The 57671-nt window shown below is 32.8% G+C and carries 55 protein-coding genes (2 of these 55 cut by a window edge); 41 read left to right on the top strand and 14 right to left on the bottom strand.

All coding sequences use genetic code 11. From position 1 onward, the window contains the following. Positions 1–985, bottom strand: the start of a protein-coding gene (locus ACM55M_RS15630; RefSeq protein ID WP_416858601.1) for an endonuclease MutS2. Its footprint begins 1181 nt before the window's first position; the window shows 985 of its 2166 coding nt (coding positions 1–985); it begins with the start codon at positions 983–985; the stop codon falls past the left edge of the window. 112 nt (positions 986–1097) lie between these two features. On the opposite strand from ACM55M_RS15630, the gene ung reads away from it, so the two are divergent. Then, positions 1098–1778, top strand: a complete 681-nt coding sequence (gene ung / locus ACM55M_RS15625; RefSeq protein WP_416858600.1) for a uracil-DNA glycosylase — start codon at positions 1098–1100, stop codon at positions 1776–1778. A 225-nt stretch (positions 1779–2003) separates the two neighbouring features. On the opposite strand, the gene ACM55M_RS15620 is transcribed toward ung, so the two are convergent. The 5 genes from ACM55M_RS15620 to porX all read right to left on the bottom strand — a co-directional run bounded on the left by ACM55M_RS15620 (position 2004) and on the right by porX (position 6227). Then, positions 2004–2378, bottom strand: coding sequence for a DUF4258 domain-containing protein (locus ACM55M_RS15620; protein WP_416858599.1), 375 nt, complete (start codon positions 2376–2378; stop codon positions 2004–2006). A gap of 36 nt (positions 2379–2414) precedes the next feature. Then, on the bottom strand, positions 2415–3614 hold the full coding sequence (locus ACM55M_RS15615) for an alanine dehydrogenase (RefSeq protein WP_416858598.1): 1200 nt from the start codon (positions 3612–3614) through the stop codon (positions 2415–2417). A 94-nt stretch (positions 3615–3708) separates the two neighbouring features. Next, positions 3709–4182, bottom strand: a complete 474-nt coding sequence (locus ACM55M_RS15610) for a GNAT family N-acetyltransferase (protein WP_416858597.1) — start codon at positions 4180–4182, stop codon at positions 3709–3711. Positions 4183–4194: 12 nt separating this feature from the next. Next, positions 4195–4602 (bottom strand): tRNA (adenosine(37)-N6)-threonylcarbamoyltransferase complex ATPase subunit type 1 TsaE, encoded by a 408-nt coding sequence (gene tsaE / locus ACM55M_RS15605; RefSeq protein ID WP_416858596.1) that lies wholly within the window; start codon positions 4600–4602, stop codon positions 4195–4197. Positions 4603–4673: 71 nt separating this feature from the next. Beyond that, entirely contained in the window at positions 4674–6227 is a 1554-nt protein-coding gene (gene porX, locus ACM55M_RS15600; RefSeq protein WP_416858594.1) for a T9SS response regulator signal transducer PorX, read from the bottom strand. Positions 6228–6958: 731 nt separating this feature from the next. Between porX and ACM55M_RS15595 the strand changes: the two genes are divergently transcribed. The 13 genes from ACM55M_RS15595 (at position 6959) to ACM55M_RS15535 (ending at position 17561) form a co-directional block, all read left to right on the top strand. Then, the gene (locus tag ACM55M_RS15595) at positions 6959–7450 is read left to right on the top strand and encodes a DinB family protein (RefSeq protein ID WP_416858593.1); all 492 of its coding nucleotides are present in this window, start codon (positions 6959–6961) and stop codon (positions 7448–7450) included. Between the two features lie 123 nt (positions 7451–7573). After that, positions 7574–7741: a hypothetical protein gene (locus ACM55M_RS15590; RefSeq protein WP_416858591.1), complete on the top strand. Its 168-nt coding sequence runs from the start codon at positions 7574–7576 to the stop codon at positions 7739–7741. A gap of 33 nt (positions 7742–7774) precedes the next feature. Continuing rightward, the gene (locus ACM55M_RS15585) at positions 7775–8314 is read left to right on the top strand and encodes a GNAT family N-acetyltransferase (protein WP_416858590.1); all 540 of its coding nucleotides are present in this window, start codon (positions 7775–7777) and stop codon (positions 8312–8314) included. A gap of 140 nt (positions 8315–8454) precedes the next feature. Further along, complete coding sequence (locus ACM55M_RS15580) at positions 8455–9249, top strand: 3-keto-disaccharide hydrolase (protein ID WP_416858589.1); 795 nt, start codon at positions 8455–8457, stop codon at positions 9247–9249. Between the two features lie 147 nt (positions 9250–9396). Next, complete coding sequence (locus tag ACM55M_RS15575; RefSeq protein ID WP_416858588.1) at positions 9397–10626, top strand: HD domain-containing protein; 1230 nt, start codon at positions 9397–9399, stop codon at positions 10624–10626. A 40-nt stretch (positions 10627–10666) separates the two neighbouring features. Next, the gene (gene lpxD / locus ACM55M_RS15570; protein WP_416858587.1) at positions 10667–11710 is read left to right on the top strand and encodes a UDP-3-O-(3-hydroxymyristoyl)glucosamine N-acyltransferase; all 1044 of its coding nucleotides are present in this window, start codon (positions 10667–10669) and stop codon (positions 11708–11710) included. Further along, positions 11703–13091 (top strand): bifunctional UDP-3-O-[3-hydroxymyristoyl] N-acetylglucosamine deacetylase/3-hydroxyacyl-ACP dehydratase, encoded by a 1389-nt coding sequence (locus tag ACM55M_RS15565; RefSeq protein ID WP_416858621.1) that lies wholly within the window; start codon positions 11703–11705, stop codon positions 13089–13091. Before lpxD ends, ACM55M_RS15565 begins: the two co-directional genes overlap by 8 nt. An 87-nt stretch (positions 13092–13178) precedes the next feature. After that, the gene (gene lpxA / locus ACM55M_RS15560) at positions 13179–13964 is read left to right on the top strand and encodes an acyl-ACP--UDP-N-acetylglucosamine O-acyltransferase (RefSeq protein ID WP_416858586.1); all 786 of its coding nucleotides are present in this window, start codon (positions 13179–13181) and stop codon (positions 13962–13964) included. A gap of 72 nt (positions 13965–14036) precedes the next feature. After that, complete coding sequence (gene efp, locus ACM55M_RS15555; RefSeq protein ID WP_416858584.1) at positions 14037–14603, top strand: elongation factor P; 567 nt, start codon at positions 14037–14039, stop codon at positions 14601–14603. Between the two features lie 67 nt (positions 14604–14670). After that, positions 14671–15600 carry a UDP-3-O-(3-hydroxymyristoyl)glucosamine N-acyltransferase gene (locus ACM55M_RS15550; protein WP_416858583.1) on the top strand — a complete coding sequence of 310 codons (930 nt, stop codon included), beginning with the start codon at positions 14671–14673 and terminating at the stop codon, positions 15598–15600. A gap of 1 nt (position 15601) precedes the next feature. After that, positions 15602–15964, top strand: coding sequence for a nuclear transport factor 2 family protein (locus ACM55M_RS15545; RefSeq protein ID WP_416858582.1), 363 nt, complete (start codon positions 15602–15604; stop codon positions 15962–15964). Positions 15965–16049: 85 nt separating this feature from the next. Continuing rightward, positions 16050–16922, top strand: a complete 873-nt coding sequence (gene sucD / locus ACM55M_RS15540; RefSeq protein WP_091207776.1) for a succinate--CoA ligase subunit alpha — start codon at positions 16050–16052, stop codon at positions 16920–16922. Between the two features lie 216 nt (positions 16923–17138). Then, complete coding sequence (locus ACM55M_RS15535; RefSeq protein WP_416858581.1) at positions 17139–17561, top strand: ADP-ribosylation factor GTPase-activating family protein; 423 nt, start codon at positions 17139–17141, stop codon at positions 17559–17561. Positions 17562–17609: 48 nt separating this feature from the next. On the opposite strand, the gene ACM55M_RS15530 is transcribed toward ACM55M_RS15535, so the two are convergent. Both ACM55M_RS15530 and ACM55M_RS15525 read right to left on the bottom strand, forming a co-directional pair. Beyond that, positions 17610–18050 (bottom strand): hypothetical protein, encoded by a 441-nt coding sequence (locus ACM55M_RS15530; RefSeq protein ID WP_416858580.1) that lies wholly within the window; start codon positions 18048–18050, stop codon positions 17610–17612. A gap of 192 nt (positions 18051–18242) precedes the next feature. Further along, positions 18243–18803 carry a cytochrome-c peroxidase gene (locus ACM55M_RS15525; protein WP_416858578.1) on the bottom strand — a complete coding sequence of 187 codons (561 nt, stop codon included), beginning with the start codon at positions 18801–18803 and terminating at the stop codon, positions 18243–18245. 311 nt (positions 18804–19114) lie between these two features. Between ACM55M_RS15525 and fabG the strand changes: the two genes are divergently transcribed. The 4 genes from fabG to ACM55M_RS15505 all read left to right on the top strand — a co-directional run bounded on the left by fabG (position 19115) and on the right by ACM55M_RS15505 (position 23932). After that, positions 19115–19861: a 3-oxoacyl-[acyl-carrier-protein] reductase gene (gene fabG, locus ACM55M_RS15520; RefSeq protein WP_416858577.1), complete on the top strand. Its 747-nt coding sequence runs from the start codon at positions 19115–19117 to the stop codon at positions 19859–19861. Positions 19862–19924: 63 nt separating this feature from the next. Then, entirely contained in the window at positions 19925–21952 is a 2028-nt protein-coding gene (locus ACM55M_RS15515; protein WP_416858576.1) for a hypothetical protein, read from the top strand. Positions 21953–21982: 30 nt separating this feature from the next. Continuing rightward, positions 21983–22879, top strand: a complete 897-nt coding sequence (locus ACM55M_RS15510) for a LysR family transcriptional regulator (protein WP_416858575.1) — start codon at positions 21983–21985, stop codon at positions 22877–22879. 75 nt (positions 22880–22954) lie between these two features. After that, positions 22955–23932 (top strand): YeiH family protein, encoded by a 978-nt coding sequence (locus ACM55M_RS15505; RefSeq protein ID WP_416858573.1) that lies wholly within the window; start codon positions 22955–22957, stop codon positions 23930–23932. Positions 23933–23952: 20 nt separating this feature from the next. Here ACM55M_RS15505 and ACM55M_RS15500 read toward each other — a convergent pair whose 3' ends face one another. After that, positions 23953–24684, bottom strand: coding sequence for a YoaK family protein (locus ACM55M_RS15500; protein ID WP_416858572.1), 732 nt, complete (start codon positions 24682–24684; stop codon positions 23953–23955). Positions 24685–24780: 96 nt separating this feature from the next. Here ACM55M_RS15500 and ACM55M_RS15495 point away from each other — a divergent pair, with 96 nt between their 5' ends. Beyond that, entirely contained in the window at positions 24781–25779 is a 999-nt protein-coding gene (locus tag ACM55M_RS15495) for a zinc dependent phospholipase C family protein (protein ID WP_416858571.1), read from the top strand. A gap of 57 nt (positions 25780–25836) precedes the next feature. On the opposite strand, the gene ACM55M_RS15490 is transcribed toward ACM55M_RS15495, so the two are convergent. Continuing rightward, positions 25837–27936 carry an LTA synthase family protein gene (locus ACM55M_RS15490; RefSeq protein WP_416858570.1) on the bottom strand — a complete coding sequence of 700 codons (2100 nt, stop codon included), beginning with the start codon at positions 27934–27936 and terminating at the stop codon, positions 25837–25839. Between the two features lie 246 nt (positions 27937–28182). On the opposite strand from ACM55M_RS15490, the gene ACM55M_RS15485 reads away from it, so the two are divergent. The 22 genes from ACM55M_RS15485 (at position 28183) to ACM55M_RS15380 (ending at position 54194) form a co-directional block, all read left to right on the top strand. Further along, positions 28183–28626, top strand: a complete 444-nt coding sequence (locus tag ACM55M_RS15485; protein WP_416858569.1) for a QcrA and Rieske domain-containing protein — start codon at positions 28183–28185, stop codon at positions 28624–28626. 128 nt (positions 28627–28754) lie between these two features. After that, the gene (locus tag ACM55M_RS15480; protein WP_416858568.1) at positions 28755–29189 is read left to right on the top strand and encodes a thioredoxin family protein; all 435 of its coding nucleotides are present in this window, start codon (positions 28755–28757) and stop codon (positions 29187–29189) included. Continuing rightward, a complete protein-coding gene (locus ACM55M_RS15475; protein WP_416858619.1) occupies positions 29189–30172 on the top strand; it encodes an FAD:protein FMN transferase in 984 nt (327 codons plus the stop codon). The genes ACM55M_RS15480 and ACM55M_RS15475 overlap by 1 nt, the downstream gene beginning before the upstream one ends. Positions 30173–30187: 15 nt before the next feature. Beyond that, positions 30188–30400 carry a DUF4266 domain-containing protein gene (locus ACM55M_RS15470; RefSeq protein ID WP_099715498.1) on the top strand — a complete coding sequence of 71 codons (213 nt, stop codon included), beginning with the start codon at positions 30188–30190 and terminating at the stop codon, positions 30398–30400. A gap of 44 nt (positions 30401–30444) precedes the next feature. Further along, entirely contained in the window at positions 30445–31860 is a 1416-nt protein-coding gene (locus ACM55M_RS15465) for a DUF3570 domain-containing protein (RefSeq protein ID WP_416858566.1), read from the top strand. Between the two features lie 20 nt (positions 31861–31880). Next, positions 31881–32543 carry a response regulator transcription factor gene (locus ACM55M_RS15460; protein ID WP_416858565.1) on the top strand — a complete coding sequence of 221 codons (663 nt, stop codon included), beginning with the start codon at positions 31881–31883 and terminating at the stop codon, positions 32541–32543. Positions 32544–32549: 6 nt separating this feature from the next. After that, on the top strand, positions 32550–33944 hold the full coding sequence (locus ACM55M_RS15455) for a sensor histidine kinase (RefSeq protein WP_416858563.1): 1395 nt from the start codon (positions 32550–32552) through the stop codon (positions 33942–33944). 681 nt (positions 33945–34625) lie between these two features. Further along, a complete protein-coding gene (locus ACM55M_RS15450) occupies positions 34626–38969 on the top strand; it encodes a CusA/CzcA family heavy metal efflux RND transporter (RefSeq protein WP_416858562.1) in 4344 nt (1447 codons plus the stop codon). Continuing rightward, positions 38970–40097 (top strand): efflux RND transporter periplasmic adaptor subunit, encoded by a 1128-nt coding sequence (locus ACM55M_RS15445; RefSeq protein WP_416858561.1) that lies wholly within the window; start codon positions 38970–38972, stop codon positions 40095–40097. It begins immediately after the preceding gene. Positions 40098–40329: 232 nt separating this feature from the next. Then, positions 40330–40860, top strand: a complete 531-nt coding sequence (locus ACM55M_RS15440; RefSeq protein WP_416858560.1) for a DUF2231 domain-containing protein — start codon at positions 40330–40332, stop codon at positions 40858–40860. A gap of 289 nt (positions 40861–41149) precedes the next feature. Further along, entirely contained in the window at positions 41150–42007 is an 858-nt protein-coding gene (gene hisG, locus ACM55M_RS15435) for an ATP phosphoribosyltransferase (RefSeq protein WP_416858559.1), read from the top strand. An 86-nt stretch (positions 42008–42093) separates the two neighbouring features. Beyond that, positions 42094–43386 carry a histidinol dehydrogenase gene (gene hisD / locus ACM55M_RS15430; protein WP_416858558.1) on the top strand — a complete coding sequence of 431 codons (1293 nt, stop codon included), beginning with the start codon at positions 42094–42096 and terminating at the stop codon, positions 43384–43386. After that, entirely contained in the window at positions 43376–44431 is a 1056-nt protein-coding gene (gene hisC / locus ACM55M_RS15425) for a histidinol-phosphate transaminase (RefSeq protein WP_416858557.1), read from the top strand. Before hisD ends, hisC begins: the two co-directional genes overlap by 11 nt. A 16-nt stretch (positions 44432–44447) precedes the next feature. Then, on the top strand, positions 44448–45584 hold the full coding sequence (hisB, locus tag ACM55M_RS15420) for a bifunctional histidinol-phosphatase/imidazoleglycerol-phosphate dehydratase HisB (protein WP_416858556.1): 1137 nt from the start codon (positions 44448–44450) through the stop codon (positions 45582–45584). A gap of 77 nt (positions 45585–45661) precedes the next feature. Continuing rightward, on the top strand, positions 45662–46243 hold the full coding sequence (gene hisH, locus ACM55M_RS15415) for an imidazole glycerol phosphate synthase subunit HisH (protein WP_416858555.1): 582 nt from the start codon (positions 45662–45664) through the stop codon (positions 46241–46243). A gap of 134 nt (positions 46244–46377) precedes the next feature. Next, positions 46378–47106, top strand: a complete 729-nt coding sequence (gene hisA / locus ACM55M_RS15410) for a 1-(5-phosphoribosyl)-5-[(5-phosphoribosylamino)methylideneamino]imidazole-4-carboxamide isomerase (RefSeq protein WP_416858553.1) — start codon at positions 46378–46380, stop codon at positions 47104–47106. Then, complete coding sequence (gene hisF / locus ACM55M_RS15405; protein ID WP_416858551.1) at positions 47100–47855, top strand: imidazole glycerol phosphate synthase subunit HisF; 756 nt, start codon at positions 47100–47102, stop codon at positions 47853–47855. The genes hisA and hisF overlap by 7 nt, the downstream gene beginning before the upstream one ends. A 30-nt stretch (positions 47856–47885) precedes the next feature. Continuing rightward, the gene (gene hisIE, locus ACM55M_RS15400) at positions 47886–48485 is read left to right on the top strand and encodes a bifunctional phosphoribosyl-AMP cyclohydrolase/phosphoribosyl-ATP diphosphatase HisIE (protein WP_416858550.1); all 600 of its coding nucleotides are present in this window, start codon (positions 47886–47888) and stop codon (positions 48483–48485) included. Positions 48486–48623: 138 nt separating this feature from the next. Further along, the gene (locus ACM55M_RS15395) at positions 48624–49754 is read left to right on the top strand and encodes an alpha/beta hydrolase (protein ID WP_416858549.1); all 1131 of its coding nucleotides are present in this window, start codon (positions 48624–48626) and stop codon (positions 49752–49754) included. Between the two features lie 91 nt (positions 49755–49845). Next, on the top strand, positions 49846–51279 hold the full coding sequence (locus tag ACM55M_RS15390; protein ID WP_416858548.1) for a leucyl aminopeptidase family protein: 1434 nt from the start codon (positions 49846–49848) through the stop codon (positions 51277–51279). Between the two features lie 3 nt (positions 51280–51282). Next, the gene (locus tag ACM55M_RS15385; RefSeq protein WP_416858547.1) at positions 51283–52497 is read left to right on the top strand and encodes an ATP-grasp domain-containing protein; all 1215 of its coding nucleotides are present in this window, start codon (positions 51283–51285) and stop codon (positions 52495–52497) included. A gap of 41 nt (positions 52498–52538) precedes the next feature. Continuing rightward, positions 52539–54194 (top strand): M1 family metallopeptidase, encoded by a 1656-nt coding sequence (locus ACM55M_RS15380; RefSeq protein ID WP_416858545.1) that lies wholly within the window; start codon positions 52539–52541, stop codon positions 54192–54194. Positions 54195–54402: 208 nt separating this feature from the next. Here the strand turns inward: ACM55M_RS15380 and ACM55M_RS15375 are convergent, their stop codons facing one another. The 4 genes from ACM55M_RS15375 to ACM55M_RS15360 form a co-directional block, all read right to left on the bottom strand. After that, entirely contained in the window at positions 54403–55278 is an 876-nt protein-coding gene (locus ACM55M_RS15375; protein ID WP_416858543.1) for a sugar phosphate isomerase/epimerase family protein, read from the bottom strand. 19 nt (positions 55279–55297) lie between these two features. Next, positions 55298–56191 carry a hydroxypyruvate isomerase family protein gene (locus ACM55M_RS15370; RefSeq protein WP_416858542.1) on the bottom strand — a complete coding sequence of 298 codons (894 nt, stop codon included), beginning with the start codon at positions 56189–56191 and terminating at the stop codon, positions 55298–55300. Positions 56192–56202: 11 nt separating this feature from the next. Then, positions 56203–57444 (bottom strand): nucleoside permease, encoded by a 1242-nt coding sequence (locus tag ACM55M_RS15365; RefSeq protein ID WP_416858541.1) that lies wholly within the window; start codon positions 57442–57444, stop codon positions 56203–56205. A gap of 62 nt (positions 57445–57506) precedes the next feature. Then, positions 57507–57671: the final stretch of a 3-keto-disaccharide hydrolase gene (locus ACM55M_RS15360; protein WP_416858540.1), read on the bottom strand. The gene runs 480 nt beyond the window's last position; the window shows 165 of its 645 coding nt (coding positions 481–645); its start codon lies off the right edge, out of view; the stop codon is at positions 57507–57509.

Here is a 57671-nt window from a genome sequence, read left to right as displayed (position 1 = left end):
TGGTCTGCGGATGTGTAATTTCATTTTTCTGTTTGTTATTCAAATATAAAATAGGATGGAAGGCATCTCTAAAATAGAGTCGGCGATCGTCTGTAATTGTTGGTAAAATTCCATTGATTTTATTGGCATATTTTGCTTTGGCGGCAATCACATCAACATCACTCAAGAAATCCTGATATTGTATTAACAACGGTAAAAAAGGACGAATTTTATTCGATAATTGCTTTAAAATTCGGGTGATTTCTTCTTTTTCCTCATATTCTAAATTGCTTAGTTCACGAGAATATCGGAGTGTCGCTTCTGGTTCGATATATGCAATGCTTCCAGTTTTGGAACTGCCCAGAATTGAGCCTTTTACTTTACGACGATACATGGCAAGAACGGCTAATACACGTCTGTTTTGGACGAAACTTTCTTTAATGTCATCTAAATAACCTAAAGCATTGTATTGCGTTAATGCGGTTCCAAAACTTTGATTGACTTTGCCACGGACTACATTCATATTCCGACGAATATCCAATAAATCAGGTGAGGCATTGTCTTTTATTTCGCCATATTTGTCAACTACTTCGTCGACCATCGTGATGATATCTTTGGTAAATTCAACCTGTGAAGCCCTAGCATATAAGTTGGGGTAATAATCTTCGAATTTTTTCAGGAAATTCAATAAGAAATTCGCAGTTGATGAAATGGTGGCAATTTTTCTAAAACTGCCCACTTCAAGAAAACTGTCTTCAATAGCCAAGAATTTAATTTCGTGTGTTATGGCATCAAAACCATGATTGGGAATGGCATTGTTATTCTGGAAAGAGGAAACATATTCCGATGTTTGCATTAATGCTTGCATCAAGGTTTCCTTATCCCTGAAAGGAGTGATTTCTAATGCTTTTTGTTTTCCAATATCAGTATTACAAATCGTCGCAATAGTATCGAGAACGGTTGGGAATTGTAAATCTTGTAATGTTTTTTCGGTGATGGATATCATTATATAAGCTAAGTTGTAAAGTTTCAAAGTTACAAAGATTCAAAGTGAAATGCATTAATTTTTTAGCAGACTTTGCGAAAAACTTTGCGAACTTTACAGCAAAATAATTCACATGCAAATCAATCTCAATCCGGAATGGCAATCCATTTTATCAGACGAAATCCAAAAACCTTATTTTCAGGATTTAATGGAAGCCGTTGCCGAAGAATGTAAAAATCATACTTGTTATCCCCCAAATGAATTGATATTTGCTGCTTTCAACTATTGCAGTTTCAAAGAAGTAAAGGTGGTTATTATTGGTCAGGATCCGTATCATGGAAAGGGGGAAGCTAATGGGTTGTGTTTCTCCGTAAATGACGGGGTTAGAATTCCGCCTTCTTTGCGCAATATTTTCCGCGAAATGAGTGATGATTTGGGAACTATTTTTATGCCCACTTCCGGGAATCTGGAATCTTGGGCAAAACAGGGAGTTTTACTCTTGAATGCTTCGCTGACTGTGAGAGAAGACATTGCAAACAGCCATAAACATTTGAAATGGAACGTTTTTACTGATGCTATAATCCAAAAAATTTCGAAAGAAAAAGAGCATGTAGTGTTTTTGCTTTGGGGAAATTTTGCCCATAAAAAAGGACTCAAAATTGACCGGAACAAACATTTGGTTTTAGAATCCGGACATCCATCGCCTATGAGTGCCAATCAGGGAAAGTGGTTTGGAAACAAACATTTCAGTAAAACAAATGAATACTTAAAACGTAATGGAATAGAAATAATTAACTGGATTTCAGTAGATTAATTGTACTTTTTTAAAATATAAATACTCGATTTCCGTTGCTCCGCGTGAGTGATGGTAGTGGAGCTCTTTTATTGAGAGGTTTTTTAGACTCTCAATAAAAAGCGGGAACGTACAGCACGACCCGAAGTTGCGAGGAGGAACGACGAAGCAATCTGTAGGGTCACGCCCAAATTGAAATACTGTTATTTGTATAATTAAGTCCTAAAAAACAAATAATTAATGGGTCTATTTCTTAATTATTTCTTCCAAAGTAGCTTTACCTTCTTCGTTTTTTATTTTTAGGATAATTTCTTGGCCTTTCAGGGTTTTGCCTTCAATCACATATACTTTTTCTTTACGAAATTCGGTATTGCTTTTATCAAAATCAACATCGCCGTATTGCAATGTGTTTTTGATGTCAATAGTATCAATCCATTTTTCGGCTAATATTTGGGACGCTTTTTCAGAATAATCAAAAGGTTTATTTCTTAAATCATTTAATACTCTTGCATTTGGAAAATAATTGCAACGGGTATCTTTTCCACTAAAAATTGCGGCTACAAAAAACAAACCTAATATTAAACCAATAAGATAATAAGCAAACCGATGTACGAATTTCATGTTTTAAATTTTTGGCAAAGGTAAAAGAAAGTTTGCTTAAAAAACAATTAAATTGATGTCGTTAATAGGTAAATCAAACCAATCGCCAATAGCTTTATTGGTAAGGATTCCATGATAGAGATAAACTCCATTTTTCAATCCTTTATTGCATCGTAAAGCGCTTTCAATTCCGCCATCTTCAGCAATATGCAACAAATAAGGCGTGATGATATTACTAATGGATAAGGAAGCTGTTTTTGAATAACGGGAAGGGATATTGGGTACACAATAGTGTAAAACATTATTCTTGATAAATGTTGGCTTTTCATGTGAAGTGACTTCCGAAGTCTCAAAACAGCCTCCGGTATCAATGCTAACATCGACGATAACGGCTCCCTTTTTCATATATTCGACCATCGTTTCCGTAACTACAACCGGGCAACGTTCCATGCCTCTCATGGCGCCAATAGCTACATCACAGCGTCTTAGTGCTTTCAGTAAAGATTTAGGCTGAATGGTAGAAGTAAAAATACGTTGATTCAGATTATTTTGCAGTCGGCGTAATTTTGTAATGGAATTATCAAATACTTTTACATTAGCCCCCAAACCAATAGCGGTTTTAGCTGCAAATTCAGCAACTGTTCCTGCACCTAAAATTACAACTTCAGTAGGAGGAACGCCAGTAATATTTCCGAATAATAATCCTTTTCCAAATTCATTGGTAATCATTAATTCGGCTGCAATTAAAATCGAGGCAGTTCCTGCAATTTCACTCAATGATTTAACTGCCGGATATGTGCCGTCCTCATCTTTTATGTATTCAAAAGCAAGTGCTGTGATTTTCTTTTTGGTCAAAGCTTCAAAATAGGCCTTTTTTCTGGTTTTTAATTGAATTGCTGATATCAGAATTGTTTCCCGATTCATCATTTCAATTTCGGCTAGGGTAGCGGGCTCGACTTTCAGTATCATGGGACAACTAAATACCTTTTTGGTGTCATTAGTAATTTCGGCTCCCGCTTCAAAATATTCTTTGTCTGCATAACTGGAACTTTCACCTGCACCAGCTTCAATCATTACCCTATGGCCATGATAGGTCAATGTATTTACAGCATCAGGAGTCAGACAAATACGGCGTTCTTGATAACTGGTTTCTTTTGGAATTCCAATAAAAAGTTCGCATTTCCGTCTTCGTATCTCAAGTTTTTCTTCTTGAGGTAATAACTGCTGTTTAGTAAATGGTGTTATCGTTATTGGCATTAGTGCTGTAAAATTTAGGGTACAATTTACGGAAAAAGTTTTAGAAAAAGGCAATTAGTTAAGGGAAAGCAAAATAAGAAGAGTGAATTTAAAATTAGGGGATGATTCTTTCCATTTTTATATCGGCTCTTTCGTAAACGCCGTCTTCTAAAGATATTTCAGCAAAACCAAATTTTTCATACAAATGTATTGCTGGCAGTAATTTTCTGTTCGAATATAAAATAAGTTTTTTAATGCCTTCCTTTTCAGCGATATCCATACAATGAACCATTAGTTTTTTTCCTATTCCCAATCCTTGAACCCCATCTGTAACGGCCATTTTACTCAATTCAAATGTGGTTTCATCGATTTTTATTAAGGAAACCGTGCCAATGATTTTGCCTTTGTATTTTGCATAAAAAATCATTCCGCCTTTGTCGATGATTTCGCCTTGGGGATTCGATAATACGATCTCATCTTTGGGTTCCACCTTGAAATATTTCTTTAGCCATTCTATATTCAAGGTTTTTATCGGCTCCGTTAAAGCTGTGGTAAAAGGAATAATTTCAACTGTATTTTCTAAACTCATACGTAATTGTTTTTATTTTAATTCTAGGGAACGTTTTCCATCCGGAAGTAGTTCAATCGTAATGACAGAATGGACTTCAGGAATTAAATTCGGAATCTTTTCCGCCCATTCTATAAAACACCAATTACTGGAATACAAGTAATCATCAACGCCCATGTCCAACGCTTCAACTTCATGATTCAATCTATAAAAATCAAAATGATAAACGATTTGATTGTTAGTAGTTTGGTATTCATTAACTAAAGAAAAAGTTGGACTGCTTGTAGCGCCTACAACTCCAAGAGTTTTACACAATTTTTTTATTAATGTGGTTTTGCCAACGCCCATTTCTCCATGAAAAAGAATCACTTTTTTTGGGTTTTCGGCTATGATTTTTTGTGCAACTTCCTCGAGTTGGTCTAAAGAAAAAATAACATTCATTCTAAATAAATTTGTTTAATGCTTAAAGTTTAAGGTTGTGCCAAAAACTGAAAACTGTGACTGAAAAATTCTTATTTCGGATTAAAAACTAAAAACGGAATAATCATTTCTTCCAATGAAATTCCACCGTGTTGGTATGTGTTTTTATAATAACTTACATAATGATTGTAATTATTGACATAGGCCAAAAACAAATCATTTTTTGCAAAAATATAAGAACTACTCATATTTATCGTTGGTAAACCAATATTTTTTGGTTCCTTCACTGCATAAACATCTTTGTGTTCGTAGGTCAAACTGCGTCCTGTTTTGTAACGCAAATTCAAACTGGTATTTTTATCACCCACCACTTTCGATGGATTTTTCACGTTTATAGTTCCGTGATCCGTAGTCAAAATCAACTTGAAACCCATTTTCTGTGCCTGTTGAATAATTTCCAATAATGGAGAATTTTTAAACCAACTCAACGTCAGAGAGCGATATGCTTTATCGTCGGAAGCAAGTTCTTTTACCACGTCCATTTCGGTTTTAGCGTGCGAAAGCATGTCTACAAAATTGTAAACCACGGTAACCAAATCGTTATTTTTCAACGATTTAAATCCTTCAACGAGTTTTTTACCTCCGGCAAGATTCGTGATTTTAAAATAATCCTCCTTAATATGCAATCCCAAACGTTTCAACTGTGCCGACAAAAATTCCGCTTCGTACAAGTTTTTCCCGCCTTCTTCCGGATCATTTTTCCAATATTGCGGAAACTGTTTTTCCATTTCAAGCGGCGTCAAACCTGAGAAAATAGCATTTCTCGCATATTGTGTGGCCGTTGGCAAAATGGCGTAATACGGAACTTCTTTTTCCAGTTTATAATAATTGCTTACCACACTCTCAAAGACTTTCCATTGATCGTAACGTAAGTTATCAATCACCACAAACAAAATAGGTTTGTCTTTTTTTACAATTTCAGGAACCACTAATTCTTTAAATAAAGTGTGGGATTGCACTGGCTTATCCGCTTTTGGTGCAAACCAATCTTCATAATTACGTTCAATAAATTTTCCAAATTGCGAATTGGCTTCTGCTTTTTGTGATTCAAGAATTTCAACCATACCTTGATCGTTGATATTCTCCAATTCCAGTTCCCAAAAAATCAATTTTTTGTACAATTCAATCCAGTCTTCATAAGAATTCACCATTGCCATTTCCATCGAAATTTTTCGGAATTCTTTCTGATAATCCAACGTAGTTTTTTGCGATATCAATCGGGAATGATCCAGATTTTTCTTCAAACTCAACAAAATCTGGTTTGGATTTACGGGTTTGATTAAATAATCAGCAATTTTAGAGCCAATCGCTTCCTCCATGATGTATTCTTCCTCACTTTTGGTAATCATAATCATGGGAACCGAAGATTTTTTCTCTTTCATCTCCGACAGCGTTTCCAAGCCGCTCATTCCGGGCATATTTTCATCCAGAAAAACAATATCAAAATTGTTTTCCTCAAAAATATCAACCGCATCACGACCGTTATTACAAGTAGTAACTTCGTAATTTTTCTTTTCCAGAAATAATATGTGGGGCTTTAAAAGGTCGATTTCATCATCTACCCAAAGTATTTTTATTTTATCCATAAGTCGTATTAACAAGTGTTCAATAGTAGTAATTGAAAGTGCCAATTTACTGTTTTTTGCAACGGTTAGTTGCTAATATTATGATAATTTTTCGGGCAATTGCTCTTTCTATTCCTATATAAAGATAAGAATTTTTCGCATTGAAATTGTTTGCAGGCGTGACCCATCCTCCGTAAACTCCGTCCGGGTTGGACTTTGCGTTATATCTTTCCTTTTTAAAGAAAAAAGGAAACGATGTCACTTCCATCCCTCACGCAGTTGCTAGAACGATTGGATTTACAATTACAATTGAGATAATAAAAATTTTCAGAAAATAAAAAAGTATTGGAGTATTATGATTGCTTTTTTATAAATTCGTTAAAATATAAATGCTATAGTTTATCGAATCAAGTTGCCTGAAAAACGGTGAAAAGAGCAGTACTTTTAAAAAAAAAAGGTATCATAATCAGCTAAATAAAATTATGACTTATAAAGATAAAATATTGAAAGTGATTATATCAAATTTGAGAATAAGAAGATAATTCTGTATTTGATAATTTTTATCTACATAATACTATTTTCGACACCAAAAGTTAGTTTTTTTATGCTGGAAAGAGAAAAAATTGGCAATTGGTTTTGTTTGCAATAATTGTGCTGAGACAATTTTCAGCTTTCCAAGGAAACGGAATTTGAGTTTATTGGAAATAACGGACTAAAACGTTAGAATTGTTAAACGTATAATGATATTACAAATGGATAAAAAAATAAACCAAAATGCCGTTCATACTTTACTTGCCGAATACAAAAAAGCAATTAATGAATTACAGGATATAATTCTAAATATCTCAGAAAAGAACTTAGTATTTGTAATAGATAAAGAAACTCCGAATTGGGACTGCAAATCAATTCAAACCATACTTACACATGTTATAAGTTCCGGTTACTCGTATTGCATTTATATTCAAAATTCAAGAGACATATGTAGTGAACGACCTGAAAAAATTATACGTACATCAATAATTCAATATATAAAAGATCTTGATAAGCTACTTGAATTTACGTTTAACACATTCATCAATATAAGCGATAATGATTTGGAAGAATCCGATAATACTAAAAAAATAATTACATCTTGGGAACAACTTTATGACATTGAACAATTAATGGAACATGCAATCGTACATGTTTTACGCCATAGAAGACAAATTGAAAAGTTTAAAATCATATTAAATAATGAAGCATAGCTATTGCTAATAACAATTCCTTGGTTATTTCGAAGGAACGATAAGTAGGACTGTTTCTTCTTTAATTTTTTACAATATTCCAAAATTTAATTATATTCTGTAATTTTACTAAAAACAAAAACAATGGAAATAAATTGGGTTATTATAGCTGTAATTTTGGTTGGCGCCATTGCTTTAATTCTATACTTGATTAAAAAGAATCAAAAGGATAAAAAAGAAGTGACTAAATTTTTTAATACGGATACTACAATTAGAAAGGAATCAGAACTAGATGAAGAGGAGGAGTACTGATTGCATTCTTTCGTAATTATTAAAATATAAAAAATGAATACTATAATTCTGAAAACAGAACGATTAAATTTAAGACCAATTACAGTATCAGATTTAGATTATATTCATGAATTGCATTGTATGGAAGAAATAGATGAATTCAATACGTTAGGAATTCCACAACATATTGATGAAACTAAAGTGCTTTTAGAAAAATGGATTTTTGAAAACAATAGAGCGCTTATTACCCATTTTACTTTTGCGGTGGAATTAAACACTGGAAACCAAATTATAGGATTAATTGGAATCAATTTGGGAAAGTTAAAATATAAAAATGCCGAAGTTTGGTTTAAATTTCATAAAAATTATTGGAATAAAGGCTACGCAACGGAATCCTTGAAACAGCTACTGCATTTTGGATTTGATGCACTTAACCTTCATCGAATCGAAGCAGGTTGTGCTGTTGGGAATATAGGTTCCATAAACGTTTTGGAAAAAACAGGAATGATACGAGAAGCCCATACCCGAAAATTATTACCATTAAAATCAGGCTGGTCAGATAATTATGGATACGCAATTTTATCGACTGACTGAATAACTTCAATTTGGCGGAAATGGAATGATTTACGTACAGAATAATAAACTATAGCTAAAAACATTTTTTTGTTCCTAAATGTAAAACAAAACGATTTTATTCTAAATTTATACTTTTATCAAATCAAACCAAATTATTTATGAAATCGAAAAAAATTAGAAACTATTTTTTGAGTATTACCTTGTTTTCAGTGACTCTTGCTATGGCTCAACATGATTATGTGAACACGCCACCAGCTGTATCACCAATGGCGATGAAACCCGAAATGACTGAAATATGGGAACCGCAAGTAAAAGTAATTACTCCTGCTAAAAAGCTAGGAGATGCACCTTCGGATGCGATTGTTTTATTTGACGGTAAAAACTTAGATCAATGGGTTAGTCAAAAAGATGTTACAAAGCCAGCTCCATGGAAAATAGTGGATAAGGAATATATGGAAGTGGTAGATGGTTCTGGAGCGATTCAAACAAAAATGCAATTTGGAGATTGTCAATTGCATGTCGAATGGAGCGCACCCGATGCAGTGGTTGATGGAGGACAATGGAGAGGAAACAGTGGTATATTTTTACAAAACAGATACGAACTTCAAGTATTGGATTCCTATAATAATAGGACTTATAGTAACGGTCAAGCCGGAAGTATTTATAAAGATGTACCGCCTTTAGTCAATGCCATGAAGGCACCTTTAGAGTGGAATACGTATGATATTGTTTATACTGCTCCGCGTTTCAAAGCTGATGGAAGGATAGATGCTCAGGCAAGAATCACGGTATTACACAATGGAGTTTTGGTTCAAAATAATGCTATTATTAGTGGGTTGACACTTTATATTGGATTACATAATTATCCTTCGCCACATGGTGATGATGTGATTGCATTGCAAGAACATGGCTGCAAAACTCAATTCAGAAATATCTGGATTAGAAAACTATAAAAAATTAAAAGGAGAGCTAAAACTCTCCTTTTTTAGTGTTTGTACGAATCGAATCCTCTATTTTATTGAATTCAAAATCACGATAAGAGACGTTTCCCATTTTAAAGTCTAATTTCCTTATATTTGTTGACCAAAAATAAAGTTATAGTGATTCAAATCAATAAGCTAAAAATATTTAATGATCCCATTTATGGGTTTATTACCATCCCCAACGCCTTAATTTACGATTTAGTTCAGCATCCCTATTTTCAACGCTTGCGCCGTATTTCCCAAATGGGTTTGTCGTATCTGGTTTATCCGGGAGCAAATCACACTCGTTTTCACCATGCTTTAGGTTGCATGCATCTGATGCAAAAAGCGGTTGACGTATTGCGTTTCAAAGGAGTTTCGATATCTCCTGAAGAAGAAAATGCGCTATACATTGCTATTTTATTACATGATATTGGACACGGACCGTTTTCGCACGCGATGGAAAAAAGCATTGTTGAAGATGTACACCATGAAGAAATTTCCTTGTTGTTTATGAACCAATTGAATGTGGAATTCGACGGTCAGTTGAGTTTAGCAATTCAAATTTTTAAAGGTGATTATGATCGAAAGTTCATGTTGCAATTGATTTCGAGTCAATTGGATATGGATCGAATGGATTATTTGAAACGAGACAGTTTTTACTCGGGTGTGGCAGAAGGAAATGTAAATTCAGAACGCCTGATTCAAATGATGAATGTGGTGGACGACTTCTTAGTTATTGAAGAAAAAGGAATTTATTCTGTAGAAAAGTTTCTGATGTCAAGACGCTTAATGTATTGGCAGGCTTATTTACACAAAACGAGTTTAGTAGCCGAGTTGATTTTGACGAAAGTCTTAAAACGCGCTAAAGAATTAACATTAAAAGGAATTCAATTGCCTTGTAGCGAGCCGTTGCTGTTTTTTATGCAAAATAGAGTTACCTTGGACACTTTTGATACTGAAAATTTAGATTTATTTTCTCAATTGGATGATTTTGATATCATCAGTGCTTTAAAATCTTGGCAAAAACAGGACGATTTCATCTTATCTTCATTGAGCAAAATGATTGTTAACCGAGACTTATTAAAAATAAAACTAACCAGTGAAAAAGCGGGTATTGAAGAATTGCAACCGTTGAAAGAGCGCTTTGCTGAGGAGAATAATATTTCATTATTGGATACCAATTATTTTATTTTTAAAGGTAAAATAAAAAACCAAGCATATAGCAAAGAAGCCGAACCAATACGGATTTTGAAAAAAGACAGAACAATTGAGGACGTTATTGAATCTTCGGATCAGCTGAATTTAAAATCGTTATCTAAACTGGTTACCAAGTATTATATATGTTTCCCAAAACAACTTGCATAAAATGAACATTTAAAATCTATTTTTTTATATTTTTGTCGCAATGAAATTTACAGCAGAACAAATAGCAGGGATTTTAGAAGGAGAAGTTGTGGGAAATCCTATGGCAGAAGTTTCTAGATTATCAAAAATAGAAGAGGGAGCTGAAGGATCACTTACTTTTTTATCAAATCCTAAATATCTTAATTACATTTATTCCACAAAGGCCTCGGTAACAATTGTTAATGATACTTTTGTTCCGGAATCACCACTAGCCACAACACTGATAAAGGTGCAAGATGCCTATGCCGCATTTTCTAAATTACTAGAATATTACAATCAGGTAAAGTTAAATAAAAGTGGGATTGAGCAACCTTCTTTCCTTTCGCAAAGCGTAAAATACGGAGATGATTTATATCTTGGAAGTTTTAGTTACGTGGGACAGCATGTAGTTTTGGGTGAAAATGTAAAAATATATCCTAATTGTTTCATTGGAGATAATGTAGTAATGGGTGACAATGTGATATTATTTGCTGGTGCAAAAATTTATTCGGAGACTATTATCGGGAATAATTGCACGATACATTCCGGAGCAATAATAGGTGCTGATGGTTTTGGTTTTGCTCCAAATCCTGACGGAACGTATACTAAAATTCCACAAATAGGGAATGTAATTATTGAAGATAATGTTGATATAGGGTCCTGCACTACAATTGACAGGGCTACAATGGGTTCTACAATTATAAGAAAGGGAGTGAAGCTTGACAATCAAATTCAGATTGCCCACAATGTCGAAATTGGTGAGAATACTGTAATTGCTGCTCAAACGGGTGTTGCAGGTTCTACAAAAATTGGCAAGAATGGCATGATTGGTGGGCAGGTAGGAATCTCGGGACATTTGACCATTGGTAATAATGTCCGGATTCAGGCTCAATCTGGTGTAGGAAGAAATATAAAAGATAATGAGATTCTACAAGGAAGCCCCGCATTTGGATACAATGATTTTAGTAAATCGTACGTTCATTTCAGGAATCTACCTAAAATTGTTGCAGAAATAGAGGAATTAAAAAAACAAATATTAAACCAAAAAAATGGAAAAAATGGTTAAACAGCAGACCATCAAAACAGAAATCTCATTAACTGGAGTTGGATTACATACAGGAAAAGAAGTTAAAATGACTTTTAAACCTGCTCCAGTAAATAATGGTTTTACTTTTGTTAGAGTAGATCTGGAAGGACAACCTGTCATTGAAGCTGATGCAAATTATGTTGTAAACACACAAAGAGGAACCAATTTAGAAAAACTAGGTGTGAAAATTCAAACACCAGAACATGTTTTAGCAGCATTAATTGGTTGTGATTTAGATAATGTCATCATTGAACTAAATGCTTCAGAGCTTCCTATAATGGATGGTTCGTCAAAATATTTTGTTGAAGCCCTTGAAAAAGCGGGAATCGAAGAGCAAAATGCTAAAAGAAATGTTTATGTGGTAAAAGAAGTTATTTCTTTTACTGATGAAGCAACAGGTAGTGAAATTTTAGTGATGCCAAGTGATCATTATTCAGTTACTGCAATGGTTGATTTTGGAACTAAAATTTTAGGAACCCAAAATGCTAACATGAAAAATATTTCAGAATTTAAAACTGAAATATCTGAATCCAGAACATTCAGCTTTTTACATGAATTAGAATCTCTCTTAGAAAACGGCTTAATAAAAGGAGGCGATTTGAATAATGCCATTGTATATGTTGATAAAGAAATATCGGCAGCTACCATGGAGAATTTAAAAGTTGCTTTTGGAAAAGAGGAGTTAACAGTTAAACCAAACGGTATTTTAGATAACCTTACTTTGCATTATCCAAATGAAGCGGCAAGACATAAACTACTGGATGTAGTGGGTGATTTAGCTTTGATTGGAACAAGAATACAAGGTAAAGTAATTGCCAATAAGCCAGGACATTTTGTAAATACCCAATTTGCAAAAAAAATGGCGAAAATTATAAAAATAGAACAAAGAAATTATGTTCCAGTTTATGATTTAAATCAAGAGCCTTTAATGGACATTCATAAAATTATGGCTGTTCTTCCTCATAGACCTCCATTTTTATTGATTGACAGAATTATCGAAATGTCTGAAAGTCATGTTGTGGGTATGAAAAATATTACAATGAATGAAAATTTCTTTGTTGGGCATTTCCCGGAAGCTCCAGTTATGCCAGGGGTTTTAATTGTAGAGGCAATGGCACAAACAGGAGGGATTTTAGTATTAAGTACGGTTCCTGATCCTGAAAATTATTTGACTTTCTTTATGAAAATTGATAAGGTTAAATTCAAACATAAAGTACTGCCAGGTGATACTTTGATTTTCAAATGTGATTTAATAACGCCTATCAGAAGAGGAATTTGTCATATGCAAGCGAATGCTTATGCAAATGGGAAACTGGTTGCAGAAGCGGAGTTAATGGCTCAAATTGCGAAAAAACAATAAATTTAGATTTAAAACTGTATCATTAATTTGAAAAATAATGAGTTTACAGTTTTTTGTTCTAATTAATATAAAAAATAAAAAAAGTAGATGAATCAACCACTAGCCTATGTTCATCCGGGCGCTAAAATAGCCAAAAATGTTGTTATAGAGCCTTTCACCACCATTCACAATAATGTTATTATTGGAGATGGAACTTGGATAGGTTCAAATGTTACCATTATGGAAGGCGCAAGAATTGGAAAAAATTGTAATATATTTCCTGGTGCTGTAATCTCAGCGGTTCCACAAGATTTGAAATTTGGCGGAGAAGATTCTTTGGCGATAATTGGCGATAATTGTACAATTAGAGAATGTGTAACCATTAATAGAGGCACAATCGCATCTGGACAAACTACTTTAGGTAATAATTGTCTAGTTATGGCAACCGCACATATTGCCCATGATTGTCACATCGGGGATAATGCCATTATAGTAAACGGGGTCGCTTTGGCCGGTCATGTTACTGTAGGTAACTATGCAGTTATAGGCGGTTTGGCAGCAATCCATCAATTTATTAGCATAGGAGATCATGCAATGATATCTGGTGGTTCTTTGGTAAGAAAAGATGTTCCTCCGTATACAAAAGCGGCTAAAGAACCTTTATCTTATGTTGGAATTAATTCTGTTGGGTTGAGAAGACGTGGTTTTACAACTGAAAAGATCAGAGAAATCCAAGATATCTATAGAATTCTGTATCAGAAAAATTATAATACCTCTCAGGCATTAGATATTATCGAAGCGGAGATGGAAGCAACAACGGAAAGAGATGAAATTATTGATTTTATCAGAAATTCGTCAAGAGGAATAATGAAAGGATATTCAGGAAACTATTAAGAATAAGTCGCTTAATCGTTTATTTGCTCAAACGATTAAACAAATAAACAAATCAACAAAATAAACATAAAAATGGCATCTACATCAGACATTAAAAACGGATTGTGTATTAAATACAATAATGATATTTACAAAATCATAGAATTTCTTCACGTAAAACCAGGAAAAGGGCCTGCTTTTGTTCGAACAAAACTAAGAAGTTTAACGAATGGAAAAGTATTGGATAATACTTTTTCTGCAGGACACAAAATTGAAGAAGTTAGAGTAGAAAACCATAAATTTCAATATTTATATCCAGAAGGTGATGATTTTCATTTTATGAATACAGAAACCTTCGAACAAATTACTTTAAATAAAAACATTTTAGATTCACCGGATTTATTGAAAGAAGGAGAAAATGTAATGGTAAGTATTAATACAGAGACTGATTTACCTCTTTCAGTTGATATGCCAGCTTCAGTAGTGCTTGAAGTAACTTATGCTGAACCGGGAATTAAAGGAAATACTGCTACAAATGCTACAAAATCAGCAACTGTTGAAACAGGTGCAACTGTAAATGTTCCTTTGTTTATCAATGAAGGAGACAAAATTAAAATTGACACTACATCCGGTTCTTACATGGAACGCGTAAAAGAGTAAATTACAGTTCAGTATTCAGTTTGCAATCAAGCTGAATACCGAATATTGATTACCGAACACAAAATTTATGAAATTCCAAAAAGTTTACTCTTTAGAAGAAATTGCAAATATCATCAACTGTGAATATGTTGGTGATAAAAATTTTCCAGTAACTGGAATGAATGAAATTCATGTTGTTGAATCCGGAGATATTGTTTTTGTGGATCATCCAAAGTATTATGACAAAGCGCTAAACTCAGCGGCAACTATAGTTTTAATAAATAAAAGTGTAGCATGTCCTGATGGAAAAGCATTGTTGATTTCTGATGATCCCTTTAGAGATTTTAACAAATTGACGAATTATTTCAAGCCTTTTCAATTTTCTAACGTTTCAATAGCTACTTCAGCTTCGATAGGAGAAAATACTGTAATACAGCCGAATACTTTTATTGGAAATCATGTTGTTATTGGGAAAAATTGTTTAATCCATTCTAATGTATCGATTTATGATTATACCGTAATTGGTGATAACGTAATCATCCACGCTGGAACTATTCTTGGTGCTGATGCTTTTTATTATAAAAAGCGCCCTGAAGGCTATGACCAATTACTTTCTGGAGGGAGAGTAGTAATTCACGACAATGTTGGGATAGGGGCACTTTGTACTATTGACAAAGGAGTTACAGGCGATACTACTATTGGCGAAGGCACAAAAATTGACAATCAGGTACATGTTGGTCATGACACTGTGATTGGAAAAAAATGTTTGATTGCTTCACAAACCGGAATAGCAGGTTGCGTAATAATTGAAGATGAAGTTACTATTTGGGGACAAGTAGGAACCACTAGCGGAATTACGATAGGAGCGAAGGCAGTTATTCTTGGTCAAACAGGAGTTACAAAATCAGTAGAAGGTGGTAAATCTTACTTTGGTACGCCAATTGAAGAATCAAGAGAAAAATTGAAACAACTGGCTAATATCAAAAAAATACCAGAAATTTTAAATAAACTAAAATAATATGTCTGCTAAAGAAATCGTTCAGAAATTTTATAAATCTGATGCTCTAATTGATAGCGAAGTCATGAAAGATTTTTTGCATCCAGACGTAATTGTTGAATGGAATAGCAGCAAAGGATTTATTCAATTGAATTATGAATCTTTACTCCATTTAGCAAATGATTTAAGTAAAGCGTATGTTCGCTCTAAAGTTAGAATAAGCCATATTATTGCAGAAAAAGATTTAATTTCGGTTCGTTATTCTCATTTTGTAAAAACAATTGAAAACCCAAGAGAAGAAATGTTATTAGCCCATTTTATAACAATTTGGCAAATAAAAGACAATAAATTGTTCAGAGGATACCAAATGAGTCAATTATCATAATACATTTTGACAAAAAAAGCTTCAAAATAATTTACAAAACCTTACTTTTGCATCACAATTTTAAAAACTACATAAAATATATATCATGAGTGTTTTAGTTAATAAAGATTCCAAAATAATTGTTCAAGGATTTACAGGAAGCGAAGGAACTTTCCATGCTTCTCAAATGATTGAGTACGGTACTAACGTTGTTGGTGGTGTAACTCCAGGAAAAGGTGGGACAACTCACTTAGACAGACCTGTTTTTAATACTGTAAAAGATGCTGTAGAACAAGCGGGAGCTGATACTACTATCATTTTTGTTCCACCGGCTTTTGCTGCAGATGCAATTATGGAAGCTGCAGATGCAGGAATAAAAGTAATTATTGCAATTACTGAAGGAATTCCTGTTGCTGATATGATTAAAGCAAATAGTTATGTTAAAGAAAGAAATGCAAGATTAATAGGCCCTAACTGCCCAGGAATAATTACTCCAGGCGAAGCAAAAGTTGGAATTATGCCAGGTTTTGTATTTAAAAAAGGTACTGTTGGAATTGTTTCTAAATCAGGAACTTTAACTTACGAAGCTGCTGACCAAGTGGTGAAACAAGGATTAGGAATCACTACTGCAATTGGTATTGGTGGAGATCCAATCATTGGAACTACTACAAAAGAAGCAGTAGAATTATTAATGAACGACCCAGAAACAGAATGTATCGTAATGATAGGTGAAATTGGTGGGCAATTAGAAGCTGACGCTGCGCATTGGATTAAAGCCGATGGTAACCGTAAGCCGGTTGTAGGATTCATTGCAGGAGTTACCGCTCCGGCTGGACGTACAATGGGACATGCAGGTGCTATTGTTGGTGGATCTGATGATACTGCTGAAGCTAAAAAACAAATTATGAGAGAATGTGGCATACATGTTGTGGATTCTCCAGCTGAAATTGGTAAAAAAGTAAAAGAAGTTTTAGGTTAATTTAACCCAGAATTAAATATTTTAAAAGCCTCACAATTTGTGGGGCTTTTTTATTATAAATTGAATTAAAGAAATACCTTTGCACTTTATTAAATTAATCTGTTTTTTCAGATTTAATCCTAATAAGAACAATCATAAACGAATGGTTTCTAATGGACCTCACGATTTTGTGGGGTATTTTTTTGCAAAAGCCAATTCAAATAAAAATAAAATAATATGTACAAAGAGTTAAAAAAATTCAAAGTTAGCAATCAATTTTCATTCACTACAGACGATAGTTTAGAAGAAGTATGTAATGCTTCAGAAGGATCTGGAGTATTTTTAGTGTATTCAGTAGGGGATGAGAAAGAGTTAATTATGGTGGGTTCTACTGGAACTGTTCAGAATAATGGAACTTTGAAAATTAAAAATGGTGGCTTAAAGGATAAAATTGTAGAAGGACACCAATTTGCAAAAACAGGAAGAAAATATTCTTGGCCAGCACAAATGAAAATCGAAGAGATCAGTACGCTAGAAGTGGTATGGTATGAAACATTCAACGATAAGTCTAAAGCAATACCAACATTCGTAGAAGGACAAGTTTTACAAAATTTCCTTGACGAAAATGGAAGATTGCCAAAATGGAATGTTGCTTTTTAGTGTATTTTATTTAAATATATAAAAGCTCCGCAATTTGTGGAGCTTTTTTTATTTAAAAGGACTAGACCATTTTGAATCAATATAAATATTTGTTCCTGATAAGGTTTTTAAGAAAGCTATCAAAGCATTTACTTCAGCTGCACTAAGGTTTAATTGTTGTCCAAAACCATTAGGTCTTAATCTTGGATCCAGATTGGTATTTCCAAGTGCAAGATTGATATTGCCGTAATGACCAATTACGTTTTGTAATGTAATAAGATTTCCATTATGCATCATAGGTCCATTCGGCTCTCCATTAAGTTTTACTAAATCTCTAAGCGATGGAGCCCTCGTATTTGTAATATCTATTCCAGTTCCGTTTAAAACTTTTATTATCCCGTTGTTTCCTGTGAGCGGGTCAATGTCAAATTCAGGTGCCGCATGACAAGCTGCACATCCAACGCCTCCAGCATTTCTGTTGCCTGTAGCGTCAAAAATGGGAGGCGTCAAGAATAAATTTTTACCTTGATTTTCTTGTGCAGTAAAATTGGAGAAATTTTGGTTTTCATTTACCGCTAAAACTCTTCCAGCATCATATTTAGAATCAAATGATTGAATGCTTCGTACGAATTGCGCTAATGCTAATTGTATTTTGTTTTCGGTGATGTTTTCTGAACCGTAAACATATTTAAATAATTCTTTTTAATAACTGATATTTTGTAATTTTGCGATTAATACTGAAATAGAACCATCACCGTTAGACCCACTAAATCCCATTTCGATATGATTTTGAATAGGTTGCGTAGTTTGCAATTCTAAACTTGCGACTCTTTCATCCCAAAATAATTTACTTTCGTTTGAAAATCTTGAATTTACCAATCGCATGGAATGCCTCGTAGATGTTCCGTTTATTCCGTCACTGGCAACAGCAATATCTCCAAAAGCATTAGCTTGAATATGACAGGATGAACAGGAAATAGTATTATTTGAAGATAGATTTTTGTCGTAAAAGAGTACTCTTCCCAGCGTTGCTCCTTTGTCAGTTATTGAATTTGTATTAGTATTGTCCTTGGTAATATAAACTGGAATCGTTTGATTAGCGTAATTACTGGGGTTATTTAAATCTATTTTACCGGCAAAATTAGCCGTCACATTTGGATAAGTATCAGTAGCGATATATTCACTGGAATCATCCTTATTATTGCTGCAGGATGAGATAATTAAAATCACTCCGAACGAGAAGAATAAATAAAAGTTTTTCATGTGATATATATATGTTTAAATATAATAAATGGAATTATTTAGTTTCTAGTTTTAAATGCTTTATAAAAAAAATGAAGCTTTAGTCATGTTAAAATGTATAAACTCCTTTTAAGATTATATATTATATAAAAGGTTTAATTGAAAGAGTATTTTTTTTCAAACCACAATTATTGCTATATTTGACGGGTGTAAAATAGCCCTGATAGTCCCGAGGTTTCGGGAGAAATCCTTTTATGTTTTTCTTTAAAACATAAAAGATTAAAACGGATAGCAGGAATAGCTACAAATAAAAAATAAACTAATTTTTGAACATGAAATTACTAGAAGGAAAAGTTGCCATAATTACAGGTGCAAGCCGTGGGATTGGAAAAGGAATTGCAGAAGTTTTTGCAAAACACGGTGCAAATGTTGCATTTACTTATAGCTCATCAGTAGAATCAGCTTTGGCTCTTGAAAAGGAATTAAATGCGCTTGGTATTAAAGCTAAAGGATATCAATCAAATGCTGCCGATTTTAATGAAGCTCAAACATTTGTAGATGCGGTTTTAGCTGAATTTGGAACCGTTGATATTCTAATAAACAACGCCGGAATTACTAAAGACAATCTTTTGATGCGTATGTCTGAAGGAGATTTCGATCAAGTAATTGATGTGAATTTGAAATCGGTTTTTAACATGACCAAAGCGATTCAAAGAACGTTCTTAAAACAACGTTCAGGATCAATAATCAATATGAGTTCTGTAGTAGGAGTGAAGGGAAATGCGGGTCAAACCAATTATGCGGCTTCTAAAGCAGGAGTTATTGGTTTTTCAAAATCAGTAGCTTTGGAATTAGGTTCTCGTAATATTCGTTGCAATGTAATTGCCCCAGGATTTATAGAAACTGAAATGACTGCCAAATTAAACGAAGATGTTGTTAAAGGATGGAGAGACGGAATTCCGTTGAAACGTGGTGGAACTACTGAAGATGTTGCTAATGCGTGTCTTTTCTTTGCTTCAGATATGAGCGCTTATGTAACCGGACAAGTTATGAATGTTTGTGGTGGAATGCTTACCTAAAATAATTATAAATTATAAATGATGAATTTAAAATTTAAAATTCATCATTTAAAATAAAAAAGAATGACAACAACTACCATTTTATCAATAATATTTTCTTTAGTAGTAGCCGGTTGTCTGTCATTTTATCAATATTTATATAAAGCCAAAAACAAATCGAAAACCTATTTGTTATTGGCTTTTTTACGTTTTATGTCCGTTTTCGGACTATTATTGCTGTTAATTAATCCAATACTAACTAAAAACACACTGGAAACGGTAAAAACTCCTTTGCCTATTGTTGTGGATAATTCCAGTTCTATTTCATTTTTGAATGGGAATAAAAAAACAGCGGAATTGTATCAAAAATTGATTTCGAATTCAGCATTGCAAGAGAAATTTGACATACAATCGTATCAATTTGACGTGGAATTTCAACAATCGGAAAAATTTGATTTTAAGGGAACACAAACCAATCTGGATGCCGTAGCCCAAAATCTGAAAAGCATTAATAAAAATGTAATTTTTCCAACCGTAATTATAACGGACGGAAATCAAACTTCGGGTAACGATTATGTTTATGGTTTTGATGCAACTAACAAAGTATTTCCATTAATTGTAGGCGATACAACCACTTTTTTAGATTTTAAAATTGATCAACTGAATGTCAATAAATATGCATTTTACAAAAATAAATTTCCCGTAGAAGCTTTTTTGCACTATTCAGGAACCAGAAGTGTAGCTGCTGATTTTATTATTTCACAAGGAAATTCAGTTTTTAGTAAACAATCCATTTCATTTTCACCATCGAAAAAAACGGCTCTTGTCAATGTGCTTTTACCGGCTAATAAAGTAGGGTTGCAAGTTTTTAAAGCTACGATTTCATCTAGAGAAAAAGAAAAAAACACCTATAATAACACTAAGAATTTTGCCGTAGAAGTAATTGATCAAAAAACGAATATTGATATCGTTTCGACTATAAATCATCCGGATATTGGTGCTTTAAAACGCGCCATTGAAACTAATGCACAACGTAAAGTAACTTTAATTAAACCAAATGATATCAAATCATTACAAGATTACAGTATTTTAATTTTATATCAACCTACAGTTGAATTTAAATCGGTTCTTGATGCTGCTAAATTGATTGGGATTAATACATTCATTATTACCGGAAACAATACAGATTTCAATTTTTTGAATCAACAAGAGGATAATTTGTCTTTCAAAATGAGTGGTCAAAAAGAAGATTATTTGGCGGGATTTAATTCTCAATTTAATCTTTTTTCAATTGATAATATAGGGTTCGAAAATTTCCCTCCTTTGCAAAATCCTTTTGGAAATATAACTCCAAAGGCAAACGTTTCGGTATTGCTTTCTTCTAAAATTAGAAACATGGATGCCCATGCACCTTTATTGGCTTTTACTGAAAATCAAGGCAAAAGAACAGCTTACCTTCTAGGGGAGAATAGTTGGAAATGGCGTTTGCAAAGTCATATCGACAACCAGTCTTTTGAGAAGTTTGATATATTTATAGATAAGATTATCCAGTTTTTGGCTTCCAATAATTCAAAAAAATCATTGGTGGTTGAACATGAAAATTTCTATAATTCAGGAGAAGCAATTGAAATTTCTGCACAATATTTCAATAAAAACTATGAGTTTGATGAAAATGCGCGTTTGACAATTGCCCTGACTAATACTAAAAACAAGCAAACAAAAAATTACGATTTATTAAAAAGCAATAATTCCTACAAAGTCAATCTTGACGGACTTGAGGCAGGAAATTATAATTTTTCGATAAAAGAATTGAATACTAAAACTACCTATTCCAATCATTTTGAAATACTTGATTTTGATATCGAGAAACAATTCGTTAATCCAGACGTAGAGAAACTGACCCAATTAGCCTTGCAAACCCAAGGCAAAGCTTATTTCCCGGATCAAATTGAGGTCTTAATAAAATCACTTTTGGATAATGAAGAATACAAAGCCGTTGAAAAAAATACGATGACCAAAACACTGTTGATTGATTGGGTTTGGTTACTCGTTTTAATTTCCATTTTTCTTTCAACGGAATGGTTTGTTAGAAAATATAACGGATTGCTGTAAATTTAAATGCGGTTTAATAAAATATAAATCATGGATTTTAGATTAAAAGTGTTTTTTACTGTTGCCAACAGATTGAGTTTTACTAAAGCCGCAACGGAATTATTCATTTCGCAACCTGCCATTTCTAAGCATATTCAAGAGTTGGAAGAACAATATAAAATCAAACTTTTCGAAAGAAATGGTTCAAAAATTGCCCTTACCAATGCCGGGGAAGTATTGCTTAAACACACTAAAAATATATTTGAAGTCTACCGAGAAATTGATTTTGACATGAGCGCACTCATCAATCAACAAAAAGGATTACTTCGATTAGGGGCCAGCACAACAATTTCTCAATATATTATACCGCCTCTTTTGGCACGTTTTCATCAAAAATTGGAAGATATTAAAGTAAATCTACTAAACGGAAATACGGAACAAATTGAAAAAGCATTACTGAACAAAGAGATTGAAATAGGAATTGTAGAAGGGCAATCTAAAAATCAGTCTATTAAATACACGGAGTTTTTAAAAGATGAATTAGTGCTGGTTTGCAACAATAGTAATCCTTTGAGAAACAAAGAACAAGTTACGCTAGAGGATTTGAAAGACCTTCACTTTGTAACTCGGGAGCAAGGTTCTGGAACACTTGAAGTTATTGAACACGCCTTAAGACCTTTTGGAATCAATCTTTCGCAATTAAAAATTGAGATGCAGCTGGGCAGCCCGGAAAGTATAAAATCCTATTTAATGAATTCTGATTGTGTTGCTTTTATTTCCATTCATGCTATAAAAAAAGAGCTTAAAAATAACGAATTGGTTATTCTGGATATTGATAATTTTGTGATTGAACGCTTTTTTTATATCATTACTTTGCAAGGAAAGGTTGATGCATTATCAGAATTGTTTATAAAAAATATATCGAGTCATTATAATTTAAAGTTATAGCAGATTGTTTTTTGCGATTGGCTAATGCAAATTAATCTATCCACCTTTGTATAGTAATAATTCAATTACTTTACAATGGAACTAAATCAAAAAGCAATTCTAAAACAAGTGCCATTATTTTTTAAAATAAGTGCAGTGCAACAACAAATCATTTTTGTTGCACTGCTATTGCTTTGCATGACCTCTGTTGTTTCGCCACCAATTGCTTTATTGCTAGGACTGATTGTAGCGAATCTTTCCGGTCATCCTTTTTTACATCTTAACCATAAAGCAACGAATATTCTATTGCAGGTTTCTGTGGTAGGTTTAGGTTTTGGAATGAATGTGAACAGTGCTTTATCGGCAGGTAAGGAAGGTTTTTTATTTACTATCGCATCCATTTTTTGTACTTTAATTTTAGGAAAATTTCTAGGGAAATGGCTAAAAATTGAAAAGGAAACGGCTCATTTGATTTCATGTGGAACCGCAATTTGTGGCGGAAGTGCGATTGCTGCGATTGCTCCAGTAATTAAATCAGATGAAAAGCAAACTTCCATTGCTTTAGGAGTGATATTTATCTTGAATTCGGTTGCTTTATTTTTATTCCCGGCTGTAGGACACTGGTTGGATTTATCACAAAAAGAGTTTGGATTATGGTGCGCCATTGCTATTCATGACACAAGTTCTGTAGTTGGTGCAGCCAGTAAATTTGGACTTGAAGCATTGCAAATAGCTACAACTGTAAAATTAGCCCGAGCCTTATGGATCATTCCAGTAGTTTTACTTACCGCTGTAATTTTTAAAAATAAATCCAGTAGCATCAAAATACCCTATTTTATTGGATTATTTATTATAGCAATGGCAATGAACACCTATGTTTCACAAACAGCTATAGTTGCCCCATATTTGGTTTCAATTGCCAAAATTGGACTCACGCTAACCTTATTTTTAATTGGAGCAGGATTGAATAGTAATGTTTTGAAATCAGTTGGAGTAAAACCGTTGTTTCAGGGCCTTTTGCTTTGGATATTTATAGCAATTGGAACACTGTTAACCATTATGTATTTTAATTAGAGACGAATTTTAAAACAATGTTAATGATTAAATTTCTTTCTCTTGATAGCAAAAAAAGTGAGTCTCAAATAATCATAAAAAAGTGCAATAAACAGAAAAAAGGAAGCGATTAAAAGTGTCTTTAATTCCATTTTTTGATAGATAAATCCACCGGAAACACAACCAATAAAAAAGAAGGAAATGATTGAAAAACGCAAATAAATGCTCGTTTTCAATTTTGTTACTTCATCTTCTTTTTTATAAAAAAATAATTGAGACAATTCGATTCCTAAATCGGTAAAAAGCCCTGTTAAATGGGTTGTTCGGACTGTAGCTTGTGAAATTTTTGTAACCAGGGAATTTTGAATTCCCATGGCAAAAAGCATAAAAAAAGCAATTATTTTACCTTCGAAAATAGAAATATCAGAGGGAACTCCAAAAAGGGCAACACCAGTTAAAACTAAAATCTCCAAAGAAATTGGCACAACATGAGACAAATCAGGATATTTCCTTGAGACTAATTCCGATAAAAAGTTAGAAGTAAAAGCTCCAATCAAGAAAAATAGGGTAAAAATAAAAAATGTTATTGCTGCGGAATAATTGTTAAGCATCAATTCCTCAGCAAAATAGGCAAAATGTCCTGTGATATTAGTTGTCAATGTTTTTACGGCCAAAACACCTGTTATATTAACGATGCCAGCCACGAATGATAGTAAGGTTGCTAAACGTAAATTGTGAATAAAAGTCCTGTTTTTTCCTTTGTGACGAAACATTTTTAATTAATTTCTTTAAATTAACATAATCTTAAACCAGATTTCATTGAATTATATTTAAAAAAAATACATTTGCAGTTCTAATAAATAAATATAATGAAAAATTTTAAAATTAGACCTATACTTATTGGGCTATCTACAATTGGAATTGCTTTTTTGTTGTTATCATGGGGTGTTGTTGGCCATGAACGAATCAATAGAGCCGCGGTAATGGCACTTCCAAAACCATTACAAACTTTTTTCTACAATCATATCGATTTCATCACTCAGGAATCCACAGTTCCGGATTTGAGAAAATCTATTTTGAATGACAAGGCTGAAGGACCACGTCATTATTTTGATATGGAGAATTTCGGAAGCATTGACAGTTTACCTAGAACTATGGAAGCTGCAAAGAAAAAATACGATGAGAAATTCTTGTCAAAAAATGGGACATTGCCTTGGTACATTCAAGAAATGATGGGCAAATTAACTAAAGCTTTCAAAGAGAAAAGAAAAAACGAAATTCTATTTATTGCTGGAGAACTTGGGCATTACATAGGAGATGCACACATGCCTTTACACACTTCAGACAATCATGATGGTCAAAATACCAATCAAAAAGGAATTCATTCTTTATGGGAAAGCCGTTTGCCTGAATTGTTTGTTAAGAACTATAAACTAAATGCTGATGAAGGAAAATATATTGAAAATGTGGACCAAGCAGCTTGGGATATTATTTTTGATACCCATAGCTTAGTAGCGCCATTATTGGAGGCTGATAAAAAATTAAGAACAGCAACGCCAGAAAATAAAATGTATGTCGTAGATGAGGCTGGAAACATTGTAAAAAACAAATACAATGGCGTTTTATATTCGGATGATTATGCTACTAAATTTCACCAAGAGTTGAATGGTATGGTTGAAAATCAAATGAAAAAAGCAATTACAGCTACAGCTAGTTTTTGGTATACCGCTTGGGTAAATGCAGGGAAACCCGATTTAAGTACTTTAGATTCAGAGGCGCTTACCAAACGCAATAAAAAAGGGTTAAAACAAGATTCCAAATTATTTAAAAAAGGATTCCTTTTTGGTTTAGTAAACGATAAAGAATAATTTTTAAATCTAAAATAAAAAAACGGGTGAGATAGCAATCTCACCCGTTTTTTTATGCTAATTAATTTTCTGATATTTCTTTTTCTTCAACATATCTGAAGCAGTTTGGTAATAGGAAATAGTTTGGTTTACTAAATCAGTTCTTTCTTTTATCAGCGGATTTTGGTCGTAATAGATTTGGAAATCAGGTGCTGTTTTTTGATCTTTTTTTAATGTCAATTGAAATTGCTTCACTTGCTGTTTGGGTGAAATAATAGTTAAAATATTATCTTTTATCAACCCTAAATCCTGATATGTTGCAATTAAAGCTCTCGGTTTATAGTCAGATTTTAAAACGTCCTCACCATAGAATTTACTTTGATAATTGAAATTCAACAATCCAAATAACGTAGGTATAATATCAATCTGAGACATCAAATTCGTGTAATGCTTTGGCTGAATATAACCCGGACTGTAAATCATTGCCGGAATTCTATATTTATCAACAGGAAGCTCTGTTTTTCCTGCACTGGAAGCACAATGATCCGCAATAATCACAAAAACAGTATTGGCAAACCAAGGTTGTTTACTTGCCATTTCGAAGAATTTCTTCATGGCAAAATCAGTATATTTAACGCCACCTTCACGTGATTTAGCATCTCCTGGGATATCAATTTTATTATTAGGATAGGTGAATGGTCTGTGATTGCTAACAGTCATAATATGGTTAAAAAAGGGTTTGTTTTCTTTTGCTTCCCCATTCATTACCTTGATTGCTTTCTTGTACATATCCTCGTCACAAACGCCCCATACATTCGCAAAAGTAATTTCTTCAGGAGTAAATGTTTTTTTATCTACAATACCATAACCGTTTCCAGTGAAAAAATCTTCCATATTATCAAAGAAAGCATCACCTCCATAAAGGTATTTCACAGTATACCCTTTTTGTTTGAAGACATTTCCAGTTGAAAATTTATTTTTATTATCTTCTCTTTTTACCACACTTTCGCCGGCAGTGGGAGGGAAACACAAAGTAACAGCTTCAAGACCACGAACAGTTCTATTCCCAACAGCGTAAAGATTCGTAAACAACAAACTTTTTGTAGCTAAACTATCCAAGAAAGGAGTTAGATTTTGTTCGTTGCCGTACAATTTCATAAAATCGGCACTGTAACTTTCGATAGTTATTAACACTACATTCTTATGGTTTTCAGTTGCATCGCTTTGAATTTTTCGTAAAGAAGTTTCTCCTGAAATTCCTGGAATTTGTTCTCGTAATAATGCATACGCTTCTTTTTCGGCAAGTGTTTTGTAGAATTTGAAATAGTCTAATTCACTATTTTTAAAGGCTAAAAAGAACTTATAAATTCCATTTGCCTCTAATTCATTTGCAAAAATATTTGGTGAGTTTTCCTGAGCAGATAAATAGGGTATCGTTAATAAAGAGAGTCCAAACAAAGTAAGATAAATTCCGGATAACTGTATTTTTTGTACAAAATTTGGAATACTTTCGATGTACGTTTTTGAACGTCTTACGATCAAATATGTTATTAAGCCTGCAACAACAAATAATGCGGTAAATATTGGAATTACAGGATACGATTGTATGATATTACCTATTACTTCATTGGTGTAAACCAAATAATTAACGGCTATGAAGTTGTATTTTACACCAAATTCATTCCAAAAAAAGTATTCACTAATTCCATTTTGCAAAATCAAAACAACATACAAGAAAATGACAAATGAGAACAACCAGAATCTAATTTGGTTTCGGTATTTTGGAAGAAAAAGCAATAACCCAAACAAAATAGTTTTTATAGCCATAAAAGCGATTCCAATTGCAGGTAGCGCACCACCATATTCGTTAAGAATTGTATTGCCAAATGAAACATACAACAATAAGGCAACTAATAGCCCGAAAAAGAGATAACCATAGGGTTTCAAGTATTTTGAATTGGATATAAAAATTAGATACAGCCATAAAAAACCGCTTATTAATACAAAAATGAAAAAATCAGAGATTAATCCAAAACCAAATATTTTAACAACCTCTAGGAAACCAAATGAGCTTTGGGTAATGGGATGAAATAGCAGTACTATTCTTAAAACGATACTTACAATAATATAAAAAAGCATAAGATTGTAAAATGGAGAGAACTTTTTTGAAAAATTCATAGTATAATTTTTATTTACAAAAGTATATATAATTTTAACGCTATTTTTTAAGAATTGCTTAATATTGGAAAACAGAATCTTAGATTAAGGACATTTAATTAATTTTAATAAATACTGTTGAAATTTTAAAACAGTCATGAAAATATTTTGCGTCTTCATACAAGTTCTGTTTATTAATTCTAAAAAAAACTATAACTATTATTTTTGCGTATATAGTTATATTAACCAACCTAAAATAAAATAATCATGACTAGAAAAGAATTTTTTGCGAGAGTAGGATTTGGAGCGGCAACAGTTTTATTGCCTGCTTGTATAGCCGGTTTAGCTACGAGTTGTAGCTCAGACGATTCTAATACTGGTGGTTCTGGTTCATCAACACCAACACCAACCGCCTCAAGTAATTTTACAGTTGATACCAGCACAGGACCTTTGGCAACAAATGGAGGTTTTATAGTTATGAAAGGAATTATCATTGCGCGGACCACTACGGGAACTTTTTTGGCTGTTTCGTCTTCTTGTACTCACGAAGGTGTAACGCTTGGTTATGATAACTCTGGGAATGTATTTGTTTGTCCAAGGCATAATTCTCAGTTTACAAGTACTGGTACCGTAATTTCGGGACCTGCACCATCCAATTTAAAACAATATCAGACTACATTATCTGGAACAACTTTGACCGTTATTGTCTAGTCCAATAAATAAACAATCATGTATATCTGTAAAAGTCGTTAAATTAATTCTGTCTTAATTTTCACTATCAGAAAACTACACTTCACTAGAAATAAATACTTTTACAGTATTAAAAACAGATTTAAAAGATGAAAAAACAGGTTATGTTCTTGTTTCTTTTTATAGGAACGTTAGGATATTCTCAAAACTGGAAATCCAATTTTCAAGAAGCAAAAGCGCAGTCACTTTCAGAAGATAAAAACATCCTTCTTGTATTTTCAGGATCAGATTGGTGCGCTCCATGCATTAAATTAGAAAATATCATTTGGAAATCAGGAGAATTTAAAAAGGAAGCCGACCAAAATTGGGTTATTTATAAAGCTGATTTTCCAAAGAAAAAGGCAAATCAACTCGCACCAGAGTTGATGGAGATCAATAAAAAATTAGCAGAAAAATACAATAAATCAGGAAATTTTCCATTAGTGTTACTTTTGGATAAAGCTGGAAATGTATTAGGAATTACAGGTTTCAAAAACCTTTCTCCAGCTGATTATATCAAACTAATCCATTCATTTGAAAAATGATGAAGAGCATAATTTTACTATTTTTATTATTGACAACCTTCATTTCCGTTGGTCAAATTGCCCATAAGAGAAAGTTGTCCATGTTAGGAAGTCCGTTTGAGATTACAGCTGTTGCAAAAGACACTATAAAATCCAATGAATATATAGATTTGGCTGTAGCCGAAGTAAAACGTATTGAGAATTTAATTTCAGATTGGATTCCTACTACACAAATTTCAGAAATCAACCGTAATGCAGGAATTAAACCTGTAAAAGTGAATACTGAAGTTTTGGAATTGGTCGAAAGAGCAATTAAAATTTCCCAAATTACCGATGGTGCATTTGATATTTCGTATGCTTCCATGGACAAAATATGGAAATTTGACGGTTCTATGAAAGTGATGCCAACAGAGGAAGCCATAAAAAAATCAGTTGTAAAAATTGGATACAGTAATATTATTATAAACAAGAAAGAACAAACCATTTTCCTGAAATTAGAAGGAATGAAATTAGGTTTGGGCGGAATTGGTCAAGGCTATATTGCTGATAAAGTGAAAGATTTATTGGTTTCAAAAGGATGTAGTTCAGGAATTGTAAATGTTTCCGGAGATATTAATGCTTGGGGAAAACAACCCGATGGGAAACCTTGGAATGTGGGAATTGTAAATCCTTTGAATAAAAATAAAATTTTTGCCACATTTCCATTAGAAGACAGTGCTGTAGAAACTTCCGGAAGTTATGAAAAGTATGTTATTTTTAATGGAATTCGCTACTCTCATATTATAGATCCCAGAACGGGTTATCCAGCAATTGGCGTGGTGAGTGTATCTGTTTTTGCAAAGCAAACGGAAGTAGCTGATGCTTTGGCTACGGGGATTTTTGTTCTCGGGGTAGAAGTAGGGCTGGATTTAGTCAATCAACTCAAAGGGATTGAATGTATTATTGTTGATGATAAAGGTAAAATCCATTCGTCAAAAGGAATTGATATAAAAAAATATAATTAATAAAAGACATTCAAAATGATAAAGACTATAACGGTTTTGTTTTTTGTAATGCTGATTTTACAATCGTGTAGTTCAGTAAAAGAATACGAAAAAGAAAAAATAAATGATCCTGACATGAAACTAACCGCAAGAACAGCAGAGCGATATGAAACTTCTTTTCAAGTATATCGTGAAGCAGCTGCTGGAGCCAATGGTGGTAAATCAGGTGGTGGTTGTGGTTGCAACTAATTTACAAAACAACAATTTAGATAGTAAATAGTAATTTCTATACAATGAAAATAAAATTTTTATTTCTTTTAGTATTAATCAGCAGCATTGCCTTTTCACAAGACAAAACAACTGCGCCAGCATTTAAAAAACGAGTATTAGAAAGTACTGAGGTCGATTTTTTAGCCAGTTATTACAATCAGGACGGTTCAAAATCAGCTGTTTCAGGAGGTATAGGCTCTGAAAAATTAACAGATTTGGCTTCAAATATCGTTGTAGCAATGCCTTTAAATGATGATGATGTTTTAACCATTGATTTGGGAATATCAGCCTATTCATCAGCATCATCAAGCAATATCAACCCGTTTAATTCAACTGGAGCTTCCAGTTCAGGCAGTCCTAATGGGAATGGACCTAGTGGAACTGCTTGGCAAGCTTCATCAGGAGCTTCCAAAAGTGATCAATTAGCTTCAATTGTTGCTAATTACAGCCATAGCAGCGATTCCAGAAATTTTATTTGGAATACTGATCTTTCTTTTTCAAATGAGTATGACTATACTTCGGTTGGTTTTGGAGGAGGAATTGCGACTCTTTTTAATGAAAAAAACACCGAATTAAGTTTGAAAGCAAATGTGTATCTTGATCAATGGAGACCAATTTATCCAACAGAGCTTCACGAATATTCAAAATATGGGGCTAATTTTTTAAATCAAGGCTATTTTAATGGCGTATCGGTTTTGGATCAAAATGGGCAAGCCACAACAAATTATTTGCCTTCAGCATTTCAAACGGTAAGTGTCGTAAATAGAAACTCTTATTCGGCTTCTGTTGGTTTCTCTCAGGTTTTAACCAAAAAAATACAATTTTCAATCTTCTTCGATATTTTACAGCAACAAGGATTATTGTCTTCACCGTATCACCGAATTTATTTTTCGGATAAAGCTAATTATTATATCGGTCAAGCACAATACATTAATACTTACGAAAGTTCTACTAATACCGGAGTTTATAAACTGGCTGATGATATCGAAAGACTACCGGATTCCCGATTTAAAATTCCTGTTGGAGCGCGTTTGAATTATTATATAAATGAGCGATTTATATTGCGAACGTATTATCGTTTTTATTCCGATAATTGGGATATTCAATCGCATACCGCAATGATTGAACTTCCAATAAAATTATCTGATAGGTTTACCGTTTTTCCAATGTATCGTTATTACACCCAAACGGCTTCAAAATATTATGCCCCTTATGAAACCCATTTTTCAACAGAAAGATATTATACCTCTGATGCTGATTTGGCTACATTTGATGCGAATCAATATGGTTTTGGAATCAATTATACCGATATTTTTACAGGTGCAAAAATTTGGAAATTTGGTTTGAAAAATATTGATTTTAGATTCAATCATTATGAAAGAAGTGACAATCTAAATGCTAATATTGGTACAATTGCCTTTAAATTTGTAATGCAGTAAAAGCCTAAATTTATACAATCATGCACATATTAATCGTGGAAGATGAAGCTGGTATTGTTCAATTTCTTCAGCAAGGATTAGAAGAAGAAGGCTATACAATCACAAGTGCTTCGGATGGTTTAAAAGGATTTGAACTAACTCAAAAGAACAATTTCGATCTGATTTTATTAGATTGGATGTTGCCAAAAATAACAGGACTGGAACTTTGTAAATCCATTCGGTTGAAAAATAGTCATACACCAATCTTATTTTTGACGGCCAAAGATACGGTGCAAGAAACAATTGAAGGTTTAAAAGCGGGTGCCAATGATTATATCAAAAAACCATTTAGTTTTGATGAATTACTGGAACGCATCAAAATTCATTTTAGAAACCAAAATGAAAATCAAATTCTAAAACTTGGAACTATAGAAATTGACATTGCCAAGCATAGTGTTTTCGTAAGTGATACTGAAGTAAATTTGACTCAACGTGAATTTGATTTATTGACGTATTTGGTTAAAAATAAAGGCAAAGTATGCAACAGAACCCAAATTATCGAGGATGTTTGGGACATTCATTTTGAATATGATACAGGTGTGATTGATGTTTTTATGAATGCGATTCGTAAAAAATTAAATTTAAAAATTGAACAAGACTATATAAAAACAGTTCGCGGTGTAGGTTACATTGCTAATGACTAAATAAAAATGCAACAACTTTCCTTTAAAAATAGAATTGCCTCCCATTATATAGTGACTACAGCTTTATTGATTTTTGTAGTTTTCTTTATCATCTATTCTATTATTAAATTCAGTGTTTACAGCCATGTGAATAATGATATTACCAGTGAAGTTGAGAAACATCTATCCGAAATTGAAATTGTAGGCAATAGTTTTCATTTGATTCATAAAGAGGAATGGAAAGAACGGGAACACAATACGCTGGATGTAAATCCTGTATTTATTCAGTTTGTGGATCAAAATAGAAATGTGATTGAAAAATCGCCTAATCTCAAAAAATCTTCTCTCCTCTTTAATGAAAAAAAAGGGGAGAACAAGTTCTTTGATACAAAATTAGCCGATAACTCTATTCGACAAATTCAGGTTCCTATTTATCAAAAAACAAAAATTATTGGGTATATCATAATTGCAATGTCCTTAGAGGATGCTACAATGGTGCTTAATAATTTATTTGAGGTGTTGCTTATTGTTTATCCTTTAATTCTGATAGTACTTTTCTTTATTGCACGATTTATTGCCGGAAGGAGCATAAAACCAATTAGTTCTATAATCACCACTTCTAATATTATTACTAAAGATAATCTTATATCTAGGATTCCATTACCACAAAACCGTGACGAATTGTATATTTTGTCTCAAACCATAAATAATTTATTAGACCGAATTGAAACCGCTATCGAAAGAGAAAAACAATTTACTTCGGATGCATCGCATGAATTAAGAACGCCTTTAACGGTTATCAAAGGAACATTGGAAGTTTTGATTCGAAAACCTCGAAATCCTGCTGAATATGAAGAAAAAATTAATTTTTGTGTTACAGAAGTCAATCGGTTGAATCATTTGGTCGATCAGTTGCTTTTATTGGCCCGATTTGAAAATCAAAAACAAAGTTTAAAAATAGAAAAAGTCTATTTGAACGCTATATTTTTAGATACTATTGCCAGAAACTCTACTGCGATACAGTCTAAAAACATTAATATCACTACAAAATTTTCTGGAGATTACTACATAGAAACAGATAGTTATCTATTTTTAATCATTGTCAATAATTTGATTTCTAATGCGTTGAAATATTCAAATCAAAATGGGAATTTAACTGTCAATATAAAAAGTATAAACTCTAAAATTGAATGTCACATCATTGATACAGGAATTGGAATCCCAAAAGAGGACTTAGAGAATATTTTCAATCAATTTTATCGTTCACAATCGAATGCGCACCCTGAAATAAAAGGAACCGGATTGGGTTTGTCTATTGTAAAAAGACTCTGTTCGTTGCTTAATATTGATATTACAATTATCAGTGAAGAAAACATAGGAACACGAGTGGTATTAAGTTTATTTGAAACAGACCTTAAGTAATTCTTAAGTAAATCCTTAAATTTATGTTTTACATTTATACTTTATTTAATTGTTCTACACGATCATAAAGTTATGAATTTAATATTTTACAAAAGTCACCAGGTTATTTAATTTTCTTTAAAACAAGGAACCTAATGCATCAATTCTTAAGTATATCATTTAAAATAAAATCTAAAAACACTTATATTTGTTTCGTGAAATTTTTAAAAAATATATTAGCTTTAATTATTTGCCTGCAACTAACGATTCCTTTTGTTGTTGAGGATAGTTTACGATTACCAATCTTGGTTTCACATTTTATTAAGCACAGTCATAATCATACAGACGTTAATCTAATCCATTTTTTAGCGGATCATTATTTAAATAACCATCATAATGAGAATCATGATGAACATGGAGATTTACCTTTCCATAATCATTCGGACTTTTCGCTTCATCAAAATTTAGCAATAAACTTAGAAATAAAATTATTCAAATTTATTCCTAACTATTATTTTAAAGAACCACAAAAAATAGCTTTTTTACAAAATTATTTTTCTTCAAGAGTTCTACTATCTATTTGGAGACCTCCAAAACATTGTTGATTATTTTTAGCGCTTTTTTACAATTCATCACTTATATACATTGATGACTATTTGTATTGCAGCATATTCTTAGAAAAATAATTAATAATTATAAATTATGTTGAATAAAATAATTGAGTTTTCAATCAAAAATAAGCTCATCGTTGGTCTTTTTATTGTTGCGCTTATAGGATATGGAAGTTATCAATTCACCAAATTACCTATCGATGCAGTTCCTGATATTACGGATAATCAAGTTCAAATAATCACATCAGCACCATCATTAGGGGCAACTGATATTGAACGACTAATTACATTTCCAATAGAACAAACCAACAGTAATATTCCTGGGCTGAAAGAAATTCGTAGTTTTTCTCGTTTCGGTTTATCTGTGGTAACGATTGTTTTTGATGATGCAACAGATGTTTATTGGGCAAGACAACAAGTAGCAGAAAGGCTTAGTGCTGTCAAAGACCAAATTCCAAAAGGAATCGGTAATCCATTTCTTGCGCCAGTAACCACTGGACTGGGCGAAATTTACCAATATACTGTTCGGGCGAAACCTGGTTATGAAAAAAAATACGATATAACCGAGCTGAGAACCATTCAGGATTGGATTGTTCGCCGTCAATTATTAAGCGTTGAAGGTGTTGCAGAAGTGAGTAGTTTCGGTGGAAAATTAAAACAATTTGAAATTGCCATTGACCCCAATAAACTACAATCGTATAATATTACGATTGCTGATGTTTTTACTGCTTTAGAAAAAAACAATCAAAACACAGGTGGTGCTTATATCGAAAAAGGTCCAAAAGTTTTATACATCCGAAGTGAAGGATTGATTAATACAATCGAAAATATAAAAGAGATTTCTATTAAAAATACCAGTAACGGCAGTCCCTTATTTATCCGTGATGTAGCTGATGTTCGAATTGGGAATGCTATCCGTTACGGAGCAATGACTTTTAATAAAAAAGGAGCACAAACTGGTGAAGTCTCAGGTGCAGTGGTGATGATGTTAAAAGGAGCAAACAGTAACGTCGTAATCAAAAAAATTAAAAAACGTATTGAGCAAATACAAAAAACGTTGCCCGAAGGCGTTATTGTAGAACCGTTTTTAGACCGAACAAAAATGGTAAATAATTCCATCTCAACAGTAGAAAAAAACTTATTGGAAGGGGCGTTAATAGTTCTTTTTGTACTTATTTTCTTTTTAGGAAATGTAAGAGCAGGTTTAATCGTAGCATCGGTTATACCAATGGCAATGTTAATCGCTGTGATACTGATGAATATATTTGGTGTGAGCGGTAATTTAATGAGTTTAGGAGCATTGGATTTTGGATTGATTGTAGATGGAGCCGTTATTATTGTAGAAGCCTGTTTGTTTAGTTTACACAGCAGGAAAACTTCTCAAATCTCACAGCAAGAAATGGATAACACCGTATTGAATACGTCTGTAAAAATGCGTAATGTATCCGTTTTTGGGGAACTGATTATTTTGATAGTATACATTCCAATTTTTACTTTGCGAGGTATTGAAGGAAAAATGTTTTTGCCTATGGCACAAACGATAGCATTTGCACTATTTGGCGCTTTTATATTGTCGCTGACTTATGTTCCTATGATGACTGCTTTGTTTTTGAATAAAAACATATCCCACAAAAAAACTTACTCAGATAGAATGATGGAAAAATTAGAAAATTTATATCAACCACTTTTAAATAAAGCATTAGGAATTCCTCGAACAATTATTGCTACAACTTTGGGATTATTTGTTTTGGCGCTGATTACACTTTCGTTTATGGGTGGCGAATTTATGCCCTCATTAGAAGAAGGTGATTTCGCTGTAGAAACAAGGGTTTTGCCGGGAAGTAATCTACAAACTTCGATGACAGCCATTTCGCAGGGTGCAAAAATACTAATAGAAAAATTCCCCGAAGTGGAGAAAATTGTAGGTAAAACTGGAAGCAGTGAAGTACCAACCGATCCAATGCCAATTGATGCCAGCGATATGATGATTATTTTAAAGGACAAAAGCGAATGGACTTCTGCCAAAACTTTTGACGAATTATCAGAAAAAATGGCAAAAGAATTAGAAGCTGTCCCTGGTGTTTCATACGGTTTTCAATATCCGGTGCAAATGCGTTTTAATGAATTGATGACTGGCGCAAGACAAGATGTAGTTTGTAAAATATTTGGAGAAAATTTAGACACATTAGCTTTGTATGCTAATAAACTGGGGAAAATTGTGAATACAGTAGAAGGCACTTCTGATCTTTATATAGAAACTGTTACTGGAATGCCTCAAATAGTAATTGACTACAATCGGGCAGCTATAGCGCAATATGGATTGAACATTGAAGATATTAATCGAATAGTAAATACAGCATTTGCAGGACAAAGCACAGGAGTCGTTTACGAAGGCGAAAAAAGATTTGATTTAGTAGTTCGTCTGGAAGGCGAAAAACGTCAGGATTTGGCAGATGTTCAAAATTTATTAATTCCAACACCAAATGGTTTGCAAATTCCGTTATCACAATTGGCAAAAGTTGAAATAACCGAAGGGCCAAATCAAATACAAAGAGAAGATGCCAAACGTAGAATTGTTATTGGCTTTAATGTTCGAGGCCGCGATGTACAAAGTATTGTAAAAGAATTACAAGGTAAAGTCGAAACCAAAATAACATTTCCTGCGGGTTACTATTCGACTTATGGCGGTGCTTTTAAAAACTTAAATGAAGCCAAAAACCGTTTAATTATTGCTGTTCCAGTTTCATTATTATTAATATTTATTTTGCTCTATTTTGCATTCAATTCCTTGAAACAAGGACTATTGATTTATTCCGCTATTCCACTTTCTGCAATCGGAGGTATTTTCTTTTTAGCGTTGCGGGGAATGCCTTTTAGCATCAGTGCCGGAGTTGGTTTTATAGCCTTATTTGGTGTAGCAGTTCTAAATGGCTTGGTGTTAATTGCTGAATTTAACAGTATTCGGAAATCAGGTGAAACTGATTTTAAAGTGATTGTTTTGCAAGGAACTAAAATACGTTTACGTCCTGTTTTAATGACTGCATTTGTTGCATCATTAGGATTTTTACCCATGGCATTAAGCAATGGTTCAGGTGCCGAAGTACAAAAACCATTGGCAACAGTTGTAATTGGAGGGCTATTGATTGCCACTTTGTTGACCTTATTTGTTTTACCAATTTTATACATTTTGTTCGAAAAAGGAATTAAATTAAAACCAAAAATAATAAAATCAGTTACAACAATAATTGTATTGGGACTATTTTTTTCTTTTCAAAATACAAATGCACAAGAAAAAATTTCAATTGAGAAAGCCATTGAAACCGCATTGCAAAATAATAAAAAAATAAAAAACGGAAAACTGAATTCTGAATATTTACAAAAGATGACAAAGACGGGCTACGATATTTCCAACACGGGAATTATTGGTGAATACGGTCAGTTTAACAGTAATGCAAATGATATAAAAATAGGTATTTCACAAACTATTAAATTTCCAACGGTTTACAAAAGACAGAGACAACGGTTAATTGAAGAATCTAAAACTGGCGAATGGAACGAAGCTTTACAAAGAAAGGAACTAACCAGAGAAGTGACAAAAGTGTTTTACGAAATGATTTATCTAAAAGAAAAGGAAAAATTGTTGCTGAAAAGTGATAGTATCTATTCCGAATTTTTAAGAAAATCAACCCTTCGATTTGACAAAGGTGAAAGCAATATATTAGAAAAAGCAACTGCCGAAAATCAATCAGGACAAATAAAAATTCAGCTTCTGGAATTACAAAGTGATTATAAAATGACACAATTGCAATTCAAGTATGTCCTTAATACAGGTAAAGTCTTTACCCCAGTTTCAGATAAATACAAATTGGATTTTAATGAAACGTTAGATGAAAATCTAATTGCTAATCAACCCAGTATAAAATTATTTGAGCAAGAAGTAAATAGTAATAAAGCAGAAATTTCACTTGAAAAATCTAAAAAATTACCCGAATTAATATGTGGTGTTTATTGGCAGACATTCAAAACAAATACTGCGTTTCAAGACGGCTATAATGGTGTTTACGGACAATTTGGAGTGGCGCTGCCACTTTTTAATTCAAACATAAAAAACAGACAAAAGGCATTAGAAATCAACAGTCAAATTGCAGAAAATAATTTGACTAATGAAAAATTAAAATTGCAAAGTCAGTACAAGGAATTAATTCAAGAATCAAAAAAAAACCAAGAAACTATTGCTTATTACGAAAATCAGGCCTTGAAAAATGTGGATTTGGTAAATAAAGCCGCTAATGATAAATTTATTAATGGTGACATCAATTATCTAGAGTGGGTAATGTTGATAAATCAAAATACAGAAATTCAAAGTAACTACATTGAAACAGTTAGAAAATTCAATGAAACAATTCTTAAATTAGGAAATTTAATATCAAAATAAATGAAAAATACAGTCATTACTTTAATAGGGTTATTTTTTCTATACTCGTGTGGTAATAAAAATGCAGAAATTGATCCCGAAGCTACTCCAGCTATTGAAAACACAACAACACTTACCGATGCACAAATGAAAAATGCAGGTATTGAAACAGGGAAAATCGAGCAAAAGGAGATTTCATCACTATTAAAATTAAATGGAAAAATAGATGTGCCACCTCAAAATTTAGTGTCCATAAGTGTGCCAATGGGTGGATATTTAAAACATACCAAACTTTTGGAAGGTATGTATGTTACTAAAGGACAAGTTTTGTGCGTTGTTGAAGACCAACAGTATATTCAATTACAAGAAGATTACCTTTTGGCGAAAGCAAAAATAGGGTACGCCAAAGCCGAATTCGAGAGACAAAAAGAACTCAACAGAAGTAAAGCGAGTAGCGACAAAGTATATCAACAAGCACAGGCTGAATACAACTCCCTATCTGTTATGGTACAATCGTATGGAGAAAAATTAAAATTCGCAGGAATAAATCCAAATAATGTGTCTGTAAAATCCATTTCAAAAAACATCAATATTTATTCGCCAATAAGCGGTTATGTATCTAAAGTCAATGTAAATACTGGAAAATATGTAAATCCAAGCGATATTTTATTCGAGATTGTAAATCCTTCGGATATTCATTTGGCACTAACCGTATTCGAAAAAGACATTAACAAAATGGCAATTGGCCAGTCAGTTATAGCGTATAATAACACTAATCCAGAAAAAAAATATTCCTGCGAAATTATTTTAATAGGAAAAGATTTTTCTGAAGACCGAAGTACAGAAATGCATTGCCATTTTGCTAACTACGATAAAACACTATTACCGGGAATGTACATGAATGCCGAAATAAAATTAAAAAGTCAGCAATCCAATGTTTTGCCGTCAGAGGCTATTGTGAATTATGAAAACAAGGATTATATTTTTATATCCAAAGGAGACAAGCAATTTGAAATGAAAGAAATCACAACTGGAATATCAGAAAATGGATATGTAGAAATTGTTTCCAATGAAAATTTAAAAGACGTAAATATTGTTATAAAAGGTTCTTATTCTCTTTTGATGAAAATGAAAAATTTAGAGGAATAAAATGTTAGATTTATAATCTGAACGGAATAATTTTTAAAATTAAAATCTTTAAATTAGTGAAATGAATAGTGTACAAAAATACTGATAAATAGAATTTATATACAAAGTAAACACGAAAAATAGACTTAACAATCTAAAATATCAGTTGTAAACAGAGACATTTCATTAGCAGGATAAAAATAATTAGTCAAATAATTTAGCTTTGCAATATTAAACTATAAATAAAAAAAATATGAATGATGCGCATTTACACATGGTAGTCAACCATTTTCCAATTATTGGAACAATTTTGGGATTAGGAGTTTTAATAGCCGGAATAATTTTAAAGAACAATTCGGTAATAAATACCGCTTATGCTTTATTTATTGTTGCTGCACTTTTTGCACTTGCAAGTATGGCTACTGGTGAAGGAGCAGAGGAAATGGTTGAAGATATGCCTAATATTGGGAAAAGAATAATTCATGAGCATGAAGAAATAGCAGAAAAGTTAGCAATTGTATTGTATTTGCTTGGAGCGATTTCAATTTTAGGTTTAATTTTAAATATAAAAAATCATTCAAAGGCTATATTTATTTCGTTTGCAGCTGTTATTGTGGCAATTGTGAGTGTCTATTTAACAACTTTAGTTGGAACTTCAGGAGGTGAAATTCGACACACTGAAATTAGAGAAGAAAGCATCGATTCAGCTGTTAAGAATAGTATTGATTCAGAAAAACAAGTTCCAGATTTAAAAACATCGGAGCCAAAGGAATATGATAGATAGTATTAATTTAACAATAAGATATCTTTAAGTTAAATTAAAAATTGGATTGTAAATCATTTATCTCTTATATTTGCAAAAGAATTTAAGATAAATACAATTACATAAAACATGTTAACAAATAAATTACATCACCATCATTTTCATTATTGCTCTCAGGCGATGTGTTAATGTTATGTGTGTAAATCATCATAATCTAAAAACCCGTTTGAGTACATCAAGCGGGTTTTTTATTGCCTGAAATTTGTACTCAATCATAATATTCTAAACAAAAACAAAAACTAAACAAAAAATGAGTACACTAAAAATTGCAATTCAAAAATCAGGACGTTTAAACGAAGACAGTATTCAAATTCTAAAAGATTGTGGAATTTCTATAAACAATGGAAATGACCAACTTAAAGCATCAGCTTCCAATTTCCCGTTAGAAGTGTTGTATTTAAGAAACTCCGATATTCCTCAATACTTAATTGATGGAGTCGTGGATGCTGCGATTGTTGGCGATAATCTTTTGGTTGAAAAAGGAAAAAATATTGAAGTTGCGGAAAAATTAGGTTTTTCTAAGTGTAAAGTTTCTGTAGCGGTGCCTAAAAATTTCGAATACAATTCGGTAAAAGATTTGGATGGATTGCGAATTGCCACTTCATATCCAAATACTGTTTTAGATTTTTTTAATTCTAAAAATGTAACTGTTGATTTACACCAAATTTCAGGTTCGGTGGAAATTGCTCCAAATATTGGTCTTGCCGATGCTATAGTAGATATTGTTTCTAGCGGAAGTACTTTGTTTAAAAATAATTTGAAAGAAGTAGAAGTTATTTTTAAAAGTGAAGCAGTTTTGGCTGTTTCTCCAAAAATAACAATTGAAAATAAAGCTATTTTAGACAAATTACAATTCAGAATCCAATCCGTTTTAAGAGCACGTAAATCAAAATATATTTTGATGAATGTACCAAATGATAAAATCGAGCTTATCAATCAAATTTTACCTGTATTGAAAAGTCCAACTGTAATGCCTCTTGCACAAGAAGGTTGGTCCAGTGTACACACTGTTATTGAAGAAGATCGTTTTTGGGATGTTATTGATCAATTAAAAGATGCTGGAGCCGAAGGAATTTTAGTTTGTCCAATTGAGAAAATGGTGCTTTAAAAGTTTTAAATTATAACGTATTCTATTTAAGAATTCCTTGCGAACTTTGCGAAACCTTTGTGAACTTTGCGGTTAAAAACAACACAATGAATAAAATATACAATCCAAAACCAGAAACTTGGTCTTCTATTTTAGAGAGACCTACTAAAACTGTTGATGATATTGAAGCAACAGTAAAAGAAATTTTCAAGGAAGTACAAAAGAAAGGTGATCTTGCTGTTGCAAAATACACGTCGCTTTTTGACGGTGCATCAATCGAAAAGTTAGAGGTTTCTAAAGCTGAAATTGAAATGGCTATTGCATCCATTTCTTCCGAATTAAAAGAGGCTATTCAACTGGCAAAGACAAATATAAAAAAATTCCATTCTGCTCAAAAAACAAATAGAGTAGTAGTAGAAACTATTGAAGGAGTAAATTGTTGGCAGGAAAAAAGACCAATCCAAAAAATTGGTTTGTACATTCCCGGTGGAACAGCTCCATTATTTTCGACAGTGTTAATGCTTGCTGTGCCTGCAAAAATTGCAGGCTGTAACGAAATTGTTTTGTGTTCTCCTCCCGATAAAAGCGGAAATATAAATCCAGCTATTTTATATGCTGCAAATTTATGTGGCGTAACTAAAATTTTGAAAGTAGGAGGAATTCAAGCTATTGCAGCAATGACTTTTGGAACGGAAACGATTCCTAAAGTGTATAAAATATTTGGACCCGGAAATCAATTTGTAACTGTTGCTAAACAATTGGCAACGCAATTTGGCGTGGCAATCGATATGCCTGCCGGCCCATCCGAATTGTTGATTGTGGCTGATGATACCGCTGTTCCAGCTTTTGTAGCATCTGATTTATTATCACAAGCAGAACACGGAGCGGATAGCCAAGTTATTTTGGTTTCAACATCAAAAAAATTAATTGATGCTGTAGAAACAGAAATCCAAATTCAAATGGATTTACTTCCAAGAAAAAATATTGCTGAAAAAGCCATTGCTAATTCTAAATTGATTTTTGTGGAAAATGATACCATTGCTCTTGAATTAATCAATGAATATGGCCCAGAACATTTTATCATTTGTTCTGAATTTGATGATTTTTACAGTAACGGTGTTCATAATGCCGGTTCCATTTTTATAGGAAATTATACCCCTGAAAGTGCCGGTGATTATGCATCAGGAACCAATCATACCTTGCCAACCAACGGTTATGCAAAAAATTATAGCGGTGTAAATCTGGATAGTTTTACTAAAGCAATGACTTTTCAAAAAATAACTAAAAAAGGAATACAAAACATCGGTAAAGCTATCGAAATCATGGCAGAAGCGGAAGGTTTGCAAGCACACAAAAATGCAGTTACATTACGATTAAAAGCGATTGAAAATGAGAAATAATTTTAATATAAATAATTTAGTCAGAGAAAACGTAAAGCAATTAAAACCATATTCTTCGGCACGCGATGAATTTGAGGATTTTGATACCGCAGATATGATTTTTTTGGATGCCAATGAAAATCCGTTTGAAAATGGTGTAAATCGGTATCCGGATCCTCAACAAATGAGTGTAAAAGGAATTTTGGCAAAACAAAAAAATGTCAAAACGAATCAAATTTTATTGGGTAACGGAAGTGATGAAGTGTTGGATTTATTATTCAGAGCTTTTTGTGAACCAAAAACAGATAACGTAATCACTTTACCGCCAACCTACGGAATGTATGGTGTTTTGGCCAATATCAATGCAGTAGAAAATAAGGAAGTATTGCTTTCTTCCGATTTTCAACCGCAAATTGAGAAAATCATGGAAGCTGTTAATGAAAACACTAAAATCATCTTTTTGTGTTCGCCGAATAATCCAACCGGGAATTCATTTTCGGATGAAAGCGTAGCTTATTTATTGAAAAACTTCAATGGTTTGGTTGTGATTGATGAAGCGTATATTGACTTTTCAAAAAAAGAAAGCTGGATCAATGAATTAGATGAATATCCAAATTTGGCCATTACTCAAACACTATCAAAAGCGTATGGTTTGGCAGGAATTAGATTGGGTATTTGTTATGCATCTGCGGAGGTAATTTCGGTTTTGAATAAAATAAAACCGCCGTATAATGTAAATGAATTGACTCAAAAAAGAGCTTTGGACAGATTAGATAATTCAGAAAAAATAAAATTTGAAATTGAATCTATAATAGCGCAAAGAGAAGATTTACTTAAAGTATTACTTAATGTAAATTTTGCTAAAAAAATCTATCCAACTGAGGCCAATTTTATTTTGATAAAAGTGGATGATGCCAATAAAAGATATGATGAATTGATTGCAAAAGGAATCGTCATTAGAAACAGAACAACCCAACCGTTATGCAACAATTGTTTGCGTTTAACCATTGGAACCGAAATAGAGAATAAAAAATTAATAGCAGCATTACAAAGCCTAAGCGCTTAGTTTAAATAATTATATAATGAAAAAAATACTTTTTATAGATCGTGATGGAACAATGGTTTTAGAACCAAATAATTACCAATTAGACAGTTTCGAAAAATTAGAATTTTATCCTAAAGCGTTTCAATTCCTTGGAAAAATCGCCTTGGAACTAGATTTTGAACTAGTAATGGTTACGAATCAAGATGGTTTGGGAACTGATTCTCATCCTGAAATCAACTTTTGGCCCGTTCATAATTTAATTATGAAAGCATTTGAAAATGAAGGAGTTGTTTTCAAAGAAGTATTAATTGACAAAACATTTCCGCACGAAAATGCACCGACACGCAAACCTGCAACAGGTTTATTGACAAAATATATTGATAATCCCGAGTATGATTTAGCAAATTCATTCGTAATAGGAGACAGAATAACTGATGTTGAATTGGCAAAAAATTTGGGTTCAAAAGCTATTTTTATCAATACAGACGAAGCTTTAGGAGGCGACGAAATTGCTTCAAAAAGAGAAGAGCTCGACTCCGTTATTGCTTTACAAACTACAGATTGGAAAGTAATTTATGAGTTTTTGAAATTAGAGGAACGTTCTGCTTCGATTGAGAGAAAAACAAACGAAACGGATATTTATATCAAGTTGAACCTTGACGGAACCGGAAAAAGCAAAATCGAAACAGGAATTGCTTTTTTTGACCACATGCTGGACCAAATCGCACGTCACGGACAAATGGACTTGGAAGTTCTTGTAAAAGGTGATTTGGAAGTTGACGAACATCACACGATTGAAGATACAGCGATTGCTTTGGGTGAAGTTTTTGCAAAAGCATTAGGAAATAAATTAGGTATCGAACGCTACGGTTTTTGTTTGCCAATGGACGACTGTTTAGCACAAGTGGCTATCGATTTTGGAGGTCGAAATTGGCTGATTTGGGAAACCGAATTCAAACGGGAGATGGTAGGAAAAATGCCAACGGAGATGTTCTATCATTTCTTCAAATCATTCTCAGATGGTGCTAAAGCCAACATCAACATCAAGGCGGAAGGAACTAACGAACATCACAAGATTGAAGCCATTTTTAAAGCTTTTGCAAAAGCAATAAAAGTAGCGGTAAAACGTGACACGGAGAAGATGATTTTACCATCAACAAAGGGAATGCTCTAAAAAATTATGAATTATAAATTATGAATTATTAAGTGCTAAATCCTTAATGAAACTTAATTTATTAATGGTTAAAAAGAATGAAAATAGTAATCATAAATTACGGCGCAGGAAACATTCAAAGCATTATGTTTGCCATCGAAAGATTGGGATTCAAAGCAGTTTTGAGTAATAATCCAGACGAAATTAAAGCAGCTGATAAAGTTATTTTTCCAGGTGTTGGAGAAGCAAGTTCAGCAATGAAAATGCTTTTAGAAAGTGGTTTGGAAACTTTGATTCCAACCTTAAAACAACCTGTTTTGGGAATATGTCTGGGCATGCAATTGATGTGCAACAAATCGGAAGAAGGAAATACAAAAGGTTTGGGGATTTTTGATGTTGATGTGATTAAGTTCACACCAAAAGTGAAAGTACCACAAATGGGCTGGAACCAAATTTATAATCTAAAATCACCTTTGTTTAGTGGTATTGATGAAAACGAATACATGTATTTGGTACATAGTTTTTATGTGCCAAATTGTCCCGAAGCCATTGCAACAACAGACTATGAAGAAGAATACGCCTCAGCTTTACAGAAAGATAATTTCTACGGAACACAATTTCACCCAGAAAAAAGTGGTGATATTGGAGAACAAATTTTAGCTAATTTCTTGAAGTTATAAATTTTAATGACAATGGCAAAATTCAATAGCAATAACAATGAGAATAGTAAGTGAGATTGCTTCGTTCCTCGCAATGACAAATCTGAAATCAAAAATCGTTAATCAAAAATCGTTAATCTTCAATCTAAAATCCAATGAGAATAATACCTGCAATAGATATCATAGAAGGAAAATGTGTTCGCTTGTCAAAAGGCGATTACAATACTAAAATTATATACAATGAAAATCCGCTTGAAGTGGCCAAATCATTTGAAGCACACGGAATTGAATACTTGCATTTGGTTGATTTGGACGGTGCAAAGTCAAGCCAAATTGTTAATTATAAAATACTGGAACAAATAGCTACACAAACCAAATTGAAAATTGATTTTGGCGGCGGATTAAAATCGGATTCCGATTTAAAAATTGCTTTTGAAAGTGGTGCGAATCAAATTACCGGCGGAAGTATTGCCGTGAAAAACAGAGAACTATTCGAAAAATGGATTGCTGAGTATGGTTCTGATAAAATCATTTTGGGAGCAGATGCTAACAATGAAAAAGTAGCAGTTTCAGGTTGGTTAGAAGATTCAAATGAAGATTTGATTCCATTCATCCAAGAGTATAAAAGGAAAGGAATTCAGCATGTAATTTGTACTGATATTGCCAAAGACGGTATGCTTGAAGGACCCTCTTTTGATTTATACGCTAAAATTTTGGCGGAAGCCAATGGCATAAAATTAATAGCTTCAGGAGGAATTTCTACTTTTGATGAGTTGCCAAGACTAGCCGAATTAGGTTGTGAAGGTACTATAATAGGAAAAGCAATTTATGAAGGAAGAATTTCATTGAAACAATTGGAAAATTATATATTAGAAAAATGTTAACAAAAAGAATTATTCCCTGTCTCGATATAAAAAACGGAAGAACCGTAAAAGGTGTTAATTTTGTGGATTTACGTGATGCAGGAGATCCGGTAGAATTAGCGAAAACATATTCGGATGAAGGTGCAGATGAATTGGTTTTTTTGGATATTTCGGCAACGGAAGAAAGAAGAAAAACCTTAGTTGATTTGGTTCGTAAAGTAGCTTCAACTATCAATATTCCGTTTACCGTTGGCGGTGGAATTTCATCAGTTAGTGATGTTGAAGTATTGTTGCAAAACGGAGCGGATAAGGTTTCTATTAATTCATCGGCGGTGAAAAATCCGCAGTTAATTAATGATTTGGCACAAAAATTTGGAAGTCAATGTGTCGTTGTTGCGATTGATGCCAAACAAATTGATGGGCAATGGATTGTTCATTTAGTAGGCGGAAAAGTGCCTACAGAATTAAATTTATTTGATTGGGCCAAAGAAGTGGAGCAAAGAGGAGCAGGTGAAATCTTATTCACATCAATGGATAATGACGGAACTAAAAACGGATTTGCTAATGAAGCTTTGGCTACACTTTCAGGCTTAGTTAATATTCCGATTATTGCTTCTGGAGGTGCAGGAAACATACAACATTTTGTAGATACTTTTCTGGAAGGAAAAGCTGACGCAGCATTAGCGGCAAGTGTATTTCATTTTAAAGAAATTGAAATCAAAACATTAAAAAAAGAACTTAAAAACAACAATATCGAAGTTAGGATATAACAATCCTAAATCGAAAATCCTAAATTACAAATGAATATAGATTTCTCAAAAAACACAGACGGATTAATTCCTGCCATAATTCAAGATAGCGAAACCAAAACGGTTTTGATGTTGGGTTTCATGAATGCCGAAGCATATCAAAAAACGGTTGACACTAAAAAAGTAACTTTTTATAGTCGTACGAAACAAAGACTTTGGACAAAAGGTGAGGAAAGTGGCAATTTTCTGAATCTGATTAACATCAAAAACGACTGTGATAATGATACTTTATTGATTCAGGTAAAACCAGAAGGACCAACGTGCCATAAAGGTACAGATACGTGTTGGGCTGACGAAAACAAAGCAGATTATGGTTTTATTTCGAATTTAGAAGATACAATCCAACTTCGACGAGAAAATGCGGATTCAGAAAAAAGTTATGTGGCTTCCTTATTTAATTTAGGGATGAATAAAATTGCACAGAAAGTAGGTGAGGAAGCGATTGAAGTAGTTATTGAAGCCAAAGATGACAATGATGATTTGTTTTTGAGTGAAAGTGCTGATTTGCTTTTCCATTACCTTATATTGTTGCAAGCCAAAGGATTTAAGCTAAATGATGTTGTGGAAGTTTTAAAAAGTCGCCAAAAGTAAAATTCATCAAATAATTTTCACTAATAAAAACCCAATAGGAAATCATTTGCTATTGGGTTTTCTTTTTTCTTTTATTTCAAATCGCAATCCACTATATTTACTATTTATTTTTAAAATACAAGTAGTACAATGCAAGTGATGAATTCAAATAATACCAAATTTACCTACGAATTAAATAATTCAATACTAAATACTGGACTACATATAATCCTTACAACTGACGAAGATGATGTGAGACCCGTATATATTTCAGGGAATTTTAATCAATGGCGTACTCAGGACAAAGAATTCATAATGGAGAAAATCGGTATTGGTTTGCATCATTATAAATTTCCACATGATTTTGATTATCCTGCAGAGCTTTTGTATAAATTTACGAAAGGAGATTGGAGTGAAGTAGAAATTGACATCCGTGGAAATCGTACCGAAAACCGTTCAACACACAATCATACGGGCATTCAAAAAGAACATGTAGCGCGATGGAGAAAAAACTGGTTGCCGTTTAAGCAATCTTTTTTACCGCAAGTTCAGTTGATTTCAGATGAATTTATAATTCCACAACTCAATAAAACTAGAAAGATTTGGGCCTTGTTGCCTCATGATTATGACAATTCAAGTGAAAGTTATCCGGTTATGTATTTGCAGGATGCCCAAAATTTATTCAATGAAGCAGCTGAATTTGGCAATTGGGAAATTGATAAAAAACTGGCAGTTATGTCAGAATATAAAATTGGAAAAATTATAATTATTGCTATAGAACATGCCGAAGAAGATCGAATAAAGGAATACAATGTTGGCAAAACAGTATTAGGGAAAGGACAAGGCAAAAAATACATTCGATTTGTAACAGATACTCTAAAACCATACGTAGACAGTAATTTTCGAACTAAAAAAGAACGGGAATTTACTGGAATAGGAGGAAGTTCTATGGGGGGATTAATTAGTGTTTTTAGTGGATTGCGAAACCCCGAAGTTTATGGAAAATTAATGATATTCTCGCCATCACTGTGGGTAGTTCCAGAATTAAAAATCAATTCTAAAAAAGCCAATTCAGCCGATACAAAAATCTATTTGTATGCTGGTGGAGATGAAAGTACAACAATGATTGAGCATGTAAAAAAGTTTCAGGAAGATTTGATTTCAAGCGAATTTGTAAAAGACAAATCAAAGATTAATTTAAGCATTAACAGACAAGGGAAACATAGTGAAACCTATTGGAGCGATGAATTTCCTAAAGCAATAGAATGGTTATTTTTTAATACAAAATAAACGTAGAGACGCGATTTATTGCGTCTAAAATAAATAAAGCGTAATGCATTTATAACGTTTCAATCAATAAGCAAAAAAATTAAAAGAACAAATGAAAACAAATACAGTAGTAAACTTAGATAATTTTTCAGGAACAATTTTAATTCCGGCTTTTGAAACGTACTCAAAAAGTATTGTTCCTATCGCGTTTAATGGATTAGAAATTACTTCTAAAGTTTTTTTTGGCAAAAAAGACACCCATTATTTAGCTGAAAAGGATAACAATGCGTATGTTTTTATTGGTTTAGGAAAAGAGATTGACTATAAATCATTAAAAACTATTTTCCGTCGTATTTCATCAAAACAAAAAGATAATTTTAGTTCAAATATAGCTTTAGTTATACCGGAACAAATTACTCAGGATCAGGTGGAAGCTATGATTTCTGGTTTGCTTTTAGGTACTTATAATTTAGGTCATTTTAAATCAGATAAAAAGGAACATCCTTTTTTAGATCCTGAATTTACATTGAATTTGGTTTCTGAAAAGGATTATTTGGTAACTGCCAAAAAAGGAATTAAAATTGCCAAAGCACAACTGGCAACCTATAATTTGGTCGATTTGCCACCGAATACAATTAATCCAAAATACTTGTCGAATTGGGCTAAAGAGACTGGCGAAAAATATGGATTTGATGTAGAAATTCTAGGTTATGAAGCTTCAAAAATTGCAGGTCTTGGCGCATTTTTGGCGGTAGGAAAAGGAAGTGATAATGAACCACAATTTATCATTATGAATTACACTCCTAAAGATAAAGTGGAGCACATAAAACATGTTGGATTGGTGGGAAAAGGAATAACTTTTGATACGGGTGGATTAAATATAAAAACGGCAGGAATGGTCCACATGAAATGCGATATGGCTGGCGGTGGTGCAGTATTAGGAGCGATGCAACTTATAGCCGATTTACAATTGCCGGTGAAAGTTACCGCTATTGTTCCTTGTGCCGAAAACTCGGTTGACAGCAAATCCTTTTTACCTAGTGATGTAATTCACAGTTACAGTGGACATTCAATAGAAATAATTGATACTGATGCTGAAGGCCGACTCGTTTTAGCCGATGGATTATCGTATTTAATTAAAAATTTCAACCCGGAATATATTGTTGATATTGCAACCCTTACAGGAAGTAGCGTTGGTACTTTTGGTTATGAATGTGGTGCTTTGTTTACCAATAATGAGGAAATATCAAAGAAATTGCAAGAAAACGGAGATGCAATTGGAGAGCGTTTGTGGCCTTTACCACTTTGGGATGTTTATAAGTCTGACATTGAAAGCGATATTGCCGATGTCAAGAATTATAGTGGAAAACCAGTTGCCGGAGCAATAAGCGCAGCTAAATTTTTAGAATATTTTACCCAAGAGCACAAAGCTTGGGCACATCTTGACGTTGCAGGCGTAGCATTTGGCGATGATGAATTTGCTAAAAGTAAACATGCTACAGCATATGGAGTTCATTTATTAACTAAATTCATAGAAAATTTATAACGTATGGAAAACTCTAAAACCTTCCTTTGTATTTCAAATTATTTTAAGGGTGCTGATTTTTTAATTAATTTAAAAAAGTTAGGCAACAAAGTCTATTTAGTGACGAGTGAAAAACTGAGAGACAAACCATGGCCACATCAATATATTGATGAGATTTTTTATATGGAAGGTCAAGATGTCGATTGGAATTTAGAGCATTTATTATTAGGTGTTGGAAATTTCATGAAGTCTACAAAAATTGATGCCATTGTGGCTTTGGATGATTATGATGTAGAAAAAGCAACTTATCTCAGGGAAAATCTTCGTATTGACGGAATGGGACAAACTACAGGTCGCTATTTTAGAGATAAACTTGCCATGCGCATGAGAGCGAAGAGTTGCGGTATTTCAATTCCTGCTTTTTGTTCCTTATTTAATGATCATGACATCAATACTTTTGCTGATACGATTCCCGCTCCATGGGTTTTGAAACCTCGTTCGGAAGCTTCTGCAGCCGGGATTATAAAAGTATATGACAAGGAGAGTTTATGGATTCATATTAATGAAATGGGGAATAATAGATTCAAATATTTATTGGAACAATTCAAACCTGGAGATGTGTATCATTGTGACAGTTTAATTTCGGATAGTAAAGTAATCTTTAGTTTGACTTCAAAATATTTGGCTACACCAATGGAAATTTCACAAGGTGGCGGTGTTTTTCGTTCTGCCAATATTCCTTATGATTCTGATGATGATAAAGCCATCAAAAAAATAAATGAACAAGTATTGAAAGGCTTCGGATTGAAACATGGTGCTGCTCATACTGAATTTATAAAATGTAAGGAAGATGGGAAAATCTATTTTCTGGAAACGTCATCTCGAGTAGGAGGTGCACATCTGGCAGAAATGGTTGCCGAAGCCTCCAACATTAACTTATGGAAGGAGTGGGCAGCAATTGAAGATGCTTTGGTAAAAGAAAGTAAAAACACTTTACCAAAAGTAAAAAAAGGATATGCCGGAATTGTTTTGACTTTGTCTAAATTCCAGCATCCGGATTTATCATCGTTTTCTGATCCTGAAGTTTGCTTCAGAGTTCCGTTGGAATATCATGCGGGACTTATTGTAAAATCAGATAAACAAGAAAGGGTTTTAGAACTATTAGAAGATTATGGAAATCGCTTAGCTACTGATTTTACAGCTATAGTGGAACAAAATTCGGTTTCAAAATTACATTAATTCATTCATTTGTAAAAACAATTTATATTTATTTTAAATTCATGAAAAGATATTTAAGTCTCATTTGTTTTTCATTTCTTATTTTTAATAGTGCAAATGCACAAGGGCTTCTTGGACATAAAGAACAAGTTTTCACCAGACAAGATTCATTACGAGGAAGTATTACTAAAGAAAGAGCTTGGTGGGATGTAAAATATTATCACTTGGATATTAAAGTAAATCACAGTGACAGCACCATTACAGGTTCTAATTCCCTAAAATATTTAGTATTAAAAGAATACAATACCATGCAAATTGATTTGCAAAATCCAATGATGATTTACAAAGTCATTCAAGATGGCGTAGCTTTAAAATACAAAAGAGAAGGAAATGCTTTTTTTATTGAGTTGATAGCTCCTCAAAAAATTGGTTCAACAAAAGAACTTACTCTGTTTTATGGTGGAAAACCTAAAGTTGCCATAAATCCACCTTGGGATGGTGGGATAACTTGGAAAAAAGACAACAACGGGAAGCCTTTTATTGCTTCTTCTTGTCAAGGCTTAGGTGCTAGTGTTTGGTGGCCGAACAAAGACCATATGTATGATGAAGTAGAAAGCATGCTAATCAGCGTAAATGTTCCAAAAGGTTTAATGGATGTTTCCAATGGTCGTTTACAAAGTGTAAAAGAAATGAATGATGGAACGAGAACATTCAATTGGTTTGTGTCAAATCCCATCAATAATTATGGCGTAAATATCAATATAGGTGATTATGTCACTTTTTCAGAAAAATACAAAGGGGAAAAAGGATATTTAGATTGTACTTATTATGTATTGAGAGACAATCTCACCAAAGCGAAAAAGCAATTTCAAGATGTGCCTCGAATGTTGAAAGCTTTCGAGCATTGGTTTGGACCTTATCCATTTTATGAAGATAGTTATAAACTGGTAGAAGCTCCTTATTTAGGAATGGAACATCAAAGTAGTGTAACGTATGGCAATGGTTTCAAAAATGGATATTTAGGAAGAGATTTGAGCGGAACGGGTTGGGGTTTAAAGTTTGATTACATCATTATTCATGAATCAGGTCATGAATGGTTTGCCAATAACATCACTTATAAAGATGTTGCTGACATGTGGATACATGAAAGTTTTACGGATTATTCTGAAAGTCTTTTTCTGGAATATTATTATGGCAAGGAAGCGGGATATACTTACGTAAGAGGAATTAGAAAAAATATTGCAAATGATAAACCAATTATTGGTAACTATGATGTAAACAATGAAGGTTCAAATGACATGTATTACAAAGGAGCAAATATGCTACACACTTTGCGCCAAATTGTAAATGATGATACCAAATGGAGAACTATTCTAAGAGGATTAAATAATACTTTTTACCATCAAACGGTTACCACAAAACAAATCGAAGATTACTTAAGTCAACAAGTTGGAATAGAGTTAAATCCATTCTTCAACCAATATTTGAGAGACATTAGAATCCCAACATTAGAATATTTTTTCAAAGACAATCACTTTGGGTATCGTTGGACAAATTGTGTTCCAAATTTCAATATGCCAGTAAAAGTAACTTTGAATAGAAAAGAAGAATTACTGAAACCAGAAACGGAATGGAAGGGAATTCCAGCTAAAACTGAAAATCCAAAACTAGAAATTGACAAAAATTTTTACGTGGCAGGGTTTAATATAACGGAGTAACATATAGAGAAGAGTTGTATTATCTAATAAAAATAGAGGTACAACTTTTTTATTTCTTCAAAATAGATTTTAAACTCATATTGCAGATACTTTACCAATTCGTAAAATAAAAAGGAAATTTTCAAATAGACCATAAATTTTTCAGCTTTAATGAACTATTGGAAAACTTCCTTTTCGTTTGTAATGAAGTCCGTTTAAATGTTAGTTTTTAGAGTAAATTCTCCTTAACATAAGCACAACTTGCTTTTACGGATTCCATAGGATTTGGATAATAATTTGTTTCATGTTCTACAAAGAAATGTTTCATTCCTGAAAGTTTTGCTTGTGCAAAAATGGATTTAAAATCAATTGCACCTTTTCCTATTTCAGTATTCCATTCTGGTTTCGCTTTGTCCATGTCTTTTACATGCCACATTTTAAAACGTCCAGGATTTTCTTTGAATAATTTTAATGGATCATTTCCAGAACGAACCACCCAGTATAAATCCAATTCAAAATCTACTAATTTTTTATCCGTTTCATTCAATAAAATTTCATAACCAGTTGTTGATCCAAATTTAGTAAATTCAAAATCATGATTGTGGTAGGCTAATTTTAAACCAGAAGCTTTACAAAGTTCAGCAGCTTTATTTACTTTATGTGCTAGTTTTTTATAGTCATCACCTCCATTTCCACGTAAATCTGGAGACAGCCAAGGTACTACTACATATTCGCTATCAAGTATATTAGCCGCTTCAATGGAAGCTTTTAGAAAATCAGCTGAATCATCTTTTATGTATTTACTGAAATCATAATGGCCACTTGGTGCTTTTAAACCGTTATCGCATAAAATCTTATGAAAATCTTTTACAGATGTTCCAAAATATCCTTTTTCTGCGGAAAAACCAAAGGTTTCAACTTCACTAAAACCTGCTTTAGCTACTTTCTCCAAAGTGCCTTTTACATCTTTAGGAAATTCTTCTCTTAAAGAGTAAAGCTGCAAACCCACATTTTTTTTCATAGTTCCAAAAGCAAATGAAGGCGCTATTGCTAATGCTCCTAATGCCAAACCACTATTTATTATAAAATCTCTTCTTTTTATCATGACTTAATTTTTTTATTAGTTAAATATCACAAATAGTGATAGCTTTTTTCAAAGAACCAATTTTATCTGGATTTTTGGGTATAAATTCTTGCCCCACAAATCCTTTAAAACCAGTTTCTGCAATAGCTTTCATTATTGCAATATAATTTAGTTCTTGTGTTTCGTCAATTTCATTTCGTCCAGGAACACCGCCAGTATGAAAATGTGTAATATACTGATGGTTTTCTTGTATAGTCCTAATTACATCACCTTCATCGATTTGCATGTGATAAATATCATAAAGGAGCTTGAAATTTTCAGATTTTAAACGCTTTGCTAATTCTACTCCCCAAGATGTTTTATCACATTGATAATCTTTATGATTAATTTTACTGTTTAAAAGCTCCATTACCAGAGTTACATTATGCTTTTCAGCCAATGGAATTAATTTTTGCAGACCAATTACGCAATTATTCCAACCTTCTTCATCTGTCTTGTCTCTTTTGTTTCCACTAAAGCAAATAAGATTTTTATATCCTGCTTTTGCCACTAGCGGAATCATTTCGGTATAATTCTTTATTAGCGTTTCATGGAATTTAATATCGTTGAAACCATCAACCAAATTAATCTCGGCTCCATTACACATGGTTGAAACAAGATCATATTTCTTCAATGTTGGCCATTCTTTAGGACCAACTAAATCTATTCCTGTGATTCCGATTTTTTTTGCTTCGATACAAAGTGTTTCTAAGTCAAAATCTTTAAAACACCATCGAGCCACAGAGTGATTTATCCTTCCTTTTAACATACCTGATTGTGTTTCTGTTTCGTTTTTTGGCATAGCCAAAGCAGAAAATCCGGAAGGAATACTCAACGCTGCTGTTCCAGCGAGAATTCCTTTTATAGCCGATCTTCTATTTAAATTTGTACTCATATTTTTGTTTTTTATACTGCAGGAATTTCCTTTTCTGTTTTAGTTTTATCATTAAATAAAAGAGCAAAAAGTAAAAATACTGCAAGAGCAATTCCTGCTGGAATAATCCAAACCATTTTCCAATCTATAGAACCATCCAACGTTTTGTAATTATCAGTTATCCAACCCGCAACACCAAAACCTACTAACATTCCTATACCATAAGTAGCTAATGTTATCAAGCCTTGAGCAGCACTTTTATATTTTTCACCCGCTTTTGAGTTAGTGTATATTTGACCCGATACAAAAAAGAAATCATAGCAAATACCGTGTAAAGCAATACCTATAATAAGCATAAAGCTCAATTCACTTCCATTACCATAAGCAAACAAGACATAACGAATTGCCCAAGCTAACATACCAACCAAAATAGTTTTCTTAAAACCAAAACGAGTGAAAAATACCGGAATTAATAATAAGAATAATGCTTCTGATATTTGGCCAATAGCCATTTTTCCTGTTGGATTTTCAACTCCTGCTTCTGTTAAAAATGGGTGTGCATTTTGATAATAAAAAGCTAGTGGAATACAAATTAGAATTGATGAGATAAAAAAGACAGCGAAATTTTTATCTTTTAAAAGTTTTAAAGCATCAAGACCGATAATGTCACCAATTTTAATTTTTTCGGTTGCAGCAACTTTAGGTGGTGTTTTAGGTAATGAAAAACTAAATATTCCTAAAATAAAAGCAGCGATTCCTGCCAAAAGAAACGTATTTTTAAGCAATCCCTGCGTAACACCTTCTGCAGAATCCCAATGAAATAAGAAGCTTATCGATAATCCTGCTAAAATCCAACCGATTGTTCCCCAAACTCTAATATTTGCAAATTCTTTTTCGGGATCATTCATTTGATTAAAAGAAACTGAATTTACAAGTGCCAATGTAGGCATATATAAAATCATATATCCTAAAACATAAGAATAGAAAAAAGTTATGTCATCTGAAACGTACATTTGATACATCAAAAATGCTCCAATTATATGAAGAATACCTAAAATTTTCTCGGCATTGAAATAGCGGTCTGCAATCAAACCAATAATAAAAGGTGCTATGATGGCACCCCAAGATTGGGTTGAAAAAACGGCTGCTGTTTCTGAACCTGAAGCATGTAAATTACTTGAAAGAAAAGTTCCTAATGTTACAAACCATGATCCCCAGATAAAAAATTCTAGGAACATCATTATAGATAATTTAATTCGGATTTTGGTATTCATTGGTTTTAGGTTAGTTAATATAAATTATTTAATAGTTTTTATTTTTAATAGTAATTACCGAATTACAATTCTTTAATTACAATATTTCTGTACCAAACAGCATCACCATGATCCTGTAAAGCTATTTTTCCTTTTTTAAATGTTCCGAAATCTTTCCAGGCTTTGAATTTACTTCCTGCAACAAGTGTTTTCCAATTTTCATCCCATAGGTTAGTTTTTACAACGAT

The organism is Flavobacterium galactosi (assembly GCF_048158585.1).
Taxonomy (GTDB): Bacteria; Bacteroidota; Bacteroidia; order Flavobacteriales; family Flavobacteriaceae; genus Flavobacterium; species Flavobacterium galactosi.
This window is presented reverse-complemented; position numbering and strand designations above follow the sequence as displayed.

Bases quoted from the DNA above. Each gene is read 5' to 3' on its own strand.
- ACM55M_RS15455 (WP_416858563.1), top strand. From the start codon at position 32,550: ATGCAACAACTTTCCTTTAAAAATAGAATTGCCTCCCATTATATAGTG.
- sucD (WP_091207776.1), top strand. From the start codon at position 16,050: ATGAGTGTTTTAGTTAATAAAGATTCCAAAATAATTGTTCAAGGATTT.
- hisC (WP_416858557.1), top strand. From the start codon at position 43,376: ATGAGAAATAATTTTAATATAAATAATTTAGTCAGAGAAAACGTAAAG.
- ACM55M_RS15365 (WP_416858541.1), bottom strand. From the start codon at position 57,444: ATGAATACCAAAATCCGAATTAAATTATCTATAATGATGTTCCTAGAA.
- ACM55M_RS15375 (WP_416858543.1), bottom strand. From the start codon at position 55,278: ATGATAAAAAGAAGAGATTTTATAATAAATAGTGGTTTGGCATTAGGA.
- hisA (WP_416858553.1), top strand. From the start codon at position 46,378: ATGAGAATAATACCTGCAATAGATATCATAGAAGGAAAATGTGTTCGC.
- ACM55M_RS15380 (WP_416858545.1), top strand. From the start codon at position 52,539: ATGAAAAGATATTTAAGTCTCATTTGTTTTTCATTTCTTATTTTTAAT.
- ACM55M_RS15610 (WP_416858597.1), bottom strand. From the start codon at position 4,182: ATGAGTTTAGAAAATACAGTTGAAATTATTCCTTTTACCACAGCTTTA.
- ACM55M_RS15390 (WP_416858548.1), top strand. From the start codon at position 49,846: ATGAAAACAAATACAGTAGTAAACTTAGATAATTTTTCAGGAACAATT.
- ACM55M_RS15595 (WP_416858593.1), top strand. From the start codon at position 6,959: ATGGATAAAAAAATAAACCAAAATGCCGTTCATACTTTACTTGCCGAA.
- ACM55M_RS15475 (WP_416858619.1), top strand. From the start codon at position 29,189: ATGAAGAGCATAATTTTACTATTTTTATTATTGACAACCTTCATTTCC.
- hisB (WP_416858556.1), top strand. From the start codon at position 44,448: ATGAAAAAAATACTTTTTATAGATCGTGATGGAACAATGGTTTTAGAA.
- ACM55M_RS15525 (WP_416858578.1), bottom strand. From the start codon at position 18,803: ATGAAAAACTTTTATTTATTCTTCTCGTTCGGAGTGATTTTAATTATC.
- porX (WP_416858594.1), bottom strand. From the start codon at position 6,227: ATGGATAAAATAAAAATACTTTGGGTAGATGATGAAATCGACCTTTTA.
- ACM55M_RS15535 (WP_416858581.1), top strand. From the start codon at position 17,139: ATGTACAAAGAGTTAAAAAAATTCAAAGTTAGCAATCAATTTTCATTC.
- hisG (WP_416858559.1), top strand. From the start codon at position 41,150: ATGAGTACACTAAAAATTGCAATTCAAAAATCAGGACGTTTAAACGAA.
- ACM55M_RS15515 (WP_416858576.1), top strand. From the start codon at position 19,925: ATGACAACAACTACCATTTTATCAATAATATTTTCTTTAGTAGTAGCC.
- ACM55M_RS15585 (WP_416858590.1), top strand. From the start codon at position 7,775: ATGAATACTATAATTCTGAAAACAGAACGATTAAATTTAAGACCAATT.
- hisH (WP_416858555.1), top strand. From the start codon at position 45,662: ATGAAAATAGTAATCATAAATTACGGCGCAGGAAACATTCAAAGCATT.
- ACM55M_RS15615 (WP_416858598.1), bottom strand. From the start codon at position 3,614: ATGCCAATAACGATAACACCATTTACTAAACAGCAGTTATTACCTCAA.
- ACM55M_RS15545 (WP_416858582.1), top strand. From the start codon at position 15,602: ATGTCTGCTAAAGAAATCGTTCAGAAATTTTATAAATCTGATGCTCTA.
- hisD (WP_416858558.1), top strand. From the start codon at position 42,094: ATGAATAAAATATACAATCCAAAACCAGAAACTTGGTCTTCTATTTTA.
- ACM55M_RS15460 (WP_416858565.1), top strand. From the start codon at position 31,881: ATGCACATATTAATCGTGGAAGATGAAGCTGGTATTGTTCAATTTCTT.
- ACM55M_RS15485 (WP_416858569.1), top strand. From the start codon at position 28,183: ATGACTAGAAAAGAATTTTTTGCGAGAGTAGGATTTGGAGCGGCAACA.
- ACM55M_RS15620 (WP_416858599.1), bottom strand. From the start codon at position 2,378: ATGAAATTCGTACATCGGTTTGCTTATTATCTTATTGGTTTAATATTA.
- ACM55M_RS15445 (WP_416858561.1), top strand. From the start codon at position 38,970: ATGAAAAATACAGTCATTACTTTAATAGGGTTATTTTTTCTATACTCG.
- ACM55M_RS15450 (WP_416858562.1), top strand. From the start codon at position 34,626: ATGTTGAATAAAATAATTGAGTTTTCAATCAAAAATAAGCTCATCGTT.
- ACM55M_RS15565 (WP_416858621.1), top strand. From the start codon at position 11,703: ATGGTTAAACAGCAGACCATCAAAACAGAAATCTCATTAACTGGAGTT.
- ACM55M_RS15495 (WP_416858571.1), top strand. From the start codon at position 24,781: ATGAAAAATTTTAAAATTAGACCTATACTTATTGGGCTATCTACAATT.
- ACM55M_RS15510 (WP_416858575.1), top strand. From the start codon at position 21,983: ATGGATTTTAGATTAAAAGTGTTTTTTACTGTTGCCAACAGATTGAGT.
- ACM55M_RS15480 (WP_416858568.1), top strand. From the start codon at position 28,755: ATGAAAAAACAGGTTATGTTCTTGTTTCTTTTTATAGGAACGTTAGGA.
- tsaE (WP_416858596.1), bottom strand. From the start codon at position 4,602: ATGAATGTTATTTTTTCTTTAGACCAACTCGAGGAAGTTGCACAAAAA.
- ACM55M_RS15470 (WP_099715498.1), top strand. From the start codon at position 30,188: ATGATAAAGACTATAACGGTTTTGTTTTTTGTAATGCTGATTTTACAA.
- fabG (WP_416858577.1), top strand. From the start codon at position 19,115: ATGAAATTACTAGAAGGAAAAGTTGCCATAATTACAGGTGCAAGCCGT.
- ACM55M_RS15370 (WP_416858542.1), bottom strand. From the start codon at position 56,191: ATGAGTACAAATTTAAATAGAAGATCGGCTATAAAAGGAATTCTCGCT.
- ACM55M_RS15505 (WP_416858573.1), top strand. From the start codon at position 22,955: ATGGAACTAAATCAAAAAGCAATTCTAAAACAAGTGCCATTATTTTTT.
- ACM55M_RS15465 (WP_416858566.1), top strand. From the start codon at position 30,445: ATGAAAATAAAATTTTTATTTCTTTTAGTATTAATCAGCAGCATTGCC.
- lpxA (WP_416858586.1), top strand. From the start codon at position 13,179: ATGAATCAACCACTAGCCTATGTTCATCCGGGCGCTAAAATAGCCAAA.
- hisF (WP_416858551.1), top strand. From the start codon at position 47,100: ATGTTAACAAAAAGAATTATTCCCTGTCTCGATATAAAAAACGGAAGA.
- ACM55M_RS15385 (WP_416858547.1), top strand. From the start codon at position 51,283: ATGGAAAACTCTAAAACCTTCCTTTGTATTTCAAATTATTTTAAGGGT.
- ung (WP_416858600.1), top strand. From the start codon at position 1,098: ATGCAAATCAATCTCAATCCGGAATGGCAATCCATTTTATCAGACGAA.
- lpxD (WP_416858587.1), top strand. From the start codon at position 10,667: ATGAAATTTACAGCAGAACAAATAGCAGGGATTTTAGAAGGAGAAGTT.
- ACM55M_RS15580 (WP_416858589.1), top strand. From the start codon at position 8,455: ATGAAATCGAAAAAAATTAGAAACTATTTTTTGAGTATTACCTTGTTT.
- ACM55M_RS15395 (WP_416858549.1), top strand. From the start codon at position 48,624: ATGAATTCAAATAATACCAAATTTACCTACGAATTAAATAATTCAATA.
- ACM55M_RS15500 (WP_416858572.1), bottom strand. From the start codon at position 24,684: ATGTTTCGTCACAAAGGAAAAAACAGGACTTTTATTCACAATTTACGT.
- hisIE (WP_416858550.1), top strand. From the start codon at position 47,886: ATGAATATAGATTTCTCAAAAAACACAGACGGATTAATTCCTGCCATA.
- ACM55M_RS15590 (WP_416858591.1), top strand. From the start codon at position 7,574: ATGGAAATAAATTGGGTTATTATAGCTGTAATTTTGGTTGGCGCCATT.
- efp (WP_416858584.1), top strand. From the start codon at position 14,037: ATGGCATCTACATCAGACATTAAAAACGGATTGTGTATTAAATACAAT.
- ACM55M_RS15550 (WP_416858583.1), top strand. From the start codon at position 14,671: ATGAAATTCCAAAAAGTTTACTCTTTAGAAGAAATTGCAAATATCATC.
- ACM55M_RS15490 (WP_416858570.1), bottom strand. From the start codon at position 27,936: ATGAATTTTTCAAAAAAGTTCTCTCCATTTTACAATCTTATGCTTTTT.
- ACM55M_RS15440 (WP_416858560.1), top strand. From the start codon at position 40,330: ATGAATGATGCGCATTTACACATGGTAGTCAACCATTTTCCAATTATT.